Source organism: Pseudomonas sp. GL_093 (assembly GCF_057837605.1).
In genome coordinates this window covers 3,490,807-3,548,477 of the sequence record NZ_CM174448.1, presented here as the reverse complement: position 1 = coordinate 3,548,477, position 57,671 = coordinate 3,490,807, and the positions used below count along the sequence as shown (strand labels likewise).

Annotated in this window: 46 protein-coding genes, 2 tRNA genes and 1 pseudogene (2 of these 49 only partly in view); 20 read left to right on the top strand and 29 right to left on the bottom strand. The window is 59.9% G+C overall.

Features of this window, described 5'->3' with window-relative positions:
- The 3 genes from AC3IUE_RS16315 to AC3IUE_RS16305 all read right to left on the bottom strand — a co-directional run.
- Nucleotides 1-793: the 5' portion of a hypothetical protein gene (locus AC3IUE_RS16315; RefSeq protein ID WP_489262920.1), read on the bottom strand. The gene continues 1,499 nt to the left of window position 1, outside the view; the window shows 793 of its 2,292 coding nt (coding positions 1-793); it begins with the start codon at nt 791-793; its stop codon lies beyond the left edge, outside the window.
- A gap of 55 nt (nt 794-848) precedes the next feature.
- A tRNA-Lys gene (locus AC3IUE_RS16310) sits at nt 849-923 on the bottom strand.
- A gap of 356 nt (nt 924-1,279) precedes the next feature.
- Nucleotides 1,280-1,918 (bottom strand): dTMP kinase, encoded by a 639-nt coding sequence (locus AC3IUE_RS16305; protein WP_489262919.1) that lies wholly within the window; start codon nt 1,916-1,918, stop codon nt 1,280-1,282.
- Between the two features lie 481 nt (nt 1,919-2,399).
- Here AC3IUE_RS16305 and AC3IUE_RS16300 point away from each other — a divergent pair, with 481 nt between their 5' ends.
- On the top strand, nt 2,400-3,293 hold the full coding sequence (locus AC3IUE_RS16300; protein ID WP_489262918.1) for a hypothetical protein: 894 nt from the start codon (nt 2,400-2,402) through the stop codon (nt 3,291-3,293).
- A 160-nt stretch (nt 3,294-3,453) separates the two neighbouring features.
- On the opposite strand, the gene AC3IUE_RS16295 is transcribed toward AC3IUE_RS16300, so the two are convergent.
- On the bottom strand, nt 3,454-3,795 hold the full coding sequence (locus tag AC3IUE_RS16295) for a YajG family lipoprotein (RefSeq protein ID WP_046049748.1): 342 nt from the start codon (nt 3,793-3,795) through the stop codon (nt 3,454-3,456).
- Nucleotides 3,796-4,011: 216 nt separating this feature from the next.
- Here AC3IUE_RS16295 and AC3IUE_RS16290 point away from each other — a divergent pair, with 216 nt between their 5' ends.
- The 3 genes from AC3IUE_RS16290 to AC3IUE_RS16280 all read left to right on the top strand — a co-directional run bounded on the left by AC3IUE_RS16290 (nt 4,012) and on the right by AC3IUE_RS16280 (nt 10,154).
- Complete coding sequence (locus AC3IUE_RS16290; RefSeq protein WP_046049761.1) at nt 4,012-4,248, top strand: hypothetical protein; 237 nt, start codon at nt 4,012-4,014, stop codon at nt 4,246-4,248.
- A 116-nt stretch (nt 4,249-4,364) separates the two neighbouring features.
- Nucleotides 4,365-4,943, top strand: coding sequence for an S-(hydroxymethyl)glutathione synthase (gfa, locus tag AC3IUE_RS16285; protein ID WP_489262917.1), 579 nt, complete (start codon nt 4,365-4,367; stop codon nt 4,941-4,943).
- A gap of 384 nt (nt 4,944-5,327) precedes the next feature.
- Nucleotides 5,328-10,154, top strand: a complete 4,827-nt coding sequence (locus AC3IUE_RS16280; RefSeq protein ID WP_489262916.1) for a M10 family metallopeptidase C-terminal domain-containing protein — start codon at nt 5,328-5,330, stop codon at nt 10,152-10,154.
- A 97-nt stretch (nt 10,155-10,251) separates the two neighbouring features.
- Here the strand turns inward: AC3IUE_RS16280 and AC3IUE_RS16275 are convergent, their stop codons facing one another.
- The 4 genes from AC3IUE_RS16275 to nspC all read right to left on the bottom strand — a co-directional run bounded on the left by AC3IUE_RS16275 (nt 10,252) and on the right by nspC (nt 16,013).
- Nucleotides 10,252-11,619 (bottom strand): HlyD family type I secretion periplasmic adaptor subunit, encoded by a 1,368-nt coding sequence (locus AC3IUE_RS16275; protein ID WP_489262915.1) that lies wholly within the window; start codon nt 11,617-11,619, stop codon nt 10,252-10,254.
- Nucleotides 11,612-13,333, bottom strand: a complete 1,722-nt coding sequence (locus tag AC3IUE_RS16270) for a type I secretion system permease/ATPase (protein ID WP_489262914.1) — start codon at nt 13,331-13,333, stop codon at nt 11,612-11,614. The genes AC3IUE_RS16275 and AC3IUE_RS16270 overlap by 8 nt, the downstream gene beginning before the upstream one ends.
- A 319-nt stretch (nt 13,334-13,652) precedes the next feature.
- Nucleotides 13,653-14,888 carry a saccharopine dehydrogenase family protein gene (locus AC3IUE_RS16265; RefSeq protein WP_056742289.1) on the bottom strand — a complete coding sequence of 412 codons (1,236 nt, stop codon included), beginning with the start codon at nt 14,886-14,888 and terminating at the stop codon, nt 13,653-13,655.
- Between the two features lie 27 nt (nt 14,889-14,915).
- Entirely contained in the window at nt 14,916-16,013 is a 1,098-nt protein-coding gene (nspC, locus tag AC3IUE_RS16260) for a carboxynorspermidine decarboxylase (protein ID WP_489262913.1), read from the bottom strand.
- A 214-nt stretch (nt 16,014-16,227) separates the two neighbouring features.
- Here nspC and AC3IUE_RS16255 point away from each other — a divergent pair, with 214 nt between their 5' ends.
- Complete coding sequence (locus tag AC3IUE_RS16255; protein ID WP_056742286.1) at nt 16,228-17,046, top strand: DeoR/GlpR family DNA-binding transcription regulator; 819 nt, start codon at nt 16,228-16,230, stop codon at nt 17,044-17,046.
- Between the two features lie 4 nt (nt 17,047-17,050).
- On the opposite strand, the gene otnI is transcribed toward AC3IUE_RS16255, so the two are convergent.
- The 6 genes from otnI to AC3IUE_RS16225 all read right to left on the bottom strand — a co-directional run bounded on the left by otnI (nt 17,051) and on the right by AC3IUE_RS16225 (nt 22,504).
- Nucleotides 17,051-17,833, bottom strand: coding sequence for a 2-oxo-tetronate isomerase (otnI, locus tag AC3IUE_RS16250; RefSeq protein WP_489262912.1), 783 nt, complete (start codon nt 17,831-17,833; stop codon nt 17,051-17,053).
- Between the two features lie 21 nt (nt 17,834-17,854).
- Entirely contained in the window at nt 17,855-19,315 is a 1,461-nt protein-coding gene (locus AC3IUE_RS16245) for a GntT/GntP/DsdX family permease (RefSeq protein WP_489262911.1), read from the bottom strand.
- A 174-nt stretch (nt 19,316-19,489) separates the two neighbouring features.
- Nucleotides 19,490-20,128, bottom strand: coding sequence for a 3-oxo-tetronate 4-phosphate decarboxylase (otnC, locus tag AC3IUE_RS16240; protein WP_134421873.1), 639 nt, complete (start codon nt 20,126-20,128; stop codon nt 19,490-19,492).
- Nucleotides 20,125-21,423 carry a 3-oxo-tetronate kinase gene (gene otnK, locus AC3IUE_RS16235; RefSeq protein ID WP_489262910.1) on the bottom strand — a complete coding sequence of 433 codons (1,299 nt, stop codon included), beginning with the start codon at nt 21,421-21,423 and terminating at the stop codon, nt 20,125-20,127. Before otnK ends, otnC begins: the two co-directional genes overlap by 4 nt.
- A 27-nt stretch (nt 21,424-21,450) precedes the next feature.
- The gene (ltnD, locus tag AC3IUE_RS16230) at nt 21,451-22,356 is read right to left on the bottom strand and encodes an L-threonate dehydrogenase (RefSeq protein WP_046049850.1); all 906 of its coding nucleotides are present in this window, start codon (nt 22,354-22,356) and stop codon (nt 21,451-21,453) included.
- Entirely contained in the window at nt 22,349-22,504 is a 156-nt protein-coding gene (locus AC3IUE_RS16225; RefSeq protein ID WP_489262909.1) for a hypothetical protein, read from the bottom strand. Before AC3IUE_RS16225 ends, ltnD begins: the two co-directional genes overlap by 8 nt.
- Before the next feature lie 274 nt (nt 22,505-22,778).
- Here AC3IUE_RS16225 and AC3IUE_RS16220 point away from each other — a divergent pair, with 274 nt between their 5' ends.
- Both AC3IUE_RS16220 and AC3IUE_RS16215 read left to right on the top strand, forming a co-directional pair.
- Nucleotides 22,779-23,426: an MliC family protein gene (locus tag AC3IUE_RS16220; protein ID WP_489262908.1), complete on the top strand. Its 648-nt coding sequence runs from the start codon at nt 22,779-22,781 to the stop codon at nt 23,424-23,426.
- A gap of 70 nt (nt 23,427-23,496) precedes the next feature.
- Nucleotides 23,497-23,823 carry a nuclear transport factor 2 family protein gene (locus tag AC3IUE_RS16215; protein ID WP_056742276.1) on the top strand — a complete coding sequence of 109 codons (327 nt, stop codon included), beginning with the start codon at nt 23,497-23,499 and terminating at the stop codon, nt 23,821-23,823.
- Between the two features lie 229 nt (nt 23,824-24,052).
- On the opposite strand, the gene AC3IUE_RS16210 is transcribed toward AC3IUE_RS16215, so the two are convergent.
- The 5 genes from AC3IUE_RS16210 to AC3IUE_RS16190 form a co-directional block, all read right to left on the bottom strand.
- Nucleotides 24,053-25,237 carry a patatin-like phospholipase family protein gene (locus tag AC3IUE_RS16210; RefSeq protein WP_489262907.1) on the bottom strand — a complete coding sequence of 395 codons (1,185 nt, stop codon included), beginning with the start codon at nt 25,235-25,237 and terminating at the stop codon, nt 24,053-24,055.
- Nucleotides 25,238-25,337: 100 nt separating this feature from the next.
- Nucleotides 25,338-25,802 (bottom strand): MaoC family dehydratase, encoded by a 465-nt coding sequence (locus AC3IUE_RS16205; protein ID WP_056742272.1) that lies wholly within the window; start codon nt 25,800-25,802, stop codon nt 25,338-25,340.
- Between the two features lie 157 nt (nt 25,803-25,959).
- Nucleotides 25,960-27,060 (bottom strand): AI-2E family transporter, encoded by a 1,101-nt coding sequence (locus AC3IUE_RS16200; protein WP_489262906.1) that lies wholly within the window; start codon nt 27,058-27,060, stop codon nt 25,960-25,962.
- A 78-nt stretch (nt 27,061-27,138) separates the two neighbouring features.
- Nucleotides 27,139-27,774 (bottom strand): response regulator transcription factor, encoded by a 636-nt coding sequence (locus tag AC3IUE_RS16195; RefSeq protein ID WP_046049845.1) that lies wholly within the window; start codon nt 27,772-27,774, stop codon nt 27,139-27,141.
- A gap of 4 nt (nt 27,775-27,778) precedes the next feature.
- Nucleotides 27,779-30,055: a PAS domain-containing sensor histidine kinase gene (locus tag AC3IUE_RS16190; RefSeq protein WP_489262905.1), complete on the bottom strand. Its 2,277-nt coding sequence runs from the start codon at nt 30,053-30,055 to the stop codon at nt 27,779-27,781.
- 231 nt (nt 30,056-30,286) lie between these two features.
- Here AC3IUE_RS16190 and AC3IUE_RS16185 point away from each other — a divergent pair, with 231 nt between their 5' ends.
- The 6 genes from AC3IUE_RS16185 to phaR all read left to right on the top strand — a co-directional run bounded on the left by AC3IUE_RS16185 (nt 30,287) and on the right by phaR (nt 37,967).
- Nucleotides 30,287-31,909, top strand: a complete 1,623-nt coding sequence (locus tag AC3IUE_RS16185) for an acyl-CoA synthetase (RefSeq protein WP_489262904.1) — start codon at nt 30,287-30,289, stop codon at nt 31,907-31,909.
- Nucleotides 31,910-32,031: 122 nt separating this feature from the next.
- Nucleotides 32,032-32,358 carry a DUF485 domain-containing protein gene (locus AC3IUE_RS16180; RefSeq protein ID WP_048393398.1) on the top strand — a complete coding sequence of 109 codons (327 nt, stop codon included), beginning with the start codon at nt 32,032-32,034 and terminating at the stop codon, nt 32,356-32,358.
- Complete coding sequence (locus AC3IUE_RS16175) at nt 32,358-34,028, top strand: cation acetate symporter (protein WP_489262903.1); 1,671 nt, start codon at nt 32,358-32,360, stop codon at nt 34,026-34,028. Before AC3IUE_RS16180 ends, AC3IUE_RS16175 begins: the two co-directional genes overlap by 1 nt.
- Before the next feature lie 64 nt (nt 34,029-34,092).
- The gene (locus AC3IUE_RS16170; RefSeq protein WP_489268728.1) at nt 34,093-35,865 is read left to right on the top strand and encodes an acyl-CoA dehydrogenase C-terminal domain-containing protein; all 1,773 of its coding nucleotides are present in this window, start codon (nt 34,093-34,095) and stop codon (nt 35,863-35,865) included.
- Nucleotides 35,866-35,992: 127 nt separating this feature from the next.
- Nucleotides 35,993-37,261: an OprD family porin gene (locus tag AC3IUE_RS16165; protein ID WP_489268726.1), complete on the top strand. Its 1,269-nt coding sequence runs from the start codon at nt 35,993-35,995 to the stop codon at nt 37,259-37,261.
- 157 nt (nt 37,262-37,418) lie between these two features.
- Nucleotides 37,419-37,967 carry a polyhydroxyalkanoate synthesis repressor PhaR gene (phaR, locus tag AC3IUE_RS16160; RefSeq protein WP_489268724.1) on the top strand — a complete coding sequence of 183 codons (549 nt, stop codon included), beginning with the start codon at nt 37,419-37,421 and terminating at the stop codon, nt 37,965-37,967.
- Between the two features lie 35 nt (nt 37,968-38,002).
- Here the strand turns inward: phaR and phaP are convergent, their stop codons facing one another.
- Entirely contained in the window at nt 38,003-38,572 is a 570-nt protein-coding gene (gene phaP, locus AC3IUE_RS16155; protein WP_056742252.1) for a TIGR01841 family phasin, read from the bottom strand.
- A gap of 255 nt (nt 38,573-38,827) precedes the next feature.
- Between phaP and AC3IUE_RS16150 the strand changes: the two genes are divergently transcribed.
- Nucleotides 38,828-41,293: a DUF3141 domain-containing protein gene (locus AC3IUE_RS16150; protein ID WP_489268722.1), complete on the top strand. Its 2,466-nt coding sequence runs from the start codon at nt 38,828-38,830 to the stop codon at nt 41,291-41,293.
- 24 nt (nt 41,294-41,317) lie between these two features.
- Here the strand turns inward: AC3IUE_RS16150 and AC3IUE_RS16145 are convergent, their stop codons facing one another.
- A complete protein-coding gene (locus AC3IUE_RS16145) occupies nt 41,318-42,355 on the bottom strand; it encodes an AraC family transcriptional regulator (protein WP_489268720.1) in 1,038 nt (345 codons plus the stop codon).
- Nucleotides 42,356-42,611: 256 nt separating this feature from the next.
- Here AC3IUE_RS16145 and phbB point away from each other — a divergent pair, with 256 nt between their 5' ends.
- The 3 genes from phbB to phaC all read left to right on the top strand — a co-directional run bounded on the left by phbB (nt 42,612) and on the right by phaC (nt 46,394).
- A complete protein-coding gene (phbB, locus tag AC3IUE_RS16140) occupies nt 42,612-43,358 on the top strand; it encodes an acetoacetyl-CoA reductase (protein ID WP_056742246.1) in 747 nt (248 codons plus the stop codon).
- Between the two features lie 57 nt (nt 43,359-43,415).
- Nucleotides 43,416-44,594 carry an acetyl-CoA C-acetyltransferase gene (locus tag AC3IUE_RS16135; RefSeq protein WP_489268719.1) on the top strand — a complete coding sequence of 393 codons (1,179 nt, stop codon included), beginning with the start codon at nt 43,416-43,418 and terminating at the stop codon, nt 44,592-44,594.
- A 96-nt stretch (nt 44,595-44,690) separates the two neighbouring features.
- Nucleotides 44,691-46,394, top strand: coding sequence for a class I poly(R)-hydroxyalkanoic acid synthase (phaC, locus tag AC3IUE_RS16130; RefSeq protein ID WP_489268717.1), 1,704 nt, complete (start codon nt 44,691-44,693; stop codon nt 46,392-46,394).
- Between the two features lie 179 nt (nt 46,395-46,573).
- Here the strand turns inward: phaC and AC3IUE_RS16125 are convergent.
- A pseudogene (locus AC3IUE_RS16125) lies at nt 46,574-46,711 on the bottom strand (DUF6124 family protein); the annotation flags it as partial.
- A 288-nt stretch (nt 46,712-46,999) separates the two neighbouring features.
- On the opposite strand from AC3IUE_RS16125, the gene AC3IUE_RS16120 reads away from it, so the two are divergent.
- Nucleotides 47,000-47,509 (top strand): Xre family toxin-antitoxin system antitoxin, encoded by a 510-nt coding sequence (locus tag AC3IUE_RS16120; protein ID WP_489268716.1) that lies wholly within the window; start codon nt 47,000-47,002, stop codon nt 47,507-47,509.
- Nucleotides 47,506-47,994, top strand: coding sequence for an RES family NAD+ phosphorylase (locus AC3IUE_RS16115; RefSeq protein WP_489268714.1), 489 nt, complete (start codon nt 47,506-47,508; stop codon nt 47,992-47,994). Before AC3IUE_RS16120 ends, AC3IUE_RS16115 begins: the two co-directional genes overlap by 4 nt.
- 9 nt (nt 47,995-48,003) lie before the next feature.
- Here AC3IUE_RS16115 and AC3IUE_RS16110 read toward each other — a convergent pair.
- From AC3IUE_RS16110 to fdnG, 7 genes are all read right to left on the bottom strand, one after another.
- A tRNA-Sec gene (locus AC3IUE_RS16110) sits at nt 48,004-48,099 on the bottom strand.
- Nucleotides 48,100-48,105: 6 nt separating this feature from the next.
- Nucleotides 48,106-50,013, bottom strand: a complete 1,908-nt coding sequence (selB, locus tag AC3IUE_RS16105) for a selenocysteine-specific translation elongation factor (RefSeq protein ID WP_489268712.1) — start codon at nt 50,011-50,013, stop codon at nt 48,106-48,108.
- Nucleotides 50,010-51,434 carry an L-seryl-tRNA(Sec) selenium transferase gene (gene selA / locus AC3IUE_RS16100; protein WP_489268711.1) on the bottom strand — a complete coding sequence of 475 codons (1,425 nt, stop codon included), beginning with the start codon at nt 51,432-51,434 and terminating at the stop codon, nt 50,010-50,012. Before selA ends, selB begins: the two co-directional genes overlap by 4 nt.
- Before the next feature lie 63 nt (nt 51,435-51,497).
- The gene (gene fdhE, locus AC3IUE_RS16095) at nt 51,498-52,424 is read right to left on the bottom strand and encodes a formate dehydrogenase accessory protein FdhE (RefSeq protein WP_489268709.1); all 927 of its coding nucleotides are present in this window, start codon (nt 52,422-52,424) and stop codon (nt 51,498-51,500) included.
- Between the two features lie 5 nt (nt 52,425-52,429).
- On the bottom strand, nt 52,430-53,083 hold the full coding sequence (locus AC3IUE_RS16090) for a formate dehydrogenase subunit gamma (RefSeq protein WP_461998428.1): 654 nt from the start codon (nt 53,081-53,083) through the stop codon (nt 52,430-52,432).
- Entirely contained in the window at nt 53,080-54,015 is a 936-nt protein-coding gene (gene fdxH, locus AC3IUE_RS16085; RefSeq protein ID WP_489268707.1) for a formate dehydrogenase subunit beta, read from the bottom strand. Before fdxH ends, AC3IUE_RS16090 begins: the two co-directional genes overlap by 4 nt.
- Nucleotides 54,016-57,081 (bottom strand): formate dehydrogenase-N subunit alpha, encoded by a 3,066-nt coding sequence (gene fdnG, locus AC3IUE_RS16080; RefSeq protein ID WP_489268705.1) that lies wholly within the window; start codon nt 57,079-57,081, stop codon nt 54,016-54,018.
- 243 nt (nt 57,082-57,324) lie between these two features.
- On the opposite strand from fdnG, the gene AC3IUE_RS16075 reads away from it, so the two are divergent.
- Nucleotides 57,325-57,671, top strand: partial view of a MalY/PatB family protein gene (locus AC3IUE_RS16075; protein ID WP_489268703.1) — the 5' portion only. It continues 808 nt past the right edge of the window; 347 of the gene's 1,155 nt are visible here — the first part of the coding sequence; its start codon is at nt 57,325-57,327; the stop codon falls past the right edge of the window.

Here is a 57,671-nt window from a genome sequence, read left to right as displayed (position 1 = left end):
CAACATTGAGGATGTCATTGTTACTGGTGGCATCGAACTGACTATTTAGAGTATTCGCCTGCTCAAGCCAGCCTTCAGGATATAGCCGACAAGGCCAATCATCCTGGTACGTTAAGAGGAAGAGCGAGATGGCTGCGTCGTAGAGAGTCAACCGAGTCGCGACCACATGTTTTTGCACCGCCAGGCGCTGCTGCGCTGGGAGTTTTGAAAGCAGCTTTTTGATATCGCCGACATCGAAGATGTGCACTTCCGCCGCCGCGAGTGGCAGCCCGTCAGAAGCCATTGGAAAGAAACGCAGTTGCTCAAAAAAAGGAGCGATCGACACAATCAGTTTGCGCGCTTCCTCCGTGCGCTGCTGGCCCAACAACCAGGCCACGTACAGTAGCGCTGCCTCTTCTGGTACATCGACCCGATAGTCGCTGTTCACCAGCTGCTTTTGCAGTGCTTCGATCCCCTCATCCGTTAGGTGCCAGGTGTTGAGATCAAGTCGTTCAAAACCAGGGCGGATGCCTGGGATTGAGGCGGCCAACCGCCGCTCGTACTCGGTCAGTGCGCCACCGGCCAGATACTGCCCAGTGGCAAAACCACCCGTGACAACCTCCAGCGTGACCCATTCAGGCACATCCACGAGTGGTGTGCGCGAGCCATACAGCGCAGTGCCCTGCACCATGTGTTCGACCACCTGCTGCCAGCGTTCAATCCGTTCGCGTGTTTTTGCCTCAGTGTCGAGACCCGATGCGGTCAATGCTCGAGATAACTGAAAGACCGCATAACCGGCGTTTATGCCGGCCATTGCATCCGATTCCCTATCGTGCCTGGACATATGTCCTTCTGACCCTGCGATGTAGTGGGTCCGGGGGCTGGATTCGAACCAGCGCCCACCCGGTTAAGAGCCGAGTGTTCTACCGCTGAACTACCCCGGAACAGAGCGCGCATTGTCTACCAGCATCGAAGGGATGTGAAGATTGAAAACGTTGCCGCTCGTGACGCGTATCGAGATTATTCCCGTTCGAAATATTAGCGTAACTGGCCTGTGGCAGCGGTGTGCAATTGATGCGGACCTCATCAGGAGGTGGAAGGCTGCCCGTACGGTGATAAACCTACGCACCGCCGTGGACGGAACAGTCGGTCATGAACAAGTTTTGGAGAGCCTGCGCTTAGTTTTTCTAGTTTAAAATCCTTATTCTCAAAGGATTTTTTGGAACTATGAACATCTGACATCGCCCATAAGTTAAATCAGGTATTACTCTATAGGTGCGCATAGGTCCTGTCGGTTTCCCTACCGTCCGTTTTCCTCGCCTACGGGGCATCGAAGGACTCTATAGATCTCCGAAATCACCTGCATCGTTGCGTCTTCGATCGTTCCTTCGTTACGGCATAAAACCCAGCCGTGATCTGCAATTGCTTGCTCGAACGCCTTTGTACAAGCGACATGTTCTTCCAGCTTATGGATCACAGTACTGCCCAGCCCACGGCCTCGTGCCGCAGCCCTTGCCCACGAAATATCAGGGGCGGTGACAACCCCGACATGCAGGTCTGGCACTCGCACGTTTCGATCAATGTTCAACTGTAGAATCTCTGCAAACGGGACTATCCGGCGAAACGCGGCATCAGACGGGTACCAGCGATCGATCAAGATGATGCTGTCTGGTGGCTGTTTAGTCAGCACGTGCCGGGAAATCCAGGTACGGCTATCAGCAAAGCGCTCACAAACCCTCAACTCCAAATCCCGGGTGGGATTTCTGACGAGCTTGTTAACGAGGGTCATTGTTTCACCCCTATAGGGATCGCTTTTTTTCTCGCAAAGTCGGATCACCTTTTTGTTGTCTGCCCTCAGTACTTTCGTCACGGCTTCCAACAGTGTGGTTTTGCCGGCTCCCTTGGGCCCATCTAGAGAAACAAACAGCGGACGATTCATTCTTCAAACAACGATTGATATACGGTTTTTTTTGCCCGGTTCGTTCGCTGGAACCGCTTGGCGCGACTACGCAAATCGAGTGGAGGGACCTTATGAACAGACATTGATGAACACTTTAACTTGGTTTCTGACTAACGCGTCTCAAAATCCAGGGTTGCTGTCTAGACCTCAAGATCAGGAATCTAGGTCAAGCGGATGCAGTTTGCGACGACGTTCATAGTCTGCTCGCTTTTTATCGATGACCTCCACGACGGAAGCAAGCGTCTTACCGAGAAATACTCGGTATGGTCACTCCCCTCCTCCAGTCGACCGATAAGATCGAGTACAGCGCTCGTTTCCACCCTTGTCCTCACCCTATTCAGTGGGGTCGATGCAATGCGCAGATTCGCAATACGACTCTCCGTGTGAGGTACTGCACCGCACCGGTTCTACTAATCTACAACCGTGGCTCACCTACTTTGCGGCGCAGCGGAGGTTGATGATGAGAGGCCTGATTAGCGAACTTGATATTTTCCAGCAAGAAATTCTCGGTGGCGACCATATGCACGCCATCACTTGCATGACCGAGCTGCTAACGGAGTACCGCCAAAGCTTGCCCGACACGCTCTGGCAGGACGACATAGTCGATCAATGTCGTGAACATCCGATTTTTCAACTGCTCCAGGAAGACCCCTACACCTCACGAGCTTTCGAAAAGCCCAGAGGCTACCCAGGGGATGCTGTAATGCTGGATTACGCCTACTTTCAGAACCCGCCTCCCGACTCCAGCGCGATCGGAAAATTAATATTTGAGGTTGTCACCTCAAGCCCAAATGCACTGAGCGTACGCTGGCGCCGTGAGCACATTGCAGGCCTGATTGAGCGGCTGGCATCCCATCGGGAAACGCTTTCTATCATGAGCGTCGCTTGTGGCCACTGCCGAGAACTGGAGCTTCTCAAACCCGAGACCCGACAGCGGATCCAGCGCTTCGTCGCATTTGATAATGATGCAGAGACGCTGAAGCTTGCCACTCTAACGTGCTCGAAAATCATCAAGTGGGAGTGCAGTGTCAAGAAGCTGCCTGAAAGTGATGATTACGATGGATTCGACTTCATCTACAGTATTGGCATCTATGACTACCTTAATCGCGCCCAGGCAATGGCGCTTACAGCTTGGCTGATGGGTAAACTGAATCCAGGAGGTCAACTCCTGATCGCAAACTTTACACCGGACAACTGGGGGCGGGGCTACATGGAAGCTTTCATGGACTGGCAGCTCGTGCTCAGGACGCGTGAACAGATGAGGGCGTTCATACCTGCGGACTCATCACCCCATTCCTGCTTGTATTTCGACCCCTATCGCAATGTGATCTACCTACTACTCACCCGGAGCTAAGGCGGGAATGAAATCATTACCCCCTCCTCCATTTGAATCAAAGACAAGCCGTTGTTCATTCTCAGAAAAAAAGCCCCGCAACCGAATGCGGTGCGGGGCAAAAATTTGGTTGGTTGCGGCCAACCAAAGGAGCGCTATGAAAAGCGTTTACGGGCCGGGGTCAGATGCAATCCTGCGCGGCGCGTTCAAAACTTGAAGGCAGGAAGTTCGAGGCCAGCAAGTGCCGTTCGTAGATGAACACCTTGCCGCCGTTCCCCGCCTTGTAGGCTTCCAGCACGTTGTCCGCCGAGACTTTGCTCGACACCACGATCCGGTAACTGTGCTGGGTCTGCGAGACGGTCGGGCTCAACGCACTGCCCTGCAATTTCGGTACAACGCAGTCGGCGTATTGGGCAGGGGTCTTGCTGGTCTGCAAGGTCAGGGTCGGGTCGTTCGGCGCGGAGGCACAACCGGCGAGCAACAAAGAGGCAAACACCATGGCAGGCACGAATAAAGGGCGCATCGGTCTCATCCAAAAAATAAAAGGTTCGGTTCATCAAGCGACGGTCATCGCGGAATTTTTTGAGTCGCGTGTTCGATGGAAGCGATTTTCCAACTATTGCCGACAAAGCAGAACTTGCGTTTCGTAATGGTCACTATTACTTCTAGCAATAGTTGCGCGCCGTGCAGGCGGCTGCACACTCAATCACAACTAGAAAAGATTGATGAGGATCCCACCTTGAGAACTTTTGACTTGATCCGCGACGCCGTTTTGCCCGATTTCCGTGACCGGGTGGCCGAGTACCTGACCCAATACGAAACCGTACTGTTGGGCGAAAACGCGCCTGACCCGGAGCTGGCGCGGGCCACCGCCAATCAGTTGCGCGGTTATTTGCGCGGGTTGAACACCACGCGGGTGTTGGGCATGGCGGATTGGGAGGAGCTGGATCGGCGAGTGGTGAATACGTGGCTTTAGCGCCCGACTAATCAGCTGTTAGTGTGCCTTTGAGCTATGATTTTCTCAGGCCTACCCGGAGGCAACTGCCCGGCCCCAGGCACGTTCGTCTAACCCCCTGAAACGGAGAAGCCAACGTGAGCACCTTGAAACTTCACCCTGCACTGGACAACGGTATCCAGCCCGCCGCCGCGAATTTCACAGGCGGCACCCTGCAATGCCTGTGTGCGACCGACAAGGTCGAGGTCAAGATCGACGCACAAACCCTGCATAACCACGCGTGCGGCTGCAGCAAATGCTGGAAACCGCAAAACGCGACATTCGCCGTCATTGCCGTTGTACCTCGGGATAAGGTCAGCGTCATTGCCCACGGCGAAAAACTGGAAATTGTCGACGACACCGCCACCATCCAGCGGCACGCCTGCAAGCAGTGCCACGCCCATCTCTTCGGGCGCATCGAGAACAAGGACCATGCGTTTTATGGCCTGGACTTCGTCCACACCGAACTCTCTCCTCAGAGCGGATGGGCTGCGCCGGGCTTCGCGGCGTTCGTGTCCTCCATCATCGAAACCGGCACACCGCCAGCGCAAATGAAGGCCATCCGTGAGCGCCTGCGCGAGATCGGCCTGGAGCCCTACGATTGCCTGTCCCCGGACTTGATGGACGCAATGGCGACTCATGTCGCCAAACAAAAAGGCGTGCTCCCTGCCGTCTGATTGATCGGTCGCCGCGGTTTCTTCGTCCGACCGCGGCCCCGACATCCCGAAAATCTCAGCTGAGCGGATCGTACCCACAGGTTCTCGCCGTGGCGTTCGGCGCAAGGCTGTCCAGCTCAAAGCGCAAAACACGCTCGGCCTGATCAATAACGCCATTGTATTCGCGATCCCGCTCCCGACGAGGCGGCGCTTGCCGCCGGAGCCAGTGTCAAAATAACGTTATCTCCCTTGCCTTTCCTAACAACCGCTGATCAGTAAGATCAGGTTTTTGACACTTCCCCGATATGTGGTCACAACTTTTGCGCTCCGTTGGGTCATAACACGGTGGCTGTCGATGGAATATTGGCATCTTCCGAGGTTTTAGCCTGATACGGAGATAAGCTCATGATTTTCAATGTGCAAAATTTTGGCGCCAAAGGAGATGGCATCACTGACGACACGGCGGCGATACAAAGCGCGATCGATGCAGCGGCCTCCGCAGGCGGGGGGCAGGTGTATATACCGACCGGAACTTATATCGTTTCGGGTGGCGAGGAACCCTCCGACGGTTGCCTGATGCTCAAGAGCAACGTCTACCTGTACGGCGACGGCATGGGCAAATCCACCGTCAAGGTGGCTGACGGCTCCGACACCAAGATCACGGGTGTCATCCGCTCGGCCTATGGCGAGGAAACCCACGACTTCGGCGTCAGCAACCTCACCATCGACGGTAATCGCGACCACACCACCGGCAAGATCGACGGATGGTTCAACGGCTACATTCCCGGCGTAGAAGGCCACGACTCCAACGTCACCCTCGACAGCGTCGAGATCAAGGATTGCTCCGGGTACGGTTTCGACCCCCACGAGCAGACCGTCAACATGGTCATCAAGAACAGCGTGTCTCACGGCAATGGCCTGGACGGCTTCGTTGCTGACTTCCTCAGCGACAGCACCTTCGAAAACAACGTCGCCTACGACAATGACCGCCACGGTTTCAACGTCGTCACCAGTACCCACGACTTCACCCTCACCAACAACGTTGCCTACAACAATGGCGGCAATGGCATCGTCGTGCAGCGCGGTAGCGAGAACATCCCCTCCCCCAGCAACATCACCATCACCGGTGGCGAGGTGTACGGCAACGGCGCCGAAGGGGTGCTGATCAAGCTGTCCAGCGACGTGACCGTCAGCGGCGTCGATATCCACGACAACACCAGCGCCGGGATCCGCATCTACGGCAGCAACCACGTCGAGATCATCGACAACACGCTCAACAACAACTCCCTGGGCAACCCCGTACCGGAAATCATCATCCAGTCCTACGACGATACCCTCGGCGTGTCCGGCAAGTACTTCAACGGCAGCGACAACACCATCCAGGGCAACATCATCAGCGGCAGCAACCTGTCGACCTACGGTGTTGCAGAGCGCAATGAAGACGGCACCGATCGCAACGCCATCATCGGCAACACCATCAGTCACACCAGTAATGGTGCCACGCTGATCTATGGTGACGGCAGCTACGTCAGCGCCACGGTGCCGATGACCACCGTGCAAGGCACGGCTGGCAACGACACCCTGCTGGGCAGCGCCGCCAGCGAGATTTTCTACGGCGGTGCCGGCAACGACACCATCAATGGCGGGGCCGGTGGCGACATTCTGGTGGGTGGCGCAGGCATCGACAAACTCACCGGCGGTACTGGCGCCGATACCTTCCGTTTCGTCGCTCAGTCCGACAGTTACCGCAACGCAACCGCAAGCTTCGATGACACCATCACCGACTTCGACGTCACCCAGGACAAGATCGACCTCGCCGGCCTCGGCTTCACGGGCCTGGGCAACGGCCGTGGCGGCACCTTGCAGGTCAGCTACAGCGCCAGCAACGACCGCACCTACCTCAAGGACTACGATGCCGACGCCAGCGGCAATCGCTTCGAGTTGGTTCTCTCGGGCAACCTCGCCAGCACCCTGACCGCCAGCAACTTCATTTTCAATCGGGTGGTCACCGGCACCAGCGGCAGCGACTCGCTGCTGGGTAGCGATTCGGCCGACACCCTGCTCGGCCTCGCGGGTAACGACAGCCTCAATGGCGGCGCGGGCGACGACAGGCTCGACGGCGGTGCCGGTATGGACACCCTCACCGGCGGCGCCGGGGCGGACACCTTCGTGTTCTCCAACCGTCTGGACAGTTATCGCAACTACAACACCGGCGGCGCCAACCTTGGCGACCTGATCACCGACTTCGATATCACTGCCGACAAGATCGACCTCTCGGCCATGGGTTTCACCGGCTTGGGGGACGGCAAAAACAACACTGTGTACCTAGTACTCAACAGTGCCGGAACCAAGACTTACATCAAGTCCCTGACCGCCGACGCCAATGGCAACCGGTTCGAAGTGGCGCTGGACGGCAATTACCTCAACAAGCTGACCAGCGCCAATTTCGTCTTTGCCACTTCGCCAACGGTCAATCATGCGCCGGTGCTGGCAACGGCGTTGCTGGATCAGAACGCGACCGAAAACACCTCGTTCAGCTACGTGGTGCCGGCCACCAGCTTCACCGATCCGGATCATGACAGCCTCAGCTACACCGCGACCCTGGCCGATGGCAGCGCCCTGCCCGCGTGGCTGAGTTTCAACGTCACCAACCTGACGTTCACCGGCACACCGACCAGCACCGCGTCCGGCAATTACAACGTGCTGGTCAAAGCCACGGACCCGGCCGGTGCATCGGTCAGCGATAGCTTCGCGTTGGTAGTGGCCGATGCGCCTGCCAACACCATCACCGGCACCAACAATGCCGAAACCCTCAATGGCACGGCGGGCGCAGACCTGATCCTCGGCCTCGGTGGCAACGACACAATCAAGGCCGGCACCGGCGCGGACATCGTCGACGGCGGCGCCGGACGCGATTCGCTGTACGGCGGCGACGGTGCCGACGCCTTCCGCTATACCAACGTACTCGACAGCTACCGCGACTACGACACCGGCGGTGTCACGGCCACCGACACGATTTATGACTTCACCGCGGGCGTCGACAAGATCGATGTTTCGGGCCTGGGCTTTATCGGCCTCGGCGATGGCAGCAATGGCACGTTGTACATCACCCTCAACGCGGCCGGCGACAAGACCTACATCAAGTCCGCCGAAGCGGATGCCGATGGCAATCGTTTTGAAATCGCCCTCAACGGCAACTACCTCAACACCCTGACCGCCAGCGACTTCGTGTTCGGCGAGCGCGCCCAGCAGGACATCCTCTACGTGCCCACCCTCGGCCAATCCAATGCGCGCCTGCTGCGCATGACAGAGGACGACAATCAGTCCGGCACCTCGATGCTGGTCAACGACCTGGACCGCTACACCCCCTATGACGTGCGCAGCCAGTTCACCGATGCCGATGGCAACGGCATCGATATCGCGGTGGGCGGCAGCACGGTCACCGGCCTGTCGACGCTCAGCGCCGAGGAACTCAAGTTGTGCTGGTGGCTGACCGACACCAACCAACCCGGGGCTGCGCTGTTGCGCGCCGTGACGCTGCTCCGGGACCAGCTCACCGAACTGCAATCGATCAATAACGTCACCATGGGCATCATTTGGGGTCAGGGCGAGGAAGCCGCCCAGGAGATCGCCCGCGCCACGGACAAACCAGCGGCGGCAGCGGCCTACAAGGCTGCGACCTTGAAGGTGTTTGATTACCTGCATGCCCAGCTCGGCAACTTCAGCGTGTACATGATGGAAACCGGTCACTACGAGCAGGACGCGGCGCGTACCCGTGGTTATTCAGAAGACAAGATTGCCTCCATCGTCGAGGGGGTTGGCTATGTCCGCGCCGCCCAGGAAGCCATCGCCGCCGAGCGCGCCGACGTCCAGCTGGCGGTGGACTACACCGACCTCCCCTTGCGCCACGATGTCGATCCACTGGCGTATCCCGACGACGTCTGGCACCTGCACGAGGAGTCGGCGGAGATCGTCGGCCAGCGCCTGGCCGACTACATTGCCAATGACCTTGGCTTCCAGGGCAACCCCAACGACAACAACAGCGTGCAGGACATTTTCGACAACGCTCAGAACATGATTTCCGGTACCAGCCAGGCGGATACCCTGGTGGGCAGTTCGGGCAACGACAAACTGGATGGCGGCCTGGGCGCGGACACCATGACCGGTGGTGATGGCAACGACGTCTATGTGGTCGATAACGCGTCCGACCGCGTGGTGGAAACCAACACCTCGACCTCGCAGATCGATACGGTGCTGGCCTCGGTCAGCTGGACCCTGGGCGCCAATCTCGAGAACCTGGTGCTCACCGGCGTGTCGGCCATCAACGGCACCGGCAATGAGCGGCATAACTTCATCACCGGCAATGCCGCCAATAACGTGCTCGATGGTGCCGCGGGGGACGACAGCATGAGCGGCGGCGATGGCAACGACACCTACTATGTCGACAACGCCGACGACATCGTGATCGAGACCAACAGCAATGCAGTGGCTGGAGGAATCGACAGCGTGCACAGCAGACTGGCGGCCTACACCCTCGGCATCAACGTCGAGCGTCTGTATATCGATAGCACTGGCGCCGCCAATGGCACGGGTAACGCGTTGGACAACACGCTGTTCGCCGGTGCCGGCAACAACGTGCTGGACGGGCGCGATGGCATTGACACGGTGTCCTTTGAGCGCGCCCTGTCCGGCGTTACCGTAAACCTTTCGACGTCAGCGCAACAAAACACCGTGGGTTCCGGGCTCGACACCCTGAAATTCTTGGAAAACGTGACGGGAAGCGCCTACGCCGACAGTCTGTCGGGCAACAGCGCCGCGAACGTTCTGAACGGTGGTGCGGGCAACGACACGCTGGTGGGCGGTTCGGGCGATGACCGGCTGATCGGCGGTGCAGGCACCGACAACCTCACCGGTGGCACTGGCGCGGATACCTACGCGTTTGGTGCGCTGTCGGACATGGGCGTCGGGGCTTTGCGCGATGTGATCAGCGGTTTCAAGACCACCGAGGGTGATCATCTGGATCTTACCGGCCTGGATGCCAACCCGCTGACCCCCACTGTCGACGCCTTCACGTTCATCGGCAGCAACGCCTTCGACCCCACCAACGCCACCGGCCAAGTGCGATTTGCCGATGGCATTCTCCAAGGCAGTGTCAACGCCGACGCCACCCCCGAGTTCGAGTTCGAACTGGTGGGCGTCAAGGAGCTGCACGCCAGCGACTTTACAGCCTGACCTCATGTGGGAGCGAGCCTGCTCGCGAAGACGGCGGTACATCCAGCATGGAGGCTGATTGATCCACCGCTATCGCGAGCAGGCTCACTCCCACATGTCATTCCTCTTTGAAGGCCGCAAGCAAGCGTTCACGCAAAGGTTTCATCAGGTAATTCATCAAGGTGCGTTCCCCCGTCACCACCGTGACATCGGCGAGCATGCCGGGGCGCACCAGCAGGCCGGCGGCCTGCAGCGAGGCGACGGTGTCGGCGGGAATTTCGACCTTGGCGGAAAAGTACGGCTGGTGCGTCTGTTCATTGATCAACTGGTCCGCCGACACCGTAGTCACCGTGCCGGTAATCGTCGGCGTATCCACCCGTTGCAGCGCGGTGAAATGCACATGCACCGGCAGACCCGGGCGCAACTTATTGGCCATCAACGGCTCGAAACGCGCGGTGATCGCCATCGGCGCATCCAGCGGCACCACCTGCATCAGGGTTTGGCCGGCCTGCGCAACGCCCCCGACCGTATGAATGTTCACGTCCATGACCTGCCCGGACACCGGCGCACGGATCGCACCGTTGTCGACTTCAAACTGCAAGGCACGAATCTGATCGGCATAACCTGCCGCCTCGGCAGAGACCTCGCTGAGCTGGGTTTCGGCATCGCGGCGAAATTCCTGCTGCGCCTGCAAGGCCTTGAGCCGGCTTTCATTGATCGCCTGTCGGGTCCTGCCAACATCGCCCACCCCGGAGGAAATCTGCCCGGCCAACTGGGCTGCGTTGCGTTCGGCCTCGAAGAGTTTGTTGCGCGGAATGTAGCCTTCACGGGCCAATTCACGCAGGCCTTCCAGCTCTTGTTGCTGGAAGCGCATCTGCGTGTCGTAGTTGCGCTTGACGCCTTCGTAGCCGAGCAATTGCTGCTGCAATGCCGCGGCTTCGTGTTCGATGATCTGCAAGCGGCTGCCCAGTTCTGCGCGGCGGGTCATAAACAACTGGCTCTGCAAGGCCATGGAAGCCTTGACCCGCGGCTCGTCGGTGCGTTCCAGCAGATCAGCGGGCCATTGGATCTCGGCTGAGCCCAGGCGCTCGGCAATCAACCGCGCCTCGACGCTGCGATCGTTGAGCAACTTGCCCAGGGTCACGTCCCGTTGCGACTGCGCCTGCACCGTATTGAGCTGCACCAGCAACTGCCCCTGGGTGACGCGGTCGCCATCGCTGACCAACAGCTTTTCCACCACCCCGCCGACCAACGACTGCACAGCCTTGCGTTCGCCCGCCACCACCACGGTGCCGCTGCCCACGACACCCTGGTCGAGCGGCGCCAGGCAGGCCCAGAGCAGGAAACCGCCCAGCGTCAGGACCAGGAAACCGACACCATAGCGTGCAGCCCCCCCGGCATCGGTACTGGCGGGCAGCGTTGTGGCGCCGCGCACGCTCGGCCCCTGCTCGCTGTACGTTTGTGCCCCAGGGGTCAGATCACGCATCTTCGCCAGTCTCCCTGACCGCGGCCGGTCTTGGCCCCGGCATCAATGCCTTGATTACCTGATCCCGTGGACCAAATGCTTGTTGAGTGCCGTCCTTGAGTACCAGGATGTAATCGACCACCGCCAGCACATTAGGCCGATGGGTAATCAGCACCACGGTGCTGCCAGCAGCCTTGAGCGCACTGATGGCCTGCACCAGTGCCAACTCTCCGGCTTCATCGAGGTTGGAGTTGGGCTCATCGAGCACAATCAGTGACGGGCGTCCGTAGAGCGCGCGAGCCAGGCCGAGGCGTTGCTTTTGTCCACCGGACAAGCCAAGCCCGCCGGGACCCAGCGGCGTGTCGTAACCCTTGGGGAACCTCAGGATTATCTCGTGAATGCCGGCGTGACGCCCGGCGGCGATGATCTGGTCGGCGTCCTGCTCGCCGAAGCGGGCAATGTTGTCGGCCACACTGCCGTCGAACAGCTCGATGTCCTGCGGCAGGTATCCAAGGTGCGGGCCGAGGGCGTCGTGGGACCATTGACTGATCTCGGCGTCGTCAAGGCGCACCGAGCCACCCATGGCCGGCCATACGCCGACCAGCGCCCTGGCCAGCGTTGATTTACCACTGGCGCTGGGGCCGACGACGGCGAGCACATCCCCTTTGGCCAGGCTGAAATTGATGCCCCGCAGGATCGGTTGCGAGGCGCCGGGCGGGCCGACATACAACTGCTCCAGGCGCACCGCGCCGGTGGGCGGTGGCAAAGGCATGCGCAGGCGCTCGCGCGGATGCTGGGCAAGCAGTTGGCTCAGGCGCTGGTAGCTCTGGCGGCCGGAGTTGAATTGCTTCCACGAGCCAATGGCGATTTCCACGGGAGCCAGGGCACGCCCCAGCAGCAGCGACATCGCAATCATCATGCCTGCCGACAATTGGCCTTCAAGCACCAGCAACGCCCCCAGGCCCAAGGCCAGAGACTGTCCGGAGATGCGCACGAAACGGGTCATCGAAGTGATACGCGCGCCACGGTCGCTGGCATGGGCCTGGGCGGCAATGATGCGTTGCTGCAGCAGGCTCCAACGCTGGCGCAACGGCCCGAGCATGCCGAGGGCCTGGATGACTTCGGCATTGTGTAACGTGCTGTTTACATAGATCGACGACTGCACGCCCAGGCGATTGGCTTCGCCCAGACGCGCTCGAGTCGCCAACTCGCCCCACAGCGCCAGGCCGATCAGCACCAGGGCCAGAACCAGAGTCAGCACGCCGAACCAGGGATGAAAGATGAACGCCACCAGCAGGAAGATTGGCAACCACGGCGCATCGAGCAAGGCAATCAGGCCCTGGCCGGTGATCAACTGCCGCAGCGTCGCCAGATCGGTGAGCACCTGCGCCGGGTTGGCGTTGTGCTCGCGCAGGCTGCGGGCGAAGGCAGCGTCGAAAATCCGCTCGCCCAATGCGTCGTCCAGCCCCGCGCTCATGCGAATCATCACCTCGCCGCGTGCCCACTCGATCAAGGCGCTGAACATGAACAGTCCCAGGGCGATCAAGGTGAGCATGAACAAGGTGGTTTCGTTGCGGCTGCTGAGGACCCGGTCGTACACCTGCATCATGTAGAGCGACGGCACCAGCACCAGCAGGTTGATCACCCCACTGAACAGCGCCAGCGACCAGAACACTCGGCGATAGCTTAATAAAGCGGCATCAATGTCATGACGCGGATCGAGAAGCAAACCCATAGAGTGTCGCCCGCAAAAGGAAAAGTCGGTCCAGGACGCAATCCATCGCGAGTTTTTTTTGCCCCAAGGCATTGGAGAAAACACTAAACGTAGCCGGATACGCCGCTAATCAGAGACGATCCTCGTCGCTTCAGGCGCCAATTACTGACCACGCATCCACGGGTTAGTGCCGGTTCGACGGGCTGGGTTTGCATGTGGGTGACGGGCGGGAATGTTGCATTCCCCATTACGCACAAACAAAAACGCCGCTCAAAGAGCGGCGTTTTTGCGTATGGAGCGGGAAACTCGGTTCAACTGTCTGTTGCGAGTCTCAAGCGTTTCAGCTCCACGGACGATCTCCATTCTCGTCCTTGATGCGGGTCGGCAGGCCCATCACATCCAGTGCCTTGAGGAACGGCTCAGCCGGCAACTCCTCGACGTTGGCCATGCGCTGCACGTCCCACTCGCCGCGGGCGACCAGCAGGGCTGCTGCCACGGGCGGCACGCCTGCGGTATAGGAAATGCCCTGGCTGTCAGTTTCCGCGTAAGCGTCTTCATGATCAGCCACGTTGTAGATGAACACCTCGCGCGGCTGTCCATCCTTGGTGCCCTTGACCAGATCGCCGATGCAGGTCTTGCCGGTGTAGCCGGGCGCCAGCGAGCTCGGATCAGGCAGCACGGCCTTGACCACTTTCAGCGGCACGACTTCCAGGCCCTCGGCGGTCTTGACCGGTTGCTCGGAGAGCAGGCCGAGGTTCCTGAGCACGGTGAACACATTGATGTAGTGCTCGCCGAAGCTCATCCAGAAACGCACGTTGGGCACGTCGAGGTTCTTCGACAGCGAGTGCACTTCATCGTGGCCGGTCAGGTACAGGTTCTGCGCGCCTACGACCGGCAGGTCATCGGTGCGTTTGACTTCGAACATCGTGTTGCTGGTCCACTGACTGTTCTGCCAGCTCCACACTTGTCCGGTGAATTCGCGGAAGTTGATTTCCGGGTCGAAATTGGTGGCGAAATACTTGCCATGGGAACCGGCGTTGACGTCGAGAATGTCGATCGAATCAATGCGGTCGAAATACTGTTGTTGCGCCAGTGCTGCATAGGCGTTGACCACACCCGGGTCGAAGCCCACGCCGAGAATGGCGGTAATGTTCTTCTCTTTGCACTCTTCGAGGTGATTCCACTCGTAGTTGCCATACCAGGGCGGCGTCTCGCAGATTTTGCCCGGCTCTTCGTGAATGGCGGTGTCCAGATAGGCCACGCCGGTATCGATGCAGGCGCGCAGCACCGACATGTTGAGGAAGGCGGAACCGACGTTGATGACGATCTGCGATCCGGTTTCGCGGATCAGCGCCTTGGTCGCTTCGACATCCATGGCGTTCAGCGAGAAGGCCTGGATTTCGGCGGGCACTTTGAGGCTGCCCTTGGCCTTGACGCTGTCGATGATGGCCTGGCACTTGGAGATGTTGCGCGACGCGATAGCAATACGACCGAGTTCATCGTTGTGCTGCGCGCACTTGTGGGCCACCACCTTGGCGACACCTCCTGCACCAATGATAAGCACGTTCTTCTTCAATTTTTCTCTCTCTCCTTCTCTGCCAGCTTACGAAAGGCTGGACATGTAGTCGTTGTAACCAAACTCACGAACCACCTCGACTGTACCGTCGAGTTGTTTCACTACGATGGACGGCATTTTCAGGCCGTTGAACCAGTTCTTCTTGACCATGGTGTAACCCGCTGCGTCGATGAACGACAGCCGATCCCCGATCGCCAGCGGACGATCAAATTGATACTCACCGAAAATGTCTCCGGCCAGGCAGGATTTGCCGCACACCATGTACGTGTGCTCGCCATCGCTAGGCGCCAGCTTGGCATTCAGGCGATAGATCAACAGATCGAGCATATGCGCTTCGATGGAGCTGTCCACAACCGCCAGGTGCTTGCCGTTGTAGAGGGTGTCGAGCACGGTGACTTCCAGCGACGCGCTCTGCGTGATGGCCGCTTCGCCTGGTTCCAGGTAGACCTGCACGCCGTATTTCTGCGAGAAGGCCTTGAGGCGCGCGCAGAACTCGTCGATCGCATAGCCTTCGCCAGTGAAGTGGATACCGCCACCGAGGCTGACCCACTCGACCTTGTGCAACAAGTCGCCGAAGCGTTCTTCGATGGTGCACAGCATCTGGTCGAACAGGCCGAAATCACCGTTCTCGCAGTTGTTGTGGAACATGAAGCCAGAGATCTGATCGATGACCTGCTCGATCTTCACCGGGTCCCATTCGCCCAGACGGCTGAACGGACGCGCCGGATCGGCTAGCAGGTAATCCGAGCTGCTCACCTGCGGATTGACCCGCAGACCGCGCACCTTGCCTGCTGAAGCTTCAGTGTAGCGTTGCAACTGGCCGATGGAGTTGAAGATGATCTTGTCGCAGTTTTCGAGCATCTCCTCGATCTCGTCGTCGGCCCAGGCCACGCTGTAGGCATGGGTCTCGCCAGCGAACTTCTGTCGACCGAGCTTGAGCTCGTAGAGCGACGACGACGTGGTGCCGTCCATGTATTGCTGCATCAGGTCGAACACCGACCAGGTGGCGAAGCACTTGAGTGCCAGGAGCGCCTTGGCCCCGGATTGTTCGCGCACATAGGCGATCTTCTGCATGTTCGCCAGCAGCTTTTGTTTATCGATGAGGTAGTACGGCGTTTTGATCATTTCGAGGCGCCTCCGGCAAGGCCAGCCAAAAAAGGATGCGCATTGTGCCTTCACTCGCTGCATATCGAAAGAGCAGGAAGCGCTCTCCACGCGAAACGTGACTCAATTTTAGTCCCAGGCCCCGTCACATCGCCGCGCTACTGATCCCGCCACAGATTCGCTACTATGTTTGACCGTTAGCTTTACCGTCAGCTTTCCTTAATCTGGAGCCCGAATGCCTAATCAAAAGGACATCGCCGCCGAAAGCGGCGCACCGATGATTCCTGAACAGCGCCGTGAATTGATGCTGCGACAATTGCGCAAGCATCAGGTGCTGAGCGTGCATCAGTTGATGGAAATGTTCGACTGTTCGCACATGACCATACGTCGCGATATCGCGCTGCTGGAGCAGGAAGGTCGTGCTTATTCGGTAACGGGTGGGGTGCGGATCGCCAGCCAGCTCCACAGTGAGCCCAGCCATCAGTTCAAGGCGGTGGTCGAGTTGCCACAGAAGCAGTCCATGGCCAAGCTCGCCGCCCGGCTACTGCATGCGGATATGACGATTTACCTGGATGCGGGAACCAGCACACTGGAAATCGTCCCCTACATCAAGGCGCTGTCCGGCATGACCGTGGTGACTAACGACTTCGGCATTGTCCAGGCGTTGATCGACGCCCCCCATGTCACGGTGATTCATACCGGCGGGCAGCTGGACCACTCCAATCAATCGTGCGTGGGCGGCCTGGCGGTGGCCACCTTGCGCCAGGTCGTCACCGACATCGCGTTCATATCGACCAGCTCATGGGATTTGCGTCGCGGCCTCACCACGCCTTCGGCGCTGAAGGTGGAGGTGAAACAAGCCGCGATGCAATCGGCCTCGCAAGTGGTGCTGGTGGCCAGCAGCTCGAAATACGGCACATTCAGCATGTACAAGATTGCCGGGCTGGAGCAGTTCGACATTATCCTCAGCGACGATGCATTGACCCCGGCCGCGGCCGATGGCATTCGCAAACAGGGAGTCGAACTGTTGTTGCCGTCTGATAGCAACGCGTAGAGCGTTAGCGCGCCTTCCAGTCACGCAGCCACTGCAAGCCGGCCGATGTGTTACCACGCGGCCGGTATTCGCACCCTACCCAGCCGTCATAACCCAACTGGTCGATCAACTCGAACAGATAGGGATAGTTAACTTCTCCCAGGTCCGGCTCATGTCGATCCGGCACGCCGGCGATCTGGATATGGCCGATTCCATCGAAATCCCGACGCAGTTTGGTGGCCAGGTCGCCCTCGACGATTTGGCAGTGATAACAGTCGAACTGAACCTTCAGGTTACTGGCGCCCACTTCCTTGCAGATGGCCTGGGCCTGGTCCTGCCGGTTGAGGAAAAAGCCCGGCATGTCTCGTGTATTGATCGGTTCCAGCAGCACCGTGATACCGACCTTGGCCGCCTGGGCGGTGGCATAGGCCAGGTTTTCCAGATAAATGGCGTGATGCCGTGCCCGATCACTTTCGGACGGCAGCAGGCCGGCCATCACATGGATGCGTGAGTTACCCAGCACCGAGGCGTATTCCAGCGCGCGATCGAAACCGCTACGAAATTCACTCTCACGGCCCGGCAACGACACCGTGCCCCGCTCCCCCGCCGCCCAATCACCGGGCGGCGCGTTGAACAGTGCCTGCACCAGGCCGTTGTCGCTCAAGCGTTGCTTGAGTTCTTCAGCGCTGTAGTCGTAGGGGAACAGATACTCCACCGCCTCGAAACCATCGGCGGCCGCGGCGGCGAAGCGATCCAGAAACGCATGTTCCGGGTAGAGCATGCTGAGGTTGGCAGCAAAACGAGGCATGGTAGCTCCTGAGATTAAGAGTTAGACAAACGGCCAGATCAGCAGGGTAATACAGAAACCCAAAGTGCCGAGCAAGGTGGTCAATACCGTCCAGGTGCGCAAGCCGTCGGCCACGCTCAGTCCGGACAGCTTGGTGAAGATCCAGTAACCGGCGTCATTGATATGGGACATGGCCAACCCGCCACCGCCCATGGCCAGGCACAGCAGCGCCATGTGGTTCGGGGTGAGATTGAGGGTCGCAATCAGCGGGCTGATGATGCCGGCAGTGGTCACCAGCGCCACCGTCGTCGAGCCCTGCACCGCGCGCAACAGCAGGGTCAGCAGAAAGCCCAGCGCCAGCACCGGCAGACCGGTGGTGCGCAGCATATCGGAGACCACGGCGCCGATTCCGGTATCCACCAGCACCTTGCCAAACACCCCGCCGGCACCGGCAATCAGGATCACCATGGCCACGCCGGGCAAGGCCGAACCGATCACGTCGGACACCTGAGTCCGGCTCCAGCCCCGACGCGAACCCAGCAACCAGGCACACAACAAAGTGTCGAGCAGCAGCGCCACCAGCGGCGCGCCGAGCACGGTCATGATGCCGCGCAGGGTCGATTCGGCAGGCAGCAACGAGGTGGACAGCGTTCCCAGCAGGATCAGAATAATCGGCAACACAATCAGGCTGACGATCAGACCAAACCCCGGAGGGGGTGCCGGCGGCAACTTGGAAACGATGCTGCTGGTGGACTCTTCCAGGCCCATGTGCGACACGGCCACAGCCGCTCGCTCAGCGCTCTTGCCGTTGCCATTGGACCAGGCGGCCAGATCCTCGTTGGTGACATGCGGGCCATAGACTTCGGCACGAATATCGTCGGTCATCGGGTACACCCGACGGGTCATGCGCCCGGCCACGCGGTAGCCGACATAGCAAAGGAACGCAGTCAGCGGCAGGCCGAACATCAGCACGCGACCCAGGTCGGCGCCCAACTGGCTGGCAGCGGCCACCGCACCCGGGTGTGGCGGCAGAAAGGCGTGTACGGTCAACAACGCAGCGCACATCGGCAGCGCAAACACCAACAGCGGCTTACGCGCACTGCGCGCAATGCCATAGGCCAATGGCATCAGGATGATCACGCCGACCTCGAAGAACACCGGCACCCCGACCATGAACCCGGCAATCGTCAGTGCCAGCGGTGTGCGTCGGTTGCCGAAACGAGTGATCAGGGTCTTGGCCAGCGCCTCGGCACCGCCGGAGAGCTCGATGATCCGCCCGATCATCGCGCCCAGGGCAATAATGATCGCGATATGACCCAGGGTCTTGCCCATGCCGCCTTCGATGGTCGCCACCAGATCGGCCGGTTTCACCCCGGCCACCAGCGCCACCAGAATGCTCACCAGCATCAACGCTACGAAGGGCTGGAACTTGTACTTGAGCACCAGGAACAACAACAGCGCGATGCCCACCCCTGCGGTAATCATCAGGACTAAAGGGCTCATTTCAGAACCCCTCCACGCCGGGTAAACGAAACGGTTCTGCCACTGAATCTGAAGTGAGTCATGCTTGGATTTCCTGTTGTTATTGTTTTTTCAGGCAAGCCGGGTCCATCGAGAGTCGCTGCGCGCCTCATGTACAGGGCCTGCTGTATCGATTTGTGGTGTTAAGCCAGCGCTTTACCAGGTCGCGCCGAAGGTCTCTCGCAACTCGTCCAAAGCCGCCTGGTCGAGAGGTTCCGGTTTGGGATGGCTCATCAGCCAGAGCCGCGCGGTTTCCTCGAGTTCCTCCAGAGCGTAACTGGCCCTGGAGACCGAACTCTCCCAGACGACCGGGCCAAGCCGTTCGAGCATCACGCCGCGAACACTATTGGCCAGCTGCGCGACTTGCTCGGCAACCTTCGGCGAACCGGGCCGCTGGTAGCCAATCAGCGGGATATGCCCGACTTTCATCACCTGATACGGCGTCAGCGGCGGCAGGATGTCGTCCGCCTGCCAGACACCGGCCAACGTCAACGCCACCAGATGGGTGGAGTGGGTATGCACCACGCCGCCGACATTCGGGTTGCGGTCGTAGACTTGGCGATGCAGCGCCAGGGTCTTTGAAGGCCTGTCACCGGACACCCATTCGCCGGCCAGGTTGACCTTGGCGATGGTCGCCGGATCGAGGCGCCCGAGGCAGACATCGGTCGGTGTGATCAACCAGCCGTCGTCCAGGCGCGCGCTGATATTGCCGGCGCTGCCGACGGTGTAACCGCGCTGGTACAAGCTGCGGCCGACCTCGCAGATTTCTTCGCGCAGGGCGTTTTCGTTACTCATCGCGCATCTCCGGCCTGGGCGAGTTGGTTCAAGGCTTTGCTAAAGAAGTCGCGGCCACCGAAGTTGCCCGATTTGAGCGCCAACGCCAAAGGTTCGTCAGTACTGCTGACGGTCGCCGGCACACCCGGATCGATCTGCGCGCCGATCTGCAGCAGCTGTACGCCCAACGCCTGAACCACAGCGCCCGAGGTTTCTCCGCCGGCGATCACGAAACGGCGCACGCCGCTCTGGCGCAGACCTTCAGCAATTTCGCCAAAGGCGTTTTCCACCAGGCTTCCAGCCTGCTCGACACCCAGTTGCTGTTGCACCGACTTGACCTCATCCGGTGAGCTGGTGGCGTAGATCAAAACGGTTTGATCGTTATCACGGGCGAAGGTCAAGGCTTGCGCCACCACCGGTTCACCCGCAGCCAGGGCCAACGGATCAATCCGCAAGGCCGGCCGCCCGGCTTCGAGCCAGGCTGCCACTTGTCCATTGGTGGCGATCGACGCACTGCCGGCCAACACCACTTCCCCGCCGAACACCGCCGGGAGCTTCGAGGCATCGAGGTCGCGCAGCTTGCCGGCGCGACGGAAATTTTCCGGCAAACCCAGGGCCAGCCCCGAACCACCCGTCAACAACGGCAGATCGGCACAGGCGGTACCGAGGGTGTACAAATCGCTATCCGACAGGGCATCAGCGATGGCCATGCCGACACCTTGAGCCCTCAGCTCTGCGATTCGCGCACGCACCTGCTCAGTGCCGCGGGCAATGGTGTCGTAGCGCAACAGACCGACATTCAGACCGGTCTGCGATTGCAGGACCCGAACCAGGTTGGCATCGGTCATCGGCGTCAGCGGGTGATGCTGCATGCCCGACTCGCTGAGCAGTTGATCCTGCACAAACAAGTGGCCGCGAAAGATCGTCCGGCCATTCTCCGGGAACGCCGGACAAGCCAGGGTGAAGTCGCTGTCCAGCGCGGCCAGCAGCGCTTCGCTGACCTGACCGATATTGCCGGCCGCGGTGGAGTCGAACGTCGAGCAGTATTTGAAAAAGATCTGCTCGCAGCCTTGTTCGCGCAGCCAGGCCAGTGCGGCGAGGGACTGTTCGACCGCGTCGGCGACAGAAATGGTGCGCGACTTCAGGGCAATGACGATCGCATCGGCATCAAGCCCGGCAGCTACGTCTGCGCTCGGGATTCCGATGCTTTGCACGGTACGCATTCCGCCGCGTACCAGCATGTTGGCAAGGTCCGTGGCACCGGTGAAATCATCGGCGATGCAGCCCAGCAGCGGGCGTGCGGTGGAGATAGTCATGGGGTGTTCCTCAAACGGGCTCGGGCTTCAAACGGACTGGGGCTTGGCAGTCGGCAATTCGATGCCCGGGAAAATCTTGATCACCGCCGAATCGTCTTCACGACCGAAGCCGGCACTGGACGCCTGCATGAACATCTGGTGAGCGGTGGCCGACAGCGGCAGCGGGAATTTGCTGGCCCGGGCGGTATCCAGCACCAGGCCCAGGTCCTTGACGAAAATATCCACCGCGGACAACGGTGTGTAGTCAGCCTTGAGAATGTGCGGTACGCGGTTTTCGAACATCCAGGAATTACCGGCGCTATGGGTGATCACCTCATAGAGTGCATCGGCATCGACCCCTTCACGCAGGCCCAGCGCCATGGCTTCGGCAGAGGCGGCAATATGCACCCCGGCGAGCAGCTGGTTGATGATTTTGACCTTCGACCCCAGGCCATGGACGTCACCCAGGCGATACACCTTGCCGGCCATGCCCGCCAGGATTGACTCAGCCTTGCTATAGGCGTCGGCCGGCCCCGACGTCATCATGGTCATCTCGCCAGCGGCAGCCTTGGCGGCGCCACCGGAAATCGGTGCATCCAGATACAGCAGGCCCAGCGCAGCCAGGCGCTGGCCCAGATCCACCGCGTAAGTCGGGGCTACGGTGGCGCAGCCAATCACCAGACTGCCCGGCCGCAGTGCGGCCACGGCACCACCCTCACCAAACAGTACGGTTTCGGTCTGCTCGGCGTTGACCACCACGGTCACTATCACGTCGCACTCAGCGGCCATGTGCGACGGCGAAGAGCAAGCCACACCGCCCTCCCCGGCAAACTGTTCAGTCACCGCAGCCCGCACATCACAGGCATGCACATTGAAACCGCTGCGCAACAACGAGCGAGCAATGCCCAGGCCCATCGCGCCCAGACCGACAACACCGACATTCTTGTTATTCATGGGGTACTCCAGTGGAAAGCAGCGACTGCTTGCGCGCCTGCAAGGCGCAGACATTGGCCGCGTTGTAGAGAGGGCTGCGGTAGACAGGATCAGCGCCGAGCGGAGGGGCGCTGTCATTCAGCACATGAGTCGGGATCTCATCGAACATCAAGGCCATCCTGTTTTTGTCGTGTTATCAGGTTGTCATACCGGCTGGTGAAGATCATCTACCAATGATCAGATTATGTGAAGTATTTTTTCAATCTAACATTTTTTAACATCGCTTCCGCCGCACCCTCCTACAACCCGGCTAACGCCGGGAGTGGCAAGTTTTGAGCACTGACTTACACTGCGATACACCCAATGCGAACGAATCAATGTTCAACAGATCGATAGGTTCCATGGCAATCCGGGGATCACGTAATCATCTGGGTGAAGCCAACATGAAAACGGTCACGACCCTTTTCACCTGTCTGCTCGCTGCCAGCGTTTGCGCGGCGACGAGCACCTGCGCGAATGCTGCGTCGTTCAAGACCAGCTTCGACTGCGCCACGGCAAGGGCATCCGTCGAAAAGCTTATCTGTCGCGATCCGCAACTGGCGCAGATGGATATCGAATTGACGCGTCTTTATCGCCTGGCGCTCACGGATGAACGTTCAGTACCGGGGCCAGACAAAGTCTTGATCGACCAGCAGTTCTGGATCGACTCCCGTAATCAGTGTGCGTCCACGTCTGAGCCCAAGGCGTGCACCATCCGAAGCTATGCCGAGCGCGCTCACCAGCTACGCCAAGGCTCGGCCATTGTGAGAACCAAGGATCCAGACAGGCTCACCGAAGGCCCCCTGGCTTTTCGTTGTACAGGGTTTAACGCGCTGATCGCCGCCACCTTCTTTAACACGCAGCCAGGTGTCGTGTACCTGAAATGGGCGAACACCTCGATCACCCTGAGCCAGGTGCCGAGTGATTCGGGAACCCAATACACTGGCAAGGATTCCCAGGGGAACTACCGCTTCTGGCAAGACGGCAACGGGGTGATTTTCCAGAAGCCAGGTTCAGCGGCGATGAGTTGTACGGCCGAGCCGGTCAGCTGATTGCTCTGGGGCAAGTCCGGAAGAGCGAGTATGTCGGTGGAGCAATCTCACACCCTGGAGGTAACTCAATATGAACATCGAATTGCCTGAACCCATCGCCAGCTACCTTGCAGCGGAGAAGAGTCACGACGCCGAGATGCTGGACCGCTGCTTCGCCACAGATGCCGTGGTTCGCGACGAAAGCCGGACGTACAAAGGACTGGAGGCCATCAAAACCTGGAAGCAAGCTTCCCAGGCCAAGTACCAATACAGCGTCGAACCCTTGAGCAGCTCACAGGAAGGGCAAACCGTTACCCTGCTCGCCCGGCTAAGCGGAAACTTTCCTGGCAGCCCTGTCGAGCTCACCTACACCTTCGAACTCGCCGAAGGCAAGATCGCGTCTCTGGATATTTCCTGATGCCAGTCAGTTAAGCCGTAACGCGATCTGTAGCAGCTGCCGAGCCTGCGAGGCTGCGTTCGGCTGCGAAGCAGTCGTGAAACCTGCCCGCGAGGTAGTCCTGAAGAACCGCACTGCCTGATTTCACGACTGCTTCGCAGCCGAACGCAGGCTTCGCCAGCTGCTACAAAGTATGCGCTGCAACTGAAATTGCTTAACTGACTGGCATTAGGCAGAGCGCCGACCTCTCTCACGTATTCGGCGATTTATGCCACGGATAGCCTTTCGCGCTGAGTTGAAAGGCGTAATCGAACAAGCGCTTCATGTACTCGCCATCGAATTTATGAGCGCGAGAAGTATCAAAATCCGAGCCGATGTACGCCAGATTGAAATCCGCCCCATCCTGCTGCGCAATTCGGTAAATGCGATCCAGATCGCTGATCCCCTGAGTCTGGATCAATGCGCTGATGGCGCGACCGCCGATGCTCAAGGTGCGGCGCTTGGTTCCGGACCACTGCAACTCCAGTTTGCCGTTGCGAATGACATAGAAATGCCTTTCATCACGCATACGCGCCCCGGTCACGCGGTTCAGCGCCATCACGGTGCCTGGCGGGTAAAGGAACACCTGAGTCAGGACGCCTCCGTCCACGTGCATTTCCTGAAACTGTTGACCGTCAACCTCCACGTCGATCATGACGGGTGAGACGGCGCCGGGAATACTCATCGACGCGATCATGATGTTGCGAAACAGGTCGAGCGCGCCCGGTGCCTGGCTGGAGGCGATAGCGCCCATGTTCCAGGTGACCGGGCGTCCAGAATCAAGGTCGGTGGTGCCGATCATCAGCAGACGTCCTTTGGCGTATTCCGACGCGATCGCCGCAAGAACCTCGGCAGTGATGTGCTGTGCAATCAGCCGCGACAGAGGCTTGCTGTGCGCGATACCGTCACTGGCAAGACGGGTCAGCACATTGCGCGCATGGAAAATGTCTTTTGGACCGACTGCATTGCAGATACCCAGAATGACACCGTCGTACTGGGGCCCCAGGTAGGCAAACGGGGCGACCAGGGCGCCAGCGCTAATGCCGGTGACGACTTTGAACACCGGTCGAGATCCATGCAGGGTCCATCCCGCAATGATGCCCCCCGCGAATGTGCCTGCATCGCCGCCCCCCGAAACGGCCAACATGCTTGCCAGCGGCAGGGTGTCATTGGGCATCCCTGCGCTGGCGAGCGCCTCCGCCTCTCGAAGGTTGGCCTGACTCACATCCCGAATGAACGGCGTCAGATCCTGGTCCAGCCAGTAACGGGCATCTGGAATGTCAGGGATGAGCGCTTTTTCAGTTAACGTTGGCGGCACCGCATCTCGGCGTTGCAGGCATGCTTGACGCAACATGTTCAGCGTTGAGGCGCTAGGTCTGAGCAGGAATGTTTTCACAACGCCGCCTCCGGCCCCTGCAATCGACAAAGAACGCGCTCAATGCAACGGCAAGACGCCTTGCCGATCACGCACGCTCCACACACCCATGACTACGTTCTCAATCAGGCGCCGGTCTTCTGAAGACCAGCAGTTTACCGGTGGCTCGCTGCACGACCTTGTCATCCTGATTGAGTGTTTCCATAAACAGGGTCACCACACCCCGATCCGGTTTGGAGCTGGATGGGTCGATGGCCTGCACGGTGCATTGCAGACGCAACAGGTCGTCCGGGTAGGTCGGCGTCGGCCAGCTCAACTCGATGCCCAGGCCGATGATCCCGTCTGCCAACGGCACGCTTTCCACCAGCAGTTTCATGGTCAGGGCGGCGGTATTCCAGCCACTGGCTGCCAGGCCACGAAACAGGCTCAGCTCGGCGAGCTCAGGATCGAGGTGAAACGGTTGCGGGTCGAACTCCTGAGCAAAGGCCAGCATCGACGCTCGATGGACACGCAGGCTGTCGCTTTCGAACTGCTGACCCAGGCTCAGGTCATCGAGGTAGAGTTTTTCCCAGGAATGGATGGTCATGATTCAACCCTCTCTAGGCGTACAGGCAGGCCGCCACTCACGTCCACGTTTTAGTCGTGTCGACGAAGCAGTGAGGATTCTGTGCAGTCATGGCGACAGCCCTGCTCGTCAGGGCGAGTGGCCTGAACATCTTTCATGCTAGCGCAAGCCCGGGCAGTCATAACGTTGGCGGGACGTTCGGTCTGTCTTGCGGCTGATCCTCCACCCATTGCCAGAACAACTGATAGCCGACCGCAAGCACCACCGGGCCGATGAACAGACCGAGGATGCCGCTGGTGACCATGCCGCCCAGCGCACCGATCAGCACCACCGGCATCGGCACATCGACACCGCGCCCCAGCAGCAAGGGCTTGAGTACGTTATCCACCAGGCCGGCAACGAACACATAGATGGCGAAGATGATGGTCCCCGTGCTGGCCCCCTCGGTGGCGAACACAAAGGCAATCACAGGCAGCGTAATCAGCGTCGCCGGTAATTGCATGATGCCGAGCAGCAGCACCGCCAAGGCAAGCAGCCCGGCACCGGGGACGCCCTTGATCACGAATCCGATGCCCACCAGCAGCATCTGGATGAAAGCGATGCCGACCACCCCCAGCGCGACCGCACGGATCGTTGCGGTACAGAGTTCGGCGATTTTCGGCCCCTTGCCCGGGTCGCTGATGCGTGAAGCGATCTGTACCGCACTGCGGCTGCCGCTCTCGCCATAGGCCATGAAAATGCCGGCGATGATCAATGCAAAGATAAAGGTGAGGAAACCCATGCCGACGCCGGCCAGTTTGCCCAGGAAACTCACGCTGAAATGTTTTATCTGCGGCAGGTACTTCGCTGCCAGGTCGGGAAGATCGGTTGAGGCCTGCAGCCATAAAGCAGAGACCGACTTGCCCACCAACGGCCAGGTAGCGACTGAATCGGCGGGTGGCGGAATATGGAAGCTACCATCCTTGACGGTGGTCATGGCATGCGCGACCGAGTCGGCAATCGAGGTGACCAACAGATAGATCGGCACCATCAGCACAACGATAGCGATCAGCACAATCAGCGTCGCAATGTAGCCGTCTTTCTGACCCAGCGGCCCCTTGAGCCGCTCTTGCAGCGGGTAAAGGGTGATTGCCAGGATCAGCGACCACAGCATGAGGTCGCGGAACGGGCTGAAGATCTCAAAGCAGAACAGCACCAGTACGGCAATCAGTCCGGCACGGATCAAAACATCGAGCAGACTGCGTGTGAACGCCTTCTCGGAACTGGATGTGGGCACCATTGCTGCCTCCTTGCAGATCGCTGCAGAGGGATGAGATCGGTTAGCCCAGCATAGACGTTCATTAGAAAACGTGAGAAATCACCGCAGCTTCAGCGGATCGACCAGTTCAGCGGCGATGGCCATGCCCACCAGGTCCGGCAAGGTATTGGCCTGCATGCGTTTCATCACCCGCGAACGATACAAGTCGACGGTTTTTGCGCTCACGCCCAGTTGTTCAGCGATCTCACGGGTGGTGTAACCCTGGACCAGCGGCAGCAAGACATCGCGCTCCCGTGGGGTCAGTGTCAGCAAACGTGCCTGCAAGGCTTCATGGCCCTGATTGCCTGAGCGGTTTGCCGCGCAGTTGCTGAGCGCCTGCTGCACGCTGTCCAGTAGCAATTGCTCGTTATAGGGCTTCTCGATGAAGTCATGGGCGCCCGCCTTGAAGGCGCGAACCACGATCGGCACGTCCGCGTGCCCGCTGACGAAGATGATCGGCAGGTTCAGCTCACGTGTGCGCATTTCCTCCTGCACGTTCAAACCGCCCATGCCAGGCATGCGAACATCGAGCAGCACGCAGGCATCGAGCGTGGCATCACAGGCATTGAGAAATTCCACGCCACTGGTAAACGGCAAAGCCTTGAGCCCTACCGACTCCAATAACCAGACCGTTGAGTCGAGCATGCCTTGATCGTCGTCGACCACATACACCACGTGCTCCGTCACACCTGCCATTACGTTATTCCTGTTGTTGTTTTGTTGGGCCGGCCAGCGGCAAGCGGCAGCACATCAGCAGTCCGATCGGTTGGCGCAGGGCCTGCAATTCGCCACCGAAACCTTCGATGATGCTGCGGCTCATGGACAAGCCAAGTCCCAGGCCATCGGCCTTGCTGGTATAGAACGGGGTAAATATCTGCTCCAGTTCGGGCTCGCTGACGCCCGGTCCCTGGTCTTGCACACTGATTTCCACGGTTGCACCACCGCCCTGCCCCGCGGCCATCACGATCAGCGAAGGTTGCCCCGGATGTTGTTCGCGGTTGGCATCGATGGCATTGCGCAACAGATTGAGCAGCACCTGCTCCAGCAGCACCCGGTCGGCATAAATCGGCGGCAGATTATCCGGCAGGCGATCCTCGATTGTCACTTGGCAATTGCTCGCTTCCCAGGCACACAAACGCACGGCCTCTCGGGCGACGTCGGTGAAATTCAGGGCCTGCATCCGGCGTTGTCCCTTGCGCAGAAACGCGCGCAAACGTCTGATCACTTCTGAGGCATGCGTGGCGTGATGGGTAATGCGTTCCAGCCCTTGCGCCACTCGGGCGGCGGCCTGGGGATTGGAATCCAGGGTCTGTAAGTAGCGCTGGCTGGCATTGGCATAATTGACCACCGCCGCCAACGGCTGGTTGATTTCGTGAGCGATGCCCGAGGCCAATTCACCCAGGGTGACCAACCGCGCGGTGTGCGCCAGTTCGTCCTGATGGCGGCGCTGCTGCACTTCACGCAGTTCACGCTCGGTCATGTCCCGCGCCACCAAGGAGTAATAACGCTCGCCACCGGCCGAGCGGTGCGCCAGCAACACCAGCGATACCGGCACTGAAGTGCCGCCACCCGGTGGCTGCAATCGCGCATCGGTGCTCCAGACGCCATCGCGTTCGGCGCTGCTCCAGCCATCACGCTGTAGACGTGTCAGGTCGGCGCTGGTGAACAATTCTGCCAACGCCGGCATCGGTTGTTGCTCGTCGATCCCGAGAATGCGCCGCGCCGCTGGATTGAGGTAAGTGACTTGCCCCTCGGGGTCGATGAACAACACCGGATCGGTGTTGGCCTCGACCACCTCAGCCAGACGCCGCTTGTTCTCCTCGGCTTGCACTCGGGCGGTGATGTCCCGGGACACGCTGACCACTTCAACCACGGTCCCGGTGTAGGTTTCACGAATCGCCCGGCTCGCGGTTTCAAACCACAAGTAATGCCCGTCTCGATGACGAATGCGATAGGTCATCGTGTGATAACCGTCCTGCTCCAGGGCATCCCGTGCGCGCTGCACCAGACTGGCCAGGTCCTGACCATGGAACAAACCCTGGGCCATTTGCCCGCGCAATTCTTCCGGCCAGTAGCCGAGCAATGTCCAGGACGCGGGCGAGGCATCCAGAAAGCGCCCGTCCGGTGTGTGTCGGGAAATCAGGTCGGTGGTGTTCTCGATGATCAACCTGTACAGCCGCCGTGCCGTGGCGGCTTCACGCTCGGCCAGCACTTGTGCCGTGGCGTCGCGGCAACGGGCGAGTACACGGTTGTCCTGGGGATCGGGGATAAACGTCCAGATCAGGATCTGCGCTTCGAACTGGGCTTCGACCCCTTCGATGGCGCGTTGCTGGTCGAGGCAGGCACGGACCAGCACCCGGTGATTCACCGGCAAAAAGCCCAGCACCTCGGTCAACGGTTTTTCGGCCAGCAACGCCAGCAGCGCCGCATTGAATTCCAGCGGTCGGCCCTGGGCATCGAGCAACAGACTTGGTTGCGGATCGTGCCCCAACAGCGGTGAGCCACGCAGCATGCCATTGACGCTGCTCAGCAAGGTCGTCAGCAAATCCTGCACCCAACCCAGCCAATCAAGACTCACGCCCTCGCACACTTCCACCAGCAACAACCCCGGCTGCCCCGGTTGCAAGGCCAGATCAAACACCTGGCCATGACTGATAGCAGCCCGGCGCAGTCGCCCGGACAACCAGCAATCGAGTTGCCGCACTTGCGCCAGGTCCAGCCGCCCCGCCTCGACCAGCCGATCAAACAGCAACTGATCACTGGCCAGCGATGGGTCGCCCAGGCCCGGTGGAAAATGCTGGGCGGCGCCCTCGTGGCTGTAAATCCGCGCATTGGCTTGCCAACTCAGATAAACCGCCCGGCGCACCTCGGGACACTCCTGCAGCGCACGGCACAATGCATCGGCCCGGGCGGCCAGAGACACACCCTCGCGCTGCAGGCGCAACCAGCTGTGCAATCGAACGGGAGTCAGGGTCATCACAGGTCCGCTTCGTTGGGGAAGCCAAGGATATACCGGCCTTGGCGGTGTGACTGTATTGATTTAGAACAGCAAGAATCAAATATAGTACATATCCTATATGACGTAGGTTGTACTTCCATATCAGTAGCTGAATGTTATATAAAGCAAACCGGACATAAAAGGTGCCCTCAGCGGCGACGCTGCAAGGGTCACCTATAGAGCTAACAATCAGCCACCGAGTACCCGTACATGTCGATCTATGAACAAGGGCTAGGCCCTGCGGCTGTCAATCATATTGCCTTGTCTCCGCTCAGCTTCATCGAGCGTACCGCCAGCGTTTACCCCAACTACCCCGCCGTCATCCATGGTTCTATTCGCCGCACCTGGGCGCAGACCTACACCCGCTGCCGCCGTCTGGCTTCGGCGCTGGCCGGTCGCGGCATCGGCAAGAACGACACGGTGGCGGTGATGCTGCCCAACATTCCCGAGATGCTTGAAGTGCATTTCGGCGTGCCAATGATTGGCGCGGTGCTCAACCCGCTCAACGTGCGTCTGGATGCCGAAGCCATCGCCTTCATGCTGCAGCATGGCGAAGCCAAGGTGCTGATTACCGACCGCGAATTCCATGATGTGATTCACGCGGCGATCGGCATGCTCGATCACCCGCCACTGGTGATCGACGTCAATGACCCGGAATACGGCGAAGGCCAGGCGGTCAGCGATCTGGACTATGAAGCGCTGTTGGCCGAAGGCGATCCGGCCTTCGCCTGGCAGTGGCCGGAGAACGAATGGCAAGCCATCTCGCTGAATTACACCTCAGGCACCACCGGCAACCCCAAAGGCGTGGTTTACCACCATCGCGGTGCTTATCTGAACTCGTTGGGCAACCAGATGACCTGGGCCATGGGCAACCATCCGGTGTACCTCTGGACCCTGCCGATGTTCCATTGCAACGGTTGGTGCTACCCGTGGATCATCACCGCCATGGCCGGTGTGCATGTGTTCCTGCGCCGTGTCGATCCACAGAAAATCCTTACGCTGATCCGCGAGCATCAGGTCACCCATCTGTGCGCTGCGCCGATCGTGCTCAATGCCTTGGTCAACATGCCGGAGTCGGCTAAAGCGGCGATCGATCACCCGGTCAACGCGATGGTCGCCGGTGCCGCGCCACCGGCCAAAGTAATCGGTGCCGTGGAAGAAATGGGCATCAAGGTCACCCACGTGTATGGCCTGACCGAAACCTATGGCCCGGTGACGCTCTGCGCCTGGCATGCCGAATGGGATGAGTTGCCGCTGGACGAACGGGCGCAAATCAAATCCCGTCAAGGCGTGCGCTACCCGACGCTCGAAGGCGTGATGGTCGGCGACTCGAAGACGCTGGAGCCGACGCCGCGAGACGGTCAGACCATCGGTGAGATCTTCATGCGCGGCAACACCGTGATGAAGGGCTACCTGAAGAACCCGACCGCCACGGCTGAAGCGTTCGAAGGCGGCTGGTTCCACACCGGCGATCTGGCGGTGTGTCATCCGAACGGTTACGTCGAGATCAAGGACCGACTCAAGGACATCATCATTTCCGGCGGCGAGAACATTTCCACCATTGAACTGGAAGGTGTGCTCTATCGCCATCCAGCCGTCATGGAAGCGGCCGTCGTCGCCCGTCCCGATGAGAAGTGGGGCGAAACGCCCTGCGCCTTTATCACGTTGAAGGCGGATCACCAGGACGTCCGCGAGGCCGACATCATCAGTTTCTGCCGCGAGCATCTGGCCGGTTTCAAAGTCCCGCGCACCGTGATTTTCACCCTGCTGCCGAAGACTTCAACCGGCAAGATCCAGAAGTACGTTCTGCGCGACAGGGCCAAAGCGCTCTAACCGAATCGACGTTGTACCCACCAGGCGGCCGGTGTTTTTACCGGCCGCTTCGGGCTCGTGCAGGCTGAATTTGGCCCTGCCCTGACCCACACACTGATAACAAAAACAATGTGGAGCCACCCATGATCGACATCCATTCAACCGATACCCAACGCTGTGAACGCATTCGGTCCAACCCGAAATTCCTTCAATTGGTGAGCAGCCGTTCGCGCCTGGCCTGGTCACTCAGCGCTGCGGTGCTGGGCACTTACTACGCGTTCATGCTGGTGGTGGCGTTTGCCCCGCAGTGGCTGCATGCGCCGATCGCCGAGCATCGGATGTTGACCCTGGGCATGCCGGTTGGCGCGGCGATCATCATTTTTTCCTGGCTACTGACCGGTTGGTACGTCTACAGCGCCAACACGCGTTTCGATGCACTGGGCGCCGCCATTCTCGAGGAGAGCAAGTAATGAACCTGCTCCGTAAACTGCTCCTCGCCGCTGCGGGACTATTGCCGGCCTCCGTTGTGCTGGCTGCACCCGCGCTGGGTGCGGTGGAAAAACAACCGCTCAACCTGCATGCGATCGGCATGTTCTTCGTCTTCGTGCTGGGCACGCTGGCCATTACCTGGTGGGCCGCGCGGCAAACCAAATCCACGTCTGACTTCTATACCGCGGGCGGTGGCATCACCGGGTTCCAGAACGGCTTGGCGATTGCCGGCGACTACATGTCCGCCGCCACGCTGCTGGGGCTGTCCAGCCTGGTGTTCGCCAAGGGCTACGATGGCTTCATCTATACCATCGGTTTCTTCGTCGGCTGGCCGATCATCACCTTCCTGATGGCCGAGCGTCTGCGCAACCTGGGGCGCTACACCTTTGCCGACATCGTGTCCTATCGACTGGACCAGAACAAAGTGCGGATCTTCGCCGCGTTCGGTTCGTTGACGGTGGTGTGCTGCTACCTGATCGTGCAGATGGTCGGTGCCGGTCAGTTGATCAAGTTGCTGTTCGGTCTCGACTACCCGGTAGCCGTGGTGATCGTCGGCGCACTGATGCTGGTGTATGTGATTTTTGGCGGCATGATCGCCACCACCTGGGTGCAGATCATCAAGGCTGTGTTGTTACTTGCCGGCGGCACGACCCTGGCGTTCATGGCCATGTCGCAATTCGGTTTCAGCTACGAAACCCTGGCCACCAAAGCTGTCGAAGCCCACGCCAGCGGCTGGAACATCATGGGCCCCGGCTCAATGCTCGCCGACCCGATCAACACCGCTTCAATGTCGCTGGGCCTGGTGTTCGGGATTGCCGGTCTGCCGCACATTCTGATGCGCTTCTTCACCGTGCCTAACGCCAAGGAAGCGCGCAAGTCGGTGTTCTACGCCACCGGTTTCATCGGTTTCTTCTTCCTTGTTGTCTGCACCCTGGGCTTTGCCGCGATGGTGATCATCGGCACCGACCCGCAGTACTACGTCAATGGTGAAGTCGGCGGCGCGTTGATTGGCGGCGGCAACATGGTCGCCATGCACCTGGCCAAAGCGGTCGGTGGCAACCTGTTCTTCGGTTTCCTCTCGGCCGTGGCCTTCGCCACCATTCTTGCGGTGGTCTCCGGGCTGGCCCTGGCCGGTGCCTCGGCGATATCCCATGACCTCTACGCCACAGTATTCAAGAAAGGCAAAGCCACCCAGAAACAGGAAATGCGCGTGACCCGCATGGCCACTGTCGGCCTGGGCATCATCGCGATTCTGCTGGGCATTCTGTTCGAGAAGATGAACGTCGCGTTCCTGGTGGGCCTGACCTTCGGCATCGCCGCATCGACCAACTTCCCGGTGCTGATCATGGCCATGTACTGGAAAGGCTTGACCACCAAAGGCGCGATCATCGGTGGTTTCGCCGGCCTGATCTGCGCACTGGTGCTGGTGATCCTCTCGCCAGCCGTCTGGGTCACCGTGCTCGGCCATGCTCACGCGATCTTCCCGTACGACCACCCGGCGCTGTTCTCCATGCCGCTGGCGTTCTTCGTGATCGTCGTGGTGTCGACACTCGACCGCAGCGTGCGGGCCGACAAGGAGCGTGACGCTTACGCCGACCAGTTCGTTCGCGCCCAGACCGGCCTCGGTGCCGCCAGCGCTTCCAGCCATTGATAGAAAGGGCACGGCCTGCTCAAGCGGCGCCGTGCCCATCGCACAACCTTTTGAGGTTCACGTTATGCCCGAATTCAACGCCCCGCTGCGCGACATGCGCTTTGTCTTGCATGAAGTGTTCGATGCCCCGGCCCTGTGGGCACGCCTGCCAGCCCTGGCCGACAGTGTCGACGCCGCCACCGCTGACGCCATTCTTGAGGAGGCGGCCAAAGTCACCTCGCACCTGATTGCGCCATTGAATCGCAGCGGCGACGAGGAAGGCGCCCAGTGGGTCGATGGCCAGGTCAGCACGCCAATCGGTTTCAAACAGGCTTATGCCACCTACATCGAAGGCGGCTGGGTGGGTCTTTCCGGTAACGCCGATTTCGGCGGCATGGGCATGCCGAAGATGCTCGCCGTGCAGTTCGAAGAAATGCTCTATGGCGCCAATTCCAGCTTCGCCCTGTATTCGGCGTTGAGTTCCGGTGCCTGCCTGGCGCTGGATGCCCACGCCAGCGACACCCTGAAAAACCTCTACCTGCCGCCGATGTACGAAGGCCGCTGGGCCGGTTCCATGTGCCTGACCGAAGCCCACGCCGGCACCGATCTGGGGATTATCCGCACCCGCGCCGAACCTCAGGCCGACGGCAGCTTCAGCATCACCGGCAGCAAGATCTTCATCACCGGTGGCGATCAGGACCTGACCGAAAACATTGTCCATCTGGTGCTGGCCAAACTGCCGGACGCACCGGCGGGGCCGAAAGGCATCTCACTGTTCGTCGTGCCCAAAGTACTGGTCAATGCCGACGGTTCCCTCGGCGACGCCAACGCCGTGAGTTGCGGCTCGATCGAACACAAGATGGGCATCAAGGCCTCGGCCACCTGCGTGATGAACTTCGACGGCGCCAGCGGTTGGCTGGTCGGCGAAGCCAACAAAGGTTTGGCGGCGATGTTCACCATGATGAACTACGAACGCCTGTCCATCGGCATTCAGGGCATTGGTTGCGCGGAAGCGTCCTATCAAAGCGCCGTCGCCTACGCCCGTGAACGTGTGCAGAGCCGCGCACCGACCGGCGCCATTGCTCCGGACAAAGTGGCTGACCCGATCATCGTTCACCCCGATGTGCGCCGCATGCTGCTGAGCATGAAAGCCATGACTGAAGGTGGCCGCGCGTTCGCCAGTTATGTCGGGCAGCAACTGGACCTGGCGAAGTTTTCCGATGACGCCAAAGAACGCGACAGCGCGCAAACCCTGGTCGCGCTGCTCACTCCGGTAGCCAAGGCGTTCTTCACCGACACCGGCCTGGAAAGCTGCATCAACGGCCAGCAAGTGTTCGGCGGTCATGGCTACATCCGCGAATGGGGCCAGGAACAATTGGTCCGTGACGTGCGCATCGCGCAGATCTACGAAGGCACCAACGGCATTCAGGCCCTGGACCTGCTCGGACGCAAAGTGCTCGCCGACAAGGGCTTTGCGCTGCGCCAGTTCACCGGCGAGATCCGCCATTTCGCCCATCAGCCTGACGCGCCCTACTCCGCTCAACTGTTCGATGCCGTGCAGCGTCTGGAAGACCTGAGCGACTGGCTACAGGATCAGGCCGCGACCAACCGCAACGAAGTCGGTGCCGCGTCGGTGGAGTATTTGCACCTGTTCGGTTACGTCGCCTACGCCTGGCTTTGGGCGCGTATGGCACAGGTTGCCAAGCAAAAACTGCACGAAGACCAAGGGTTTTATGGCGCGAAAATCGCCACCGCCGACTTCTATATCCACCGCCTGCTGCCGCGCATTTTGAGCCTGGAGCAATCCATCCGCGCGGGCAGTGGCTCCTTGTTTGGCCTGAGCGCCGAACAGTTCTAACGATTGAACCGCACGCGGCGCCACGCTCCTATCTTTTGGCGTTCGCGTTTTTTATCGATAAGCCCTCGCCGACCTGGCGAGGGCCGCGGGACCTGTCTTTCCATAATAAAAACAAAGGGGCTTCACCATGGACCGCAACACCCGCACCCTCGCTACCCGACTGTTGCTGGCCGGCGGCGTCATCAGCCTCTCGGCCCCCGCCGCCGCTGACTTTGTCAAAGACAGCAAGGCCAGCCTTGAGCTGCGCAACTTCTATTTCAACCGTGACTATCGCCAGGACAACGCCGCCCAATCCAAACAAGAGGAATGGGCCCAGGGTTTCCTGCTGCGCTATGAATCGGGCTTCACCGAAGGTTTGATCGGTGTCGGCTTCGATGCCATTGGCCTGGTCGGCGTCAAGCTCGATTCCAGCCCTGATCGCGCAGGTTCCGGCCTGCTCAAACGCCACCGCGACACGAGCAAAGGTGCTCAGGACGAGTACGGCGAACTGGGACTGACCGCCAAAGTACGTGCCTCAAAAAGCACGCTGAAACTCGGCACGCTGCTGCCGAAACTGCCCACGTTATTGGCCAACGATTCACGGCTGTTGCCACAAACCTTCAAGGGCGGCCAGTTGACGTCGCTGGAACTCGAAGGCCTGACCGTGGATGCCGGGCGACTGACGCAGGTCAATCAGCGCGACTCCTCCGATTACGAGGACATGGGCATCACCCGAACCGGCGCCAAGGGCATCACCACACGTCATCTCGACAGCGACAGCTTCGATTTCGCCAGCCTGAACTACAAATGGACCAGCAACCTCGCCACCGGCTACAGCTACGGTCACCTCGACAATTTCTACAGCCAGCACCTGGTCAACCTGACCTACGTGTTGCCAGTCACAACCGGCCAGTCGCTGAAGACGGATCTGCGCTTCGCCCGTTCCACGGACGATGGAGGCAGTAATGTCGATAACAATGCGATTGGCGCGATGTTCACCTACAACCTCGGCGGGCATGCGTTGGGCCTGGGTTACCAAGGCATGAGCGGCGACACTGGCTACGCCTACGTCAACGGCACCGATGCGTTCCTGGTGAACTTCGTGCAGATCGGCGACTTCGCCAGCAAGGACGAAAAATCCTGGCAGGCGCGCTACGACTACAACTTTGCGGCCATCGGCGTTCCGGGCCTGACCTTCATGACCCGCTACCTCACCGGCGACAATATCGATCTGGGCGGCAATCGTCCTGAAGGCAAGGAATGGGAACGTGATACCGACATCGGCTATGTCGTGCAGAGCGGGCCGTTGAAGAATGTCGGGGTGAAATGGCGTAACGCGACGGTTCGCTCGACCAACTTTGGCAGCGACCTGGATGAAAACCGCCTGATCGTCAGCTACACCCTGCCGATCTGGTAAGCACCGCAATGATCGTTCCCACGCTCTGCGTGGGAATGCAGCCCGGGACGCTCCGCGTCCCAAGAGCGGACGCAGAGCGTCCATTGAGGCATTCCCACGCGGAGCGTGGGAACGATCCGTACCCGTCAACCCGCGGCAGTGGCCAGAGTAGGTTAAGATGCCTGCAAACCAGGCCCGCCGCGAGACGCCCCGCATGACTGATACCACCCCCCGCCTGATCAAGAAGTACCCCAATCGCCGACTGTATGACACCCACACCAGCAGTCATTTGACGCTGGCGGACATACGCCAGTTGGTGGTCGACAAAGTTGCCTTTCAGGTGGTCGATGCCAAGAGCGGCGAGGATCTGACCCGCAGCATCCTGCTGCAAGTGATTCTGGAAGCTGAAAGCGGCGGTGAGCCGATCTTCACTACCGAAATGCTGATGGGGATTATCCAGTTCTACGGCCCTTATCAGGGCGTACTCGGTAGCTATCTGGACAAGAGCATTCAGACCGTGATCGACATCCAGTCCCAGACCGGCGCGCAGTCGTCCGAAGCCTGGAGCGACTTCATGCATCAACAGGCCCCGGTGATGCAGGACCTGATGCGCCAGTATGTCGACCAGTCGAAGGCGTTGTATCTCAATACCCAGAATCTGTTTGGCATGTTCGGCGGTAAACCCGGTACCGATAACGGGCCGAAAAAAAATGGCGATGGGGAATAAACCCATCGCCATTGGTGCCGCTTGCTTGACGTGACTTACTTGTTACCGCTGGTAGCCTTGGCGCTTGCTTCTGGAGCCGCTTTGGTGGCCGCGGCAGTCGCTGCGTCAAAACTGCTCTGAGCCACATCGGCAGCCTGTTTTACGGCTTTCTGTGCGCTTTCGAACACAGTACCGGCATTCGCCAGGCTCGACTTGAACGCAGCCACAACAGGCTCGGAGCCGGCCGGTGCATTCTTGCTGATGGCTTCAACGAACTCTTGCACCTGTTGGGTGCCCGCTTCGACCTGACCCGAGGTCAGTTTGGCGATGTCCGACTGAGTACCCACGATCAGTGCTTGAACCTGACGATTGAACTCGGCCAGACGTTCGGTCTGCGCGCTCGGCTGGGTGAAAGAAGCCTGCAGCTCGGCGAAACCTTGTGGATCACGGACGGCCAGCAGCTTGCGAACACCTTCGAAGTGCTCTTCGGTGGAGTCGCGCAGTGCCTTGAACTGCAACTGGCTGAGCTGTTCAACGCTGGCGAAGACTTTGCCGCTGATTTGCTGCAAAAGATCGAGGTTGGCTTTCTGAGCGGTTTGCAGTTTTTCCGAATTGAAAAAAGACATGCTTGAATCTCCTGGTACTGGAAGGCCCTGATGGGCCTGAGGACGCGATAGCGATCCGGCCAGTCATCGCGTTAGCCTTGATATTGCAGTGCACAAAACTATTTGGCAACGTCTAATTTTGTGCGGTGCAAAATAACCTTTGCTAAAGCCCTCCTTATTCGCTGTAAACTCCTGCTCATCGAACGGCCAGGCTCGCCCTCTTTAACTAAAGGGTTCTGATGGGCCGGTTCCCATGCACAGCGTCAGGAGATCACGATGGGTCAGGAATTAAATATTGCGCTGCAAGATGAAGAGTTCTCCGAGCCCGCCGGCTTGTTCGAACACCTGAATCATCTGCAACGCCTCAATACCCGTAACGTCCTCGACGCCGTGCAGAAGCGCCAGGCAAAAACCTTCGCGCCTTTAAGCCTTGGGCAACTCCGACAGCCAACGCCTGCTGACTGGCAGGAATACTTCACCGACCTCAGTCAACGCAGCGTGTTGTTCTGGGACGCCTTGCGTCAGCGCGGCGACAACACCCTGGCCCACGAACGCGCCGGGTATCCGCTACTGCTCAAGTTCAATCATGAAACGCTGGTCGCCGGTGAAGACCTGCCCCGCCCGGTCAATTACTCGCTGTTGCAAATCCTTGGCGGTCCCGGACAACAGATCGACAGCAAAAAACAGCCGGTGATCATCATCGATCCCCGCGGCGGTCACGGCTCGGGCATCGGCGGTTTCAAACAGGATTCGGTCATAGGCGAAAGCTTGAGAGCCGGCCACCCCACCTACTTCGTCTCCTTCAGTCACTCGCCTCGCCCAGGGCAAACCCTCGCCGATATCACAGAAGCCCAAGCGAAGTTCATCGAGGTCGTCAGCGCCCGGCACCCCGACAGCACCAAACCCGTGGTGATCGGCAACTGCCAGGCTGGCTGGGCGTTAATGGGCCTCGCGGCCACCCGTCCGGAGCTGCCGGGGCTGATCATCGTCAATGGTGCACCGCTGTCGTACTGGGCCGGCGTCAATGGCCGCAATCCGATGCGCTATTCCGGCGGCTTGCTGGGTGGTGGCTGGATGGCGCGCCTGGGGAGCGACCTCGGCAATGACCGTTTCGACGGCACCTGGCTGGTCAGCAATTTCGAAAACCTGGACCCGGCCAACACCTTTTGGGGCAAGTACTACCACCTGTTCAGCGAAGTCGACAGCGAGGCCGCACGCTTTCTGGATTTCGAACGCTGGTGGGGCAGCCCGACCCTGCTCAATGGCGAAGAGATCGAGATGATTGTCGACGACCTGTTCATCGGCAATCGGCTGTCCGGTGGCCTCGGGCGCAAGAGCAGCGGGCTTGACCTCAAGCTGATCGAAGTGCCGGTGGTGGTGTTCTGCTCGTATGGCGACAACATCACCCCCCCGCAGCAGGCACTGGACTGGATCTCCGACGTTTATCCCAGCGATCTCGCGTTGCAAAATGCCGGACGCACCATCGTTTACCTGCGACACGCGAGCATCGGTCACCTGGGCATCTTCGTGTCCGGTGAAGTGGCGCGGCGTGAGCACCGTGAGTTGCTCGGTGCGGTCGATGCGATCAATGCGCTGTCGGCCGGGCTGTATGAAATGCTCATCGAAGACCTGCCGGAGAATTCGGCGACGCCGTATGCCGTGCGTTTCGAACGCCGGCGTATCGCCGACATCCATGGTCAGGTGCAGCCGCCCCGTGATGACGATCGCGAATTTGCGCTGGTCCAGCGCGCGTCCGCCATCAACAACAGTGTGTACGACGAATTCATACGCCCGTGGTTGCGCCAGCTGATCAACGAACCGAGCGCCGAACTGCTGCGCCGAGCGCACCCTTTCCATCAGCAGCAAGTGGCCTGGAGCAGTTTGAACCCGGCGCTGTGGTGGCTGGCAGGCAGTGCCGCTCAAGTGAGCAAGGATCGTCACCCCGCCAACCAGAACAACCCGTTGCTGGTCTGGCAGGAACTGTTTTCCAACCAGGTGCAGGACGCCTTGAACGGCTATCGGGATCTGCGCGATGCGGCTCAGGAAATGTGTTTCTACGGTGTGTATGGCGTACTCAACAGCCTGGCCGGCAATGCACCCGGGCGAAATCTTCAGGAACATGCCAAGCAGCACGACAAGGTTTTGATCGAGCGCTTGCAGGATGCCCTGCCCCTTGGCGGCCTGATGGAAGCCTTGATACGGATCCTGTTCCTGCTGGGCCGCGACAGCGACGAGCCGGGCAAGGAAAGTGTCGAAAAATTGATCCTGCAATTGCAGGTGCTGCTCCAGGACTACAGTGCCGAGCCGCTTGATCTGCGCGAAACCCTGCGCCTGCAAAAACTGCTGGTCGCCACCCATCCGCAAGAAAGCCTGCACAGCCTGCCCTTGATGCTTGTCGAGGTCGAAGAGCGCCAACAAGTGCTGGCAGCCGTCGCCAATTTGCTGCCGGAACTGCTGACCAGCGGTGCAGACAACCCCTTCTGGCGTGAGCTGCACACGCTGCTCGACGTGCCGCTGCCAGGTTTCAGCCTGACTCAACCACCCGGCGAAGCCGATGCCATCGAAGAGAAAGTCCCGGTGGTAACCCCAGAGCCGATCAAGCAGATCACCCCGGTGGTAACCCCGGAGCCAATCAAGCAGAAAATAACCGCAGTTACCCCAGACCCCATCGCCAAGGTTGCGAGTCCGGTGCGCAAACCTGCCAAGGGCAAGAAAGGCGTGAAAAAACCTCCGGTGAAATAACGTTGAATGCTGACGAGGACCGCGTCAGACCGGCGCGGCTTCCTCGACTTCAAACGATTCATCGGCACGATACTGACCGGGCGTCATGCCAAACCAGCGGCTACAGGCTTTGTTGAAACTGCTGTGATCATGAAAACCAAGGAGATACGCGACATGCTTCATGTTGAAGTGAGAATGGCGCAGGTAGAAGTCGGCCAGTTGCCGGCGCACCGCGTTCTGCACGTCCTTGAATTGTGTCCCTTCCTTTTCCAGCGCGCGTTGCAGCGTCCGCTTGCTGATGTTCAATGCCGCCGCAATCGACTCCATGTCGCACTGTCCATGGTCCTGACTCAAACGCTCGGTAATCAACGCGCGAATCCTGCCGACGATGCAAAAACCAAACAGCAGATCCAGTTGAGCCTCGGCAAAACTGTCATGCAGCACCGCCAACGCTTCATTGGCCATGCTCAACGGACGCAACAGCTCCTGTCCGTCAAACAAAATGCTGTCGTACGCCGCATCGAAACGCAGGTCGCAGCCAAACAGCCGTCGATGCTCGGAGGTGTCTTCTGGTTCGGGATAGGTGAATTCCACGCACAAGGGTTGCGGTGCGTTGCCGCCCGCCAGCTTACGGCAGAAACCCAGCAATGAAGCCAGCGCTGCATCGGTGTATTGGCGAGGTTTGACCGAGCCTTTTTGTTGATGATCAAGGCCGGAAAGTCGGTAATTCTGCTGTTCCGCTGTAAAGAAAAGGCTGAATCCGGTGCCGATCAACGGACTGAAACGGACCAGTCGTTCAAGGGCTTTTTTCAGATTCAGGCTGGACATCATGGTGTAGCCGACGATTTGAAAACTGCCGGGGTGGAAACTTCCATAGGCCCTTAAGCCAATGTCCGGATCACTCGAGGCCTGAGCGGCCAGATCCCATAGTCGATAGATAGCCTTTCGCTCGCAAAACGCTCCAGGTTTGTCCGCGAGCCTCATGTCTAGTTCAGCCTCCTGGCACAGACTGGCAACATCCAGTCCTTGAGCCAAGAGCGTATTTACCAGCACGCTGGCATAGCCTGAACTCATTCTATACATGGCGTCCTCAATGACCTGTGGAACCGAACATCCTGTCCGGAGCCATGACTGATCTGCGATGAATCAAATACTAACGGGTGGTTCAGTTGCCAATATTGATCCCAGTATAGGTACTCCTCATATTTAGCCAGCCGGGCATTACAAAGGCATGGCACCGTTGGACACCAGACCGTCACCTCTCAACACTTCCGCACACCCCGTCAATGCCGAACAATCCCCCATCTTGCAGCGCAAAATACAAAAAGGAAGAGAGCATATGAAGTCGCTTGGTCGTATTGCGTTGGTAACGGGTGGTATGGGTGGGATTGGCACTGCGATAAGCCAACGCCTGTACACGGAAGGATTCAAGGTGATCGTGGGCTGCAGCTCAGATTCCGCCCGCAAGAAAGAATGGATGGCGAGCCAACTGGAGGCGGGTTATCAATTCGAATGCATCTATGGCGACATCACCGATTGGGAATCAACGCGCAAAGCGTTCGAGATGGCACGAGAGCAATTCGGCCCGATCGATGTCTTGGTCAACAACGCCGGGATCACACGTGATGCGTCCTTTCGCAAACTGACGCCCGAAGACTGGAACGCGGTCATCGGCACCAACCTGAGCGGCCTGTTCAACACCACCAAGCAGGTGATTGAAGGGATGTTGGCCAAGGGTTGGGGACGGGTCATCAACATCTCCTCGATCAACGGTCAGCGCGGCCAGTTCGGCCAGACCAACTACAGCGCGGCCAAGGCCGGCATCCATGGCTTCACCATGGCCCTGGCCCGGGAAGTGTCCGGCAAGGGCGTGACCGTCAACACCGTTTCCCCAGGGTACATCCAGACCAGCATGACCGCGGCCATCCGCCCGGACATTCTCGACACCATGATCGCGGCCACACCGGTCGGGCGTCTCGGCCAACCTGCAGAAATCGCTTCCATCGTGGCCTGGCTGGCTTCCGATGAATCGGCCTATAGCACCGGGGCCGACTTCTCGGTCAACGGCGGCATGAACATGCAGTAGACCTGTCAGGGCATGGATGCCCTGCTTTTGCTCGACAAAATCTTAATGAGGTCACGCATGAACGAAGTCGTAATCGTTGCCGCTACTCGTACCGCCATTGGCAGTTTTCAAGGTGCCTTGTCCGCGATTCCAGCCACCGAGCTGGGCGCGGCGGTCATTCGCCGTTTGCTGGAAGAGACCGGTCTGGACGGCTCGCAGATCGATGAAGTGATCCTCGGCCAGGTACTCACCGCAGGCTCGGGGCAAAACCCGGCGCGCCAGACGGCAATCAAGGCCGGCCTCCCCCATACCACCCCTGCCCTGACCCTGAACAAGGTCTGCGGCTCGGGTCTCAAGGCTGTCCAGCTGGCGGTCCAGGCCATCCGTTGTGGCGACGCCGAACTCATCATTGCCGGCGGTCAGGAAAACATGAGCCTGGCGCCGTATGTGCTGCCCAAGGCCCGCACCGGTTTGCGTCTGGGCCATGCGCAACTGCAAGACAGCGTGATTCAGGACGGTTTGTGGGACGCCTTCAACGACTACCACATGGGCATTACCGCCGAGAACCTGGCAGAGAAGTACGAGCTCAGTCGCGAAGACCAGGACGCTTTCGCCGCGGCCTCGCAACAGAAAGCCGCTGCTGCCATCGAAGCGGGCTACTTCAAGCGTGAAATCACCCCGATCCTGATCCCTCAGCGCAAGGGTGAACCGCTGGTCTTCGACACCGATGAACAGCCACGTCCGGACAGCACACTGCAGGCGCTGGGCAACCTCAAACCGGCGTTCCAGAAAAACGGCAGCGTGACCGCCGGTAACTCATCGACACTCAACGACGGCGCCGCCGTCCTGTTGCTGGCCAGTGCCGCCAAAGCCCTGGCCCTCGGCTTGCCGGTGCTGGCACGCATCAAGGCTTACGCCAGCGCTGGCGTGGACCCGTCGATCATGGGCATCGGCCCGGTACCGGCCACCCGTTTGGCATTGACTAAAGCCGGCTGGAGCCTGGACGACCTCGACCTGATCGAAGCCAATGAAGCGTTCGCCGCGCAATCACTGGCAGTCGGCAAGGAACTGGGTTGGGACACCAGCAAAGTCAACGTCAACGGCGGCGCGATTGCCCTGGGTCATCCGATCGGTGCATCGGGCGCGCGAATTCTGGTGTCGCTGTTACACGAGCTGATTCGTCGCGACGGCAAAAAAGGCCTGGCCACGTTGTGCATCGGTGGCGGCCAGGGCGTCAGCCTGGTCATCGAGCGCTAGAAACACAGGAGTGTTTGCTTAAGTTGCTGACGCGGCGCCGAAGTCCGGCGCCGCGGTTTTTTTCGGCCCGGTTTACGGATGTGGGCAAGGAGTTCCATGGACAATAACGCGCATACCTTCAACACCTTCTGGTCAGGCCAGGTTCCGTTCATTGCCTCCTTTGCAGTGCAACAATTACGTCTCTGGGTCAGTAGCAATCCGTGGTTTACCGGCCAGGAATACAACGAGTGGTTTGACCTGCCGCGCGGCACCCTGGACAGCCTTCAATCGGATTACCAACAGCAATGGGGCGAACTCGGCCAGCAACTGCTGACCGGTCAGCCATTCAGCTTCGATGATCGACGTTTTTCCAGCGGCAACTGGAGCCAGCCCCTGTTCGGCTCCCTCGCCGCCTTTTATCTGCTCAACGCAGGGTTTCTGCTGAAGCTGCTGGACAAGTTGGCGATCCCGGACAAAAAACCGCGTCAGCGCCTGCTCTATCTGGTGGAACAAGCCATCGCCGCCGGGGCGCCGAGTAACTTTCTGGCCAGTAATCCCGATGCGCTGCAACGGGTCGTCGATACCCAGGGAAGCAGCCTCCTCACCGGCCTGTTGCACCTGGCCAGCGACCTGCAAGAAGGCAAGATGCGCCAATGCGACGCCGGTGCCTTCAAAGTCGGTGTTGACCTCGCCAACACCCCAGGCGAAGTGGTCTTCGAGAACGAACTCTTCCAGCTGATTCAGTATTACCCGCAAAGCGAAACCCAATACCGGCGTCCGGTGTTTGTCGTGCCGCCGTCAATCAACAAGTACTACATTCTCGACCTGCGCCCGGACAACTCGATGGTTGCCCATCTGTTGAAACAAGGCCACCCGGTGTTTCTGATGTCGTGGCGCAACTTCGACCAGGAACACGCTGGCACCACCTGGGATGACCTGATCGAAACCGGCGTCATCAAAGGCCTGCAAGTGACCCGCGAGATCAGCGGCGAACAGCGGCCCAATTGCGTCGGCTTCTGCATCGGCGGCACCTTGTTGAGTTCGGCGCTGGCCGTCCTGGCGGCGCGCGGCGACCGCGAGATTGGCAGCGTGAGCCTGTTGACCACCTTCCTCGACTACCTCGATACCGGCCCCATCGACATCTTCGTCGACGAACAATTGGTGGCCTACCGCGAGCGCACCATCGGCGGCCAGGACGGCCCCATCGGCCTGTTCAAGGGCGAGGACATGGGCAATACCTTCTCGCTGCTGCGCCCCAACGACTTGTGGTGGAACTACAACGTCGACAAATACCTCAAGGGCCAGAAACCGATCCCCCTTGACCTGCTGTTCTGGAACAACGACAGCACCAACCTCCCGGGCCCGATGTACTGCTGGTATTTGCGCCACACCTATCTGCAGAACGACCTGAAATCCGGTGAGCTGGACTGTTGCGGGGTCAAGCTGGACCTGCGCGCCATCGATGCTCCGGCGTACATCCTCGCCACCCATGACGATCACATCGTGCCGTGGAGAAGCGCTTACGCCAGCACCGAGTTGCTCTCCGGGACCAAGCGTTTTGTCCTGGGTGCCTCAGGGCATATCGCCGGAGTGATCAACCCGCCGGCCAAGGAAAAGCGCCACTACTGGACCAACAACCGGGTCACCAAAAACCCGGAAACCTGGTTCAAGAACGCCCAGCAACATTCCGGTAGCTGGTGGAATGACTGGTTCGTCTGGCTGGCTGAACAGTCTGGCGAACGCCAGTCCTCGGTACTGCATACCGGCAACGCGCAATACCCGGCGATCGAGTCGGCACCGGGGCGTTATGTGATGCAGTGATCGACGGCTGGCGAATCCTGCGTCCGGCGCTGTAGCAGCTGTCGAGCCTGCGAGGCTGCGTCCGGCTGCGCAGCAGTCGTGAACCCTGAGTACGCGGTGAGTCTGACGCACCGCATTGTCTGACCTTACGGCTGCTGCGCAGCCGGACGGGGCGGTCCCCTCCCCACAAAGGATCGTGACTACTCAGATGGGGCGAGTCGATCCAGTGCTCGGTACCCCACCAACTCGGTCAGCATGATTACTTGTGAAATACCCAGCAGGGTATTGCGACTTGTCCCCTCTGTACGATCCGCCAAATCCATAGTCATTAAACACGCGATCTTGACTGTGTGGATTTGGCGTCGGCGCAGGTCCCACAAGCGGTGTCGAAAATCAAAAAATCGAGGATTTGTCCCACATGTTTTTCGGGTTGGCCGTCGGACGCGCAACGTTTAACGTGGTGGCTCCAGTCAGGTAAGAGAGATAGCGCCTGGCGCCCGGCAGGTTTGGTTTCATGCTGTGAGAACGTAATGTGCGAGAGCAATACTTTCGCCGACAAACTCAATTGCGCAGGTCGCGACATTTGGCGCTATGATTGCGTCAAATGTCGTATGGAGGTAATCGGTATGCCCGCCGCGAATCAAGCAGACAAGCCTGCCGTCAAACCCACAGGAAAAGCAGTCGTAGCGACGGAGACAAAAAGTGTCACCCGAAAGCCGACTGAGGTGCTGTTACATGGCCGCGAAGGTGATACGCGCATGTTGATCATCCGATACACAAAGGAAGGCTTTGACCTGAGCGACGTCAGGGACATGCTTTCTATATCCGATCTTTACATGGCGCACGGCCTAGTTCAGCGCATTACAGGGAAGTCCCTCAGGACTGTCCAGCGCTTGGCGAAGGAGACCAAACCAGTGCGGCTAAACCAGCAACAAAGTACAGTCGCCTTCCAGTATGCGCAGGCCCTGGAGCACGCCATCAACGTGTTTGGCAATCAGCAGTTGGCTGAAGATTGGTTGAAGAAACCCTGCAAATACCTGGACGGAAACATCCCGCTGGAGCTGATCGACAACTCGCTTGGTTTCCAGGTAGTCGAGGACTATTTGACCCGGATTGAACACGGGGTTTATCAATGAATCCTTTGCCCTGGGATGGGAAGTGGCACGCTTGGCGCCTTGACCGCGAGGTCTTCAAGGACACGTGGGACAGTGGCATTGGTGCGCAGCAATCCGGTGGTCGATGGAACCCTCCCGGCCGCCGGGTTATTTACGCTTCGGCCGACCCGTCCACTGCCATTCTGGAAGTCGCAGCCCACGCAGGCTTCGATACGCTGGATAGGGTGCCTCACGTGTTGACGTGCTTCGAAGTGCTGGATTCGAATTTCATCAAGGTTGTTCAGCCCGAAGATGTGCCAAACCCCAATTGGCTTATCCCGTCTCAACTCTCGCCCAATCAGCAGCTGTTTGCTGATGACCTGCTGGCCGAACATCCCTTTCTGCTCATCCCGTCTGCAGTCACCCGTCATTCATGGAATCTGTTGGTGAGCTGCGACTTGGCCGCGGATCAATTCAAACTTGTTTCGCAGGAGCGCTTAGGGCTGGACACCCGGTTGCTCAAGTGAAACAAAAAATGGCGGAAGGCAGCCGGAGTCGAACCTGCCCGGGAACGGATGCCGTCCCCAACCGGGTTTGAAGCCCGGCCGCGCCACCGGGCGCGATTGCCTTCCTTGAAGTCAGTGCTCGGTGCGTTGGGCCAAGGCATTGTCGAGGCGGATGTGGCGCTTGTCGCCAAACCGTCGCGTCAGGCCGAGCCGGTCGAAGTATTCGAGAATCTGGATGCTGCGCTTGCGACCCAGGCCCACTGCATCACGAAACGCCGTGACCTGAATCACCGGGTTTTGCGCAGCCAGTTGCACAAGCATAGCCGCCAATCGGCGGATCATCGTGTCGGTGTAGAACAGGTCACGGACGACTTGATGCACCAATCCCAACCTCGCCATTTTGCACAGCAGCAAGCGCACGACCGCCTCGTCATGGTCAAGGTCGCGCACCCACGGCGGATCAAATCCAGCCTGTTCGAACAACGGTTGCAAGTGTTGCCACAGGGTTTCGTCGTCTTCGCTCAAACGCACTTGATGATCGGGCAAATGCAGCCATGGCCCGCTGGCGGCAATCGCATCGCTGGCGAGTAACTCGTCGAGCAAACTGATGAACGTCGGACGGTCCAGCGCTGTACCGGTGAACCGTCGGAGGCGATCCCGGTCCGGGCCCATTTGATCCGGTTCCAGTTGATGAAAACGTGCGAGGTGTTCCAGCAACGGTGCTTTCAGCGCCTCCCAGCGGGCCGCACTGAACAGCAACGGACCTTGACGAGTGTCGATCAGGCGCACGTCATCGGGTAAAACCCACGTGTTGCGGGGGCGGTTGAACTGACGCTCCAGACGCTGCGGATCGAGCCCGGTGTCGCTGTTGGCCAGTAACGCCGGCAGGCTGTCTTCCAACTCTTTGCGTGTGGCGAGGGCGTGTAGCTGCGCCAGCCGCTCGGGGCTTCGGCGTTGTCGGGTCGGTGCAAACGGGTCGAGCACCCGCGCGCCGCCGAGGGTGCGTTGGGCGCTCTGGTCACGCAGGATCAACGGATCACCCTTCACGGCCTGCACAGGCCTATTCAGCAGCAGTTGCGCGAACATCCGTTCACCCGGCGCCAGGCGGGCGCCTTCCAGCAACGCCACCCGCCCGGTCACGTCCTGAGTCCCCACGTGAACGTGTACAGGCTGAAAGTGCTCGAAGGCTTTGGGTTCGCTGGCCAACAATTGCAGATCGATATCCACTCGCTGGGTCGGCGCGTACAGCCACTCGGCCGACAGCCACTGACCGCGATGGATCTGCTCCAGGGCCAAGCGTTCGGCACTCAGGTTCAACGCCACTCGCTGTCCGGCCATTGCGATCTCGGCAGCCTGACTTTGCGCATGCAGGCCGCGCACGCGAACGGGTTTGTTCAGCGGGCCGAGCATCAGCGTATCGCCCACGGCCACCACGCCAGACAACGCAGTGCCGGTCACCACGATACCGACGCCGGCCACGCTGAAGGCACGATCAATCGCCAGGCGAAAACCGCCGGTGGTGCTGCGTTGAAGGACTTCACGTTGCGCCACGAGCAAAGCCTGTCGCAACGTCTCGACGCCCTCCCCGGTCACACTTGACAGCGCAATCTGCGGCGCGTTGGCATAAGGCCCCGGCGCCAGCAATGTCTGGATCTGATCGCGAACGGCTTGCACTCTGGACGGTTCGACGCGGTCGCATTTGCTGATCGCCACCAGCGCTCGAGGGATGCCTAGCAGTTCAACGATGGCCAGGTGTTCGCGGGTCTGCGGCATGACGCCGTCGTCGGCCGCGACCACCAGCAACACCAGATCAATGCCCTGAGCCCCCGCCAGCATGTTGTGGGTGAAGCGCTCATGACCGGGCACATCGATAAAACCGGTCAGGGGCGCATGCGGTTCCAGCGCCGCGTAAAGGTAGCCGAGGTCGATGGTCATGCCGCGTTCACGCTCTTCCCGACGCCGGTCGCCGAGCAGGCCGGTCAGTGCCTGGAGCAAGGCAGTCTTGCCGTGGTCGATGTGCCCGGCGGTGCCGACGATCACTCTACGGTTCCTGCAATTTGATCGAGTTGCGCCAGCCACGCCGGTTCATCGTCCAGTTGCCGCAGGTCCAGCCACAACGCATCGTCATCAATGCGCCCGAGCACCGGAATCGGCAACGCACGCAGGGCCGCCTCCAGATCGTGCAGCCGCCGTCCGCGAAGACGTTTGGACGCGTGCGGTCGCAGGCATAAAGCCGCACTCGGCAAGCGCGCCACCGGTTGGCTGCCGCTGCCGATCATGCCCAGCGCCGGTACTGCGCTGACGCTCCAGCCGTCGCCCAAGACGTTGGCCAGCGAGGGTTGCAGGCGCTCAGCCTGGGCGAGGATGTCTGCCTGTGGTCGGGTCAGCAGGCGCAAACTGGGCAGCCGCTCGGCCAGTCGATCAGGATCGCGGTACAAGCCCAACACCGCTTCAAGGGCGGCCAGGGTCAGTTTGTCGACCCGCAAGGCACGCTTGAGTGGATTCTTCTTGATCTTCGCGATCAGGTCTTTGCGGCCGACGATTAATCCGGCCTGAGGACCGCCGAGTAATTTGTCGCCGCTGAAGGTGACGATGTCGGCGCCATCGCTCAGCGCCTGGCGCACGGTCGGTTCGGCGGGCAAGCCCCAGCGCGTCAGGTCCAGCAGGCTGCCGCTGCCGAGGTCTTCAAGCAATGGCAAGCCGTGTTTATGCGCGAGTTGCGCCAACTCGGCGGTCGGCACCCGCGCGGTGAAGCCTTCGATGTTGTAGTTGCTCGCATGGACGCGCATCACCAAACCGCTGCGTGGGCTGATCGCGGCTTCGTAATCGCGGGCATGCGTGCGATTGGTGGTGCCGACTTCGTGGAGCCTGACCCCGGCTCTGGCCATGATGTCGGGAATGCGGAACGCGCCGCCGATTTCGATCAGTTCGCCCCGGGAAATGATGCCTTCCTTACGCGCGCCCAGGCTGTTGAGCGTCAGCAACACCGCGGCGGCGTTGTTGTTGACCACCGTCACCGCCTCGGCGCCGGTCAGCTCGCGGATCAGGCCTTCGATCAGGTCATCACGGTCGCCGCGCTTGCCGCTGTGCAGGTCGAATTCCAGATTGAGCGGATAACGGGCCGCCCTCTGCACCGCGTCGATGGCTTCTTCCGGCAACAACGCTCGCCCCAGATTGGTATGCAGCACCGTGCCGGTGAGATTGAACACCCGGCGCACATTGCTGCGATGCTGAGTGGCCAGGCGTTCACCCGCCCTGCCCGCTAACGCTTCGGGTGCGATTTCAATGGCGTCGAGTTGCCCTGAAAGCACCGGTTCACGCAAGTCATCGAGCAATTGCCGCAGGCTGGCCAGCAGCGCATCACGCCCATAACGCTCGGCCAGCGGTTGGCAGGCGGGATGGCGCAACAGACTGTCGATGGAAGGCAGCCGCAGAGCCTGGCTGGCGGGTCTGGAGGACATCAGGCGCTCCTGAAACGATTGACCGTAGCGCCTGAGTGTAGCCGCTGGGTTTAAAGGGAGCGCTCAGTCACCTCCGGGTGCCAGCAACAGATTAGGCGCCGGACGCTGGTAGCCTTCCTGCTCCAGGCGCATGTCCAGCAGCAGGCTGGTCAGGTCCGTCGAGAGCGCTTCGGCCTCGGCGTCGTTTTCCAGGTAAAGCAGTTTCAAGTAGCTGCGACAGCCAGGACAGACCTCCGCGCGTAACGGTGCCTGATTGGCGGCATGGCGGTCGTCATCGAGGCTGACGTATTCAAGGCCTTTGCTTTGTTCGCAATACACGCATTTGACCCGCACCACATGCCATTCGCAGGCGCACAGCGAGCACACCAGATACCGCAAGCCGTTGTACTTGCCGCGATGGCGAATCACGCCGGCCATGGCCGGCGAACCGCAGGCCGGGCATTGGCTGAGGCTGTCGCCGGGCTTCAGCGCAAGGTCCGGCGTGCTCAGCAACCAATGACTCCAGGCCACCTGCAACGCCGCGCCGAGAAACGGCACCACGGCCGCGGGCAGCAAGGTGAACTGGCCGCTGACCAGCGCAATCGCCCAGGCCTTGAGTTGCCCGACGTGGGCGCTGCGCAAGGTCGCCACGGCTTTTTCCACGGCAGGTTGCGGCGGTGGCTGGTAACGCTGCAATAGCGCTTCGAGGAACGGCAGCCAATCGTTTTCGCGCACCAGACTGTCGGCGGCGAACGGCGGCAAGCCGTGTTGCTGGCACACTCGCAGGCGTTCGGCATCGGGCATGGCGGCCACGGGCGGATCATCCATCAGACGCTGCTGCACGTGGCACAAGCCGGTCACCAGCCGCAGGTATTCGGCCAGTGGATGGCCGTCGACCAGACGCTCCAGTCGCAACGCGCGCAAGGTGAACAGGTTGTTCGGTGGCAGGTAGAGAAACGGCGGTGAACTCGCCGCCGCTTCGATCTCGCCAGGCTCAAGAATCGTCGCCAAGGGGGTTATCCTTTTTTGCTGATCGGCCGGTCGGGGTGCTCGTCGCGGGTCACTTCGCGGTACCAGAGTTCATGGTGTTTTTTCGCCCAGGCGCGGCTGACCCAGCCATGCAACATGGCGTTGACCGAGCCTTTGATCCAGATCCCGGCATAGATGTGCACGATGATGCTCAGCACCAGCACAAAACCCGCCAACGCATGCAGCAGCATCGCCCATCGAATCGTTGTAATGCCGAAGTACTCGCTGAAATACGCACGCCAGATCACCAGCCCGCTGAACAGCAGCACCAGCATGCAAATCAGCAAAGTCCAGAACAGCAGCTTCTGCCCAGGGTTGTACTTGCCGATGGGTGGCACGCCCTCCTCCTCGTTCTTGATCACCCGCCCGACTCGCCTCAGCCACAACCGATCGTTGCTGATAAAAAAGTTCGCCCGCCAGAAACGGATCACCAGCCCGAGGAACAGCACAAACATCACCACGCCCATGAACGGATGCAGGATGCGCGTCCACGGGCCGCCGCCAAACAGGTTGCTGAGCCAGAACAGTGCCGGATGGAATAACGCCAGCCCCGACAGTGCCGCCATCAGAAACAGAATCGCCACCAGCCAATGGTTAGTGCGCTGGTTTGATGTGTAGCGAAGGATCGGTTTGTCGTTCATGGCCTGTCCTGCCCCTTCGGATCATAGGTGTGCACCGATGGATCGATTTCATGCACGGCGGGATCGGGGATGGTCGGGTGTTCGTCCTCCTCGACCAGCTGCGGCCCGATGCGCACGTAGTGGAAGAACCCGGCCAGCACCGCCAAGCCCATGGCCAGCAACCCCAAGGGTTTGCTCACGCCTTTCCACAGCTCCACCAGCGGACTGATGGTCGGATGGTCCGGCAGGCCGGCATACAACCGAGGCTCATCGGCATGGTGCAGCACATACATCACGTGAGTACCGCCGACGCCACTCGGGTCGTACAGACCCGCGTGTTCGAAGCCACGGCTCTTGAGGTCGACGATCCTTTCGGCCGCGTGTTCTTTCATGTCGTCTTTGGTGCCGAACACAATGGCGCCCGTCGGACAGGTTTTGACGCAGGCCGGCTCCAGCCCCACGGCCACCCGGTCCGAGCACAACGTGCATTTGTAGGCCTTGTGATCCTTTTGCGAGATCCGCGGGATATTGAACGGGCAACCGGTGATGCAATACCCGCAGCCGATGCAATGGTCCTGGTCAAAATCAACGATGCCGTTGGCATGCTTGATGATCGCCCCCGGGCTCGGGCACGCCGCCAGGCAACCGGGCTCGGCGCAGTGCATGCAGCCGTCCTTGCGAATCAGCCATTCCAGGTTGCCGGCGTCGGTTTCGTGCTCGGTGAAGCGCATCAAGGTCCAGGTTTCTGCGCTCAGGTCCTGTGGGTTGTCGTAGGTGCCGAGGTTGTGGCCGACGTCGTCGCGCAGCTCGTTCCATTCCGAGCAGGCGACTTGGCAGGCCTTACAGCCAATGCACTTGGTGGTGTCGATCAGCTTGGCCACTTCCTCTTGATTGCGTACCGAGGACGGGACGGTCGTGGTGGCCGAACGGGCGATGATGTCTTGGCTGGCCATTTAGACTTTCTCCACGTTGACCAGGAATGACTTGGATTCCGGGGTCTGAGTGTTGCCATCGCCGAGGAACGGCACCAGGGTGTTGGTCAGGTAACCGTGGCGCGTGAGGCCGGTAAAGCCCCAGTGCAGCGGGATACCGATCTGGTGCACCACCTGATTGTTGACCTGCAGCGGACGAATCCGCTTGGTCACCACCGCTACCGCTTCTATATGCCCGCGCTTGGAACTGACACGGACCCGGTCGCCGGCCACGATGCCTTTCTCCTTGGCCAGCACTTCACCGATCTCGACGAACTGCTCGGGTTGGGCAATCGCGTTGAGCTTGCAATGCTTGCTCCAGAAGTGGAAATGCTCGGTCAGCCGGTAGCTGGTCGCGGCATACGGATAGTCCTTGGCCACGCCTAAGGAATCCCATACCGAATCGAAGATCCGCGCCGCCGGGTTGCTGGTGGCCTTCTTGTTTTCCGGGTGCAGCGGGTTGATGCCGATCGGCGTTTCGAACGGCTCGTAATGCTCAGGGAAAGGCCCTTCGTTCATCTTGTCGACGGCAAAGAACCGCGCCACGCCTTCGGGGTTCATGATGAACGGATTCATTCCGGCTTCCGGTGGCGAGTCGGCCTTGAAGTCCGGCACATCGGTGCCGCCCCAGACTTTGCCGTTCCACCATACCAGGCGTTTTTTCTCGTCCCACGGCTTGCCTTGCGGGTCGCACGAAGCGCGGTTGTAGAGAATCCGCCGGTTCGCCGGCCAGGCCCAGGCCCAGCCCTGATGTTGCTTCATGCCATATGGATCGCTGTTGTCGCGCCGGGCCATCTGGTTGCCCGCTTCAGTCCAGCTGCCGCAGAAAATCCAGCAACCGGAAGCCGTACTGCCGTCGTCCTTGAGCTGGCCAAAACCGGCCAGTTGCGCGTTGCCCTTGATCGCCGCGCCGGTAGCGTCGGTGAAGTCGGTGGTGGCATAGCCGTTGATTTCTTTGGCCAGTTCTTCCGGCGAAGGCTCCTCGGCAATTTTGTACGGCCAGGACAGTTTGAGGATCGGCTCGGCATAAGCGCCGCCGTTGGCCTGGTAACGCTGGCGCAGACGGATAAACAGCTCGCTCATGATCCGCACATCGGTGCGCGCTTCACCAGGACCGTCGGCGCCTTTCCAGTGCCATTGCAGCCAGCGGCTGCTGTTGACCAGCGAGCCGTCTTCTTCGGCGAAACAGGTGGTGGGCAGGCGAATCACTTCGGTCTGGATGCCAGCGGTTTCGACATCGTTGTACGGCCCGACATTTCGCCAGAACTCCGAGGTTTCGGTGGACAGCGGGTCCATCACCACCAGCCACTTCAGCTTGGCCAGCGCCGCCATCACCCGGTTTTTGTCAGGCAACGCGGCGATGGGGTTGAAGCCCTGGCACATGTAGCCGTTGACCTTGCCCTGGCCCATCAGGTCGAACACTTTGAGGATGTCGTAGTTCGGGATGTCGAGTTTCGGCAGATAGTCGTAAGCCCAGCGGTTTTCGAGCGTGGCATTCGCGCCGTACCAGGCTTTCATCAGGCTGACGTGGAACTTGCCATAGTTTTGCCAATAGGACAGCTGCCCCGGACGCAACGGTTTTTGCGTGCGTTTGACGATGTAGGCGTTGTAATCCTGCTCCGCATCCTGCGGCAAGGTCAGGTAGCCCGGCAGCGAATTGGACAGCAAACCGAGGTCGGTCAGCCCCTGAATGTTGGAGTGCCCGCGCAAGGCATTGACGCCCCCACCCGGCATACCGACGTTGCCCAGCAGCAATTGCACCATGGCCGCGCTGCGAATGATCTGCGAACCGATCGAGTGCTGCGTCCAGCCCAGCGCGTAGAGAATCGTCATGGTCTTGCCCGGTTGCGAGCAGGTGGCGATTTCTTCCCAGATCTTCTGCATGGCATCCACCGGCATGCCGCAAATCTGGCTGGCCAGTTCGATGTTGTAGCGGCTGTAATGGGTCTTCATTAACTGATAGACACAGCGCGGGTCTTGCAGGGTCGGGTCGACCTTGACGAAGCCGTCATCACCGAGTTCATAACCCCAGCCGGACTTGTCCGTGTAGCTGCGTTTGGCCGCGTCGTAGCCGCTGAAGATCCCGTCCTCGAAGCCATAACCGGCTTTGACGATGAACGACACGTCGGTGTAGTTGCGCACGTACTCGTGCTGGATTTTGTCTTCGGTCAGCAGGTAGTTGATCAGCCCGCCCATGAAGGCGATGTCGGTGCCGGTGCGAATCGGCGCGTAATAGTCGGCCACCGAGGCGGTCCGGGTAAAACGCGGATCGACCACGATCAAGCGTGCCTTGTTGTGCGCCTTGGCTTCGGTCACCCATTTGAAGCCGCACGGGTGCGCTTCTGCTGCGTTGCCGCCCATTACCAGGATCAGATTCGCGTTACCGATATCGGTCCAGGTATTGGTCATGGCACCACGGCCGTACGTCGGGGCAAGACTTGCCACCGTCGGGCCGTGTCAGACACGCGCCTGGTTATCGAACCCCAGCATGCCGAGACTGCGAACCACCTTGTGGGTGATGTAACCCGCTTCGTTGGAGGCCGCCGAGGCCGCGAGAAAACCGGTGGTCAGCCAGCGGTTCACCGTTTGGCCCTGGGCATTCTTCTCGATGAAGTTGGCGTCGCGGTCGGCCTTCATCAGGTCGGCGACGCGATCGAGCGCTTCATCCCAGGAAATGCGCGTCCACTCGGTGGTGCCGGGTTTGCGCACCTGTGGGTATTGCAGACGGCCGGGGCTGTGAATGAAGTCCAGCAGGCCGGCGCCTTTTGGGCACAGGGTGCCGCGGTTGACCGGGTGGTCGGAATCGCCTTCGATGTGGATGATGTTTTGCGCGACATTCTTGGCGGCATCGCCCTGGCTGTACATGATCACGCCGCAGCCGACCGAGCAGTACGGGCAGGTGTTGCGGGTTTCATGGGTGTGGGCAAGCTTGAAGTGGCGCACCTGCTCGGCGAAGGCAGTCGCGGGGGCCATGCCCAGCGCGCCGAGGCTCGAGCCCGCAAGGCCGATACCAGCGACCTTGAAGAACTGACGACGGTTGAGGTCCATCGTGCACTCCTGTCAGGTGGAGACCCGGTAGTTTTGCCGGGTTTTTCTGGACAATCACGGTTGCGGCAGTCTGGCTGCCGACACTTAAAACTGTAGACAATGTTAGAACTGACTGTGTGAAAACCGACCATCGGGCAACACCGGGCCGTCAGCCATCACACCCAACCTGTGGGTGCTCGCTCCCACAGGGGCTTGGCGTTTATCATGACCGTCGGATTTACCCTGCCCTTTATGAGACTGAGCATGACTTTCGATTTTGATCAGGTGTTCGACCGCCACAACACCGGCAGTACCAAATGGAGCCGTTACCCGGCCGACGTGTTGCCGATGTGGGTGGCCGACATGGACTTCTCCGCACCGCCGGTGATCCTCCAGGCCCTGCAAAAACGTCTGGAACACCCGATGCTCGGCTACAGCGTGGCCCAGGATGACTTGCGCGATGCCATCGTCGCCGATCTGTGGAACAAGTACGCCTGGCGCGTATTGCCTGAGGAACTGATTTTCCTGCCGGGCGTGGAGTCGGGGTTCAACATGGCGCTGAATGCGCTGGTCCAGCCGCAGCAGAACGTCGTGGTTCAGGTCCCGAACTA

Bases quoted from the DNA above. Each gene is read 5' to 3' on its own strand.
- AC3IUE_RS16305 (WP_489262919.1), bottom strand. From the start codon at position 1,918: ATGAATCGTCCGCTGTTTGTTTCTCTAGATGGGCCCAAGGGAGCCGGC.
- AC3IUE_RS16300 (WP_489262918.1), top strand. From the start codon at position 2,400: ATGAGAGGCCTGATTAGCGAACTTGATATTTTCCAGCAAGAAATTCTC.
- AC3IUE_RS16295 (WP_046049748.1), bottom strand. From the start codon at position 3,795: ATGCGCCCTTTATTCGTGCCTGCCATGGTGTTTGCCTCTTTGTTGCTC.
- AC3IUE_RS16280 (WP_489262916.1), top strand. From the start codon at position 5,328: ATGATTTTCAATGTGCAAAATTTTGGCGCCAAAGGAGATGGCATCACT.
- AC3IUE_RS16275 (WP_489262915.1), bottom strand. From the start codon at position 11,619: ATGCGTGATCTGACCCCTGGGGCACAAACGTACAGCGAGCAGGGGCCG.
- AC3IUE_RS16270 (WP_489262914.1), bottom strand. From the start codon at position 13,333: ATGGGTTTGCTTCTCGATCCGCGTCATGACATTGATGCCGCTTTATTA.
- nspC (WP_489262913.1), bottom strand. From the start codon at position 16,013: ATGATCAAAACGCCGTACTACCTCATCGATAAACAAAAGCTGCTGGCG.
- AC3IUE_RS16255 (WP_056742286.1), top strand. From the start codon at position 16,228: ATGCCTAATCAAAAGGACATCGCCGCCGAAAGCGGCGCACCGATGATT.
- otnI (WP_489262912.1), bottom strand. From the start codon at position 17,833: ATGCCTCGTTTTGCTGCCAACCTCAGCATGCTCTACCCGGAACATGCG.
- AC3IUE_RS16245 (WP_489262911.1), bottom strand. From the start codon at position 19,315: ATGAGCCCTTTAGTCCTGATGATTACCGCAGGGGTGGGCATCGCGCTG.
- otnC (WP_134421873.1), bottom strand. From the start codon at position 20,128: ATGAGTAACGAAAACGCCCTGCGCGAAGAAATCTGCGAGGTCGGCCGC.
- otnK (WP_489262910.1), bottom strand. From the start codon at position 21,423: ATGACTATCTCCACCGCACGCCCGCTGCTGGGCTGCATCGCCGATGAT.
- ltnD (WP_046049850.1), bottom strand. From the start codon at position 22,356: ATGAATAACAAGAATGTCGGTGTTGTCGGTCTGGGCGCGATGGGCCTG.
- AC3IUE_RS16225 (WP_489262909.1), bottom strand. From the start codon at position 22,504: ATGTTCGATGAGATCCCGACTCATGTGCTGAATGACAGCGCCCCTCCG.
- AC3IUE_RS16220 (WP_489262908.1), top strand. From the start codon at position 22,779: ATGAAAACGGTCACGACCCTTTTCACCTGTCTGCTCGCTGCCAGCGTT.
- AC3IUE_RS16215 (WP_056742276.1), top strand. From the start codon at position 23,497: ATGAACATCGAATTGCCTGAACCCATCGCCAGCTACCTTGCAGCGGAG.
- AC3IUE_RS16205 (WP_056742272.1), bottom strand. From the start codon at position 25,802: ATGACCATCCATTCCTGGGAAAAACTCTACCTCGATGACCTGAGCCTG.
- AC3IUE_RS16200 (WP_489262906.1), bottom strand. From the start codon at position 27,060: ATGGTGCCCACATCCAGTTCCGAGAAGGCGTTCACACGCAGTCTGCTC.
- AC3IUE_RS16195 (WP_046049845.1), bottom strand. From the start codon at position 27,774: ATGGCAGGTGTGACGGAGCACGTGGTGTATGTGGTCGACGACGATCAA.
- AC3IUE_RS16190 (WP_489262905.1), bottom strand. From the start codon at position 30,055: ATGACCCTGACTCCCGTTCGATTGCACAGCTGGTTGCGCCTGCAGCGC.
- AC3IUE_RS16185 (WP_489262904.1), top strand. From the start codon at position 30,287: ATGTCGATCTATGAACAAGGGCTAGGCCCTGCGGCTGTCAATCATATT.
- AC3IUE_RS16180 (WP_048393398.1), top strand. From the start codon at position 32,032: ATGATCGACATCCATTCAACCGATACCCAACGCTGTGAACGCATTCGG.
- AC3IUE_RS16175 (WP_489262903.1), top strand. From the start codon at position 32,358: ATGAACCTGCTCCGTAAACTGCTCCTCGCCGCTGCGGGACTATTGCCG.
- AC3IUE_RS16170 (WP_489268728.1), top strand. From the start codon at position 34,093: ATGCCCGAATTCAACGCCCCGCTGCGCGACATGCGCTTTGTCTTGCAT.
- AC3IUE_RS16165 (WP_489268726.1), top strand. From the start codon at position 35,993: ATGGACCGCAACACCCGCACCCTCGCTACCCGACTGTTGCTGGCCGGC.
- phaR (WP_489268724.1), top strand. From the start codon at position 37,419: ATGCCTGCAAACCAGGCCCGCCGCGAGACGCCCCGCATGACTGATACC.
- phaP (WP_056742252.1), bottom strand. From the start codon at position 38,572: ATGTCTTTTTTCAATTCGGAAAAACTGCAAACCGCTCAGAAAGCCAAC.
- AC3IUE_RS16150 (WP_489268722.1), top strand. From the start codon at position 38,828: ATGGGTCAGGAATTAAATATTGCGCTGCAAGATGAAGAGTTCTCCGAG.
- AC3IUE_RS16145 (WP_489268720.1), bottom strand. From the start codon at position 42,355: ATGTATAGAATGAGTTCAGGCTATGCCAGCGTGCTGGTAAATACGCTC.
- phbB (WP_056742246.1), top strand. From the start codon at position 42,612: ATGAAGTCGCTTGGTCGTATTGCGTTGGTAACGGGTGGTATGGGTGGG.
- AC3IUE_RS16135 (WP_489268719.1), top strand. From the start codon at position 43,416: ATGAACGAAGTCGTAATCGTTGCCGCTACTCGTACCGCCATTGGCAGT.
- phaC (WP_489268717.1), top strand. From the start codon at position 44,691: ATGGACAATAACGCGCATACCTTCAACACCTTCTGGTCAGGCCAGGTT.
- AC3IUE_RS16120 (WP_489268716.1), top strand. From the start codon at position 47,000: ATGCCCGCCGCGAATCAAGCAGACAAGCCTGCCGTCAAACCCACAGGA.
- AC3IUE_RS16115 (WP_489268714.1), top strand. From the start codon at position 47,506: ATGAATCCTTTGCCCTGGGATGGGAAGTGGCACGCTTGGCGCCTTGAC.
- selA (WP_489268711.1), bottom strand. From the start codon at position 51,434: ATGTCCTCCAGACCCGCCAGCCAGGCTCTGCGGCTGCCTTCCATCGAC.
- AC3IUE_RS16090 (WP_461998428.1), bottom strand. From the start codon at position 53,083: ATGAACGACAAACCGATCCTTCGCTACACATCAAACCAGCGCACTAAC.
- fdxH (WP_489268707.1), bottom strand. From the start codon at position 54,015: ATGGCCAGCCAAGACATCATCGCCCGTTCGGCCACCACGACCGTCCCG.